The organism is Pseudorhodoplanes sinuspersici (assembly GCF_002119765.1).
Classification (GTDB): Bacteria; Pseudomonadota; Alphaproteobacteria; order Rhizobiales; family Xanthobacteraceae; genus Pseudorhodoplanes; species Pseudorhodoplanes sinuspersici.
Genome location: NZ_CP021112.1, coordinates 4,193,655 through 4,248,628 on the forward strand (window position 1 = coordinate 4,193,655; position 54,974 = coordinate 4,248,628).

Consider the following 54,974-nt stretch of genomic DNA (forward strand, 5'->3'; position numbering starts at 1 on the left):
GCCAGGCGATATGTCTTTGACATCTCGCCGGGACAGGTCTGATTGCTGCGCGAGGAGCCGTTGACGATCAGGATGCGCGAGGGAGACGCCTTGTCTTTCTGCCATGCTTCGGCAGCCTCCACGGCGCGGCTCGCATCGCGCCATTCGTCGGACAATTGATAGGCGGGATCGGCATAGCCTTCGCCGGCGGGATGCGTGCGCGGCGCCTTGTGATAGTCGTCATAGCTGACCCAGGCAGCGTCGGCGATCTTCGCAAGCTCGGGCGCCAGCGGCTCGAAGATCGGATCGTAAAATCTTGCCTTGAACCGCCGGTCGAACTCCTCGCGCGTCAACTGGACGCTCGGCATTCCTTTTCGGACATCGATCTTGTGGATATCGGGTTTGGGCATGACGCGCTCACTGAAAACACAGCGCGCAAAAAGAGCGCGCGCCAGCTGAGCTAACGCGCGTCATGCTTTTCGGTTCAGGGCAGGGTGCTCAACCCTTCTTGTCCAGCTCGGCGATGATCTCGCCCGCTTCCTTGAAGGCGTGATTGGCGGCCGGAACGCCGCAATAGATCGCCTGTTGGATGATGATCTCCTTGATGTCGTCGGGCGTAAAGCCGCCTTCGACCAAAGCCGCCCGCACATGCATGCGGAATTCAGCCCATTTATCGAGCGCCAGCATGGTGCCGATCACCAGGACGCGGCGGGTGCGCTCGTCGTAATGCGGGCGGGTCCACACTTCGCCCCAGGCATAGCGGGTGATGAAGTCCTGGAATTCGCTGTTGAACGGTGTCTTGCCGGCATTGGCCTTGTCGACCCAGGCATTGCCGAGCACCTTGCGGCGCCGCGCCATGCCGGTGTCGTAGCGTTCTTTCTCGTCCATCATTTTCTCCAGATCAGCCAAGGAAGCCGATGACTTCCTTCGCGTAAGCCTCAGACTGCTCGACATTGGCGATATGCGCAGCATCGACGATGGCGAGCTTCGATCCCTTGATGCGGTCGCGGATGAATTCGGCGGCCTCGACATTGGTCGCCATGTCCTTCGATCCGGCGATGATCAGTGTCGGCGCGGTGATAGCTTTGATGATCTCGCGATGATCCATGTCGCGCACGGCGGCGCAGCAGCCGAGATAGCCCTCGACCGGTGTTGCGATCATCATCTCCTTCATCCGCGCGGTGACGTCGGGATTACTCTTCTGGAAATTCTGCGTCAGCCACGCATTGATGACCGTGTCGGCGATGGCCGCAACGCTGCCGCCTTTGGTGACGGTGTCGATGCGCGTATGCCACGGTGTCTTGTCGGGATAATAAGTGCTGGTGTTGGACAGGATGAGTTTCTCGATCCGCTCCGGCGCATGGGCGCCAAGCCACATGCCTTCCATGCCGCCCATCGACAGGCCGAGCCAGTTGACCTTTTTCAAGCCGAGGCCATCCATCACCGCAATGGCGTCGCGGGCCAGCAATTCCATCGTGTAAGGACCTTTGGGCACGCCGGACCGGCCATGGCCGCGGCGATCGTAACGCACGACGCGATAACGGCCGGCAAACGCCTCCATCTGCGGATCCCACATGTGCTTTGTGGTGCCGAGCGAACTCGACAGCATCAGCACCGGTGCATCGGCCGGCCCTGTAACCTCGACATCGATGGGACAGCCGTGGGAATCGATAACGGGCATTCAGTTTCCTCCAGTGACTTTTGTGAAATGCAATATCTCTCCGCTCATTCCCGCGAAAGCGGGAATCCAGACAGTATCTTTAACGAGGTCTGGGTCCCCGCTTTCGCGGGGACGAACGGAGCAGGATCAAGCGCGGACATTCATCGTCCCGTCTTCGCGGTCGCGATCAGCCGGTCGATGAATTGCTGCGCGACGCCCTGATAGCTCATGGGTTCGAACAGCTTCGACAATTCATTGGCGGGGATCACCGCGGTGACCTTGGGATTGTCGGCCAGCGCCTGCTTCAGCGGAATTCCATCCGCATGGGCTTTCTTGCTGGCCTCCTCGACCAGCTTGTGTGCGTCCGACTTGCCGATCCTGTCGGCGAGCCGGAAGGCGACAGCTTCAGCCATGATTTGTCCGCCGGTGATGTCGAGATTGGCGCGCATGCGCTCGGCGTCGACGTCGAGCCCTTCGGCAATGTCGACGACCGACGTGAGCGCGCCGGACGTCACCAGCGCGAGGGCCGGGAAGGTCGGCCATTCCGCCGCCCAGGCGCCCGCCGCGCGCTCATGCTCCTGCACTTCGGCGGCCAGGATCGTCGCGCAAAGCTGCGGCGCAATCGCCGCGCAGGCAAGGCCGGCCGCCGCGGCCACGGGATTTCGCTTGTGCGGCATGGTCGAGGAGCCGCCGCGGCCTTCACCCGCCGGCTCGAAGGCTTCGCCGACTTCCGTCTGCATCAACAGCGCGACATCGCGCGCGATCTTGCCGCAGGTGCCGGCCAGCATCGTCAGCGCCGTTGCGACTTCGCCGAGCCGGTCGCGATGGGTGTGCCACGGGCCGTCCGGCAAAAGCAGATCGAGTTCTTTGGCAAAGGCGATCGAGACATCGATGCCGCGGTCGCCGAGTGCGGCGAGCGTCCCGGTGGCGCCGCCGAATTGCAGCGCCAGCGATTCCTGGCGCACCCGTTTCAACCGCGCGCGCGCGCGGGACAGCGCCGATGCATAACCCGCGACCTTGAGGCCGAACGGCATCGGCAAAGCCTGCTGCAGCCAGGTGCGCCCGACCGTTGCCGTGTGCCGATGCTTTTCCGCCAGCGTTGCGAAAGCCGGGATGGCACGATCGAGATCGGTGATCAGCGCATCGATCACTGCGCGTAATTCGAGAACAAGCGCAGTGTCGATGATGTCCTGGCTGGTCGCGCCCCAATGCACATAGCGCGAGGCGTCGCGATCGCTCTTGGCGACTTCCGCCGTCAGCGCTTTGACCAGCGGGATGGCGAGATTGCCTGCGGCGACGGCGGCAAGGCTCAGCGCATGCATGTCGTAGAGCTTGGCCTGGCAAGCCTGTGCGATCGGCATGGCCGCGCCGGACGGAATCACACCGACCGATGCCTCGGCGGCCGAGAGCGCGGCCTCGGCCCGCAGCATGCGCTGCAGGCGCGCGGTGTCGGACACGATTTCGCGCATCGCCGCGCTCGAGAAGAGCGGGCCCATAAGCGAAGACGGCATGAGTGGGCTGGACATGCGATGGCCCCTTTGGATTTGCGCGCGCACCCTAGAGCATGGCCCGTACGAATTGAATCCGGGTCCGCACAGGTTTTTGTCGCGGGGGCACATTTTCTGTGCCGAACCGGTGCTCCGTCACCGGAAACAGGGGTACATGCAGGGAATGCAGACCCGCCACCTCGGCTGCATCGCACCGCACACTTGCGTCGAAGGCCTGAAATCGGCGATACCGCCGCATGTTTGACCTGACCCTCTCTTTTGATAACGGCCCCGAGCCGGACGTGACGCCGCTGGTGCTCGACATCCTGAACCGGCGTTCGATCAAAACCACGTTCTTTGTCATCGGCCAGAAAGTGAGTAAGCCGGAATGCCGCAAGCTCGCCGAGCGCGCGCATGCCGAGGGTCACTGGATCGGCAATCATTCCTGGACGCATTCAATCCCGCTCGGCGAACGCCGTGAGGCCGATATCGCCGAATTCGAGATCGGACAGACGCAGGCCGCGCTTCAAGGCCTTGTTCATCCACACCGGTTTTTTCGTCCCTTCGGCGGCGGCGGCAATCTGGACCGGCGTCTGATGTCCGGCCCGGTGGTCGAGTATCTGAAGCGCGGCGGCTACACATGCGTGTTGTGGAATGCGATCCCGCGCGACTGGGCCGATCCCGATGGCTGGGTCGATCGCGCGATGGAGCAATGCCGCTCGCAGCCCTGGACCCTGATGGTGCTGCATGACTTGCCCACAGGAGCGATGGCGCATCTCGAACAGTTTCTTGATAGGGTGGGCGACGCGGGCGGGCGCATCCGTCAGGACTTTCCACCCGACTGCACCCCGATCATCGACGGACAGATTGTGCGGCCGATCGATCACTACGTGGCTGCAGCCTGATTATTTTTAATGGAGTGACCCGCTATGGCGATGACGATGACCGGTGAAGTCCCGCTTGCTGCAAAGCGCGAGGATGTGTGGGCAAAGTTGAACGATCCGGCGGTGCTGAAGGCCTGCATTCCCGGTTGCGAAGAGTTGAACATGCTCTCGGATACCGAATTCGAGGCCGTGGCGGTCAACAAGATCGGCCCGGTCAAGGCGAAGTTCAAAGGCAAGGTGCAACTGACCGATCTCGATCCGCCGAATGGCTACAAAATCTCCGGGCAGGGCGACGGCGGCATTGCCGGCTTTGCCAAGGGCGGCGCCGTCGTCCAGCTTTCCGATCACGAAGGTGGCACGCTGTTGAAGTACGATGTCGAAGCCCAGATCGGTGGCAAGCTGGCCCAGCTCGGTCAGCGCCTGATCAACGGCGCCGCCAAGAAGATGGCCGACGATTTCTTCGCAAGATTTGCCGAGGCCGTGAAGGCGGGCTGATCGGATATTTCGGCGCCGCCGACTGCATTCTCCCGGCACGCCGCAAGGCGTGCCGGTCGCGTATCGGCATGAGCGTAAGGGGGCGGATACCATGACGGAGCGTGTCGCAATCATCACCGCCGGTGGCTCCGGCATGGGCGCGTCGGCCGCGCGGCGGTTGGCCAAGGACGGCTATCGGATCGCCGTGCTGTCGTCATCCGGCAAGGGCGAGGTGCTCGCCAAAGAGTTCGGTGGGATCGGCGTCACCGGCTCCAACCAATCAAACGACGATCTCAAACGGCTGGTTGACCAGACGATGGAGCGATGGGGACGCGTCGATGCGCTGGTGAACAGTGCGGGCCACGGTCCGCGCGGTTCGCTTCTGGAGATCACCGACGAGCAGTGGCACACGGGGCTCGACGTCTATTTGATGAATGTGATCCGTCCCACGCGCTTGGTGGCACCGATCATGGCCAAACAGAATACGGGTGCGATCGTCAACATCTCAACGGCCTGGGCCTTCGAGCCGAGCGCCATGTTCCCAACGTCGGCCGTGTTTCGCGCCGGGCTCGCGTCCTACACCAAGATTTTTGCCGACACTTATGCCGCCAGCAACGTGCGCATGAACAACGTGCTGCCCGGCTGGATTGATAGCCTGCCTGCGGCAGAAGAGCGGCGGCAGAGTGTACCGATGCAGCGTTATGGAACGGCCGAGGAGATCGCCGCGACAATCGCGTTTCTGGTCTCCGAGGGCGCGGGCTACATCACCGGCCAGAATATCCGCGTCGACGGCGGATTGACCCGGTCTGTGTGATCGCTAGCAGCGGCGGCGCCGAGCGGCGGCGCTCGATCTAGCTCGGCTCAGGAAAGCCGAAGAGGTCGCGCGCGTTGCGGCCAAGGATGCGATTGCGGACCGTCTCATCCGGGACCCATTCCAGCATCAGATCCAAAAGATCGCCGTCGTTCGGCATGATGCGCCCTTGCATATTCACATGCGGCCAATCCGAGCCCCAGAAGAGACGCTCCGGTGCTGCTTTCACCAGCGCCTTCGCGATCGGCGTCACTGCGGCATAGGGGAAGTCCTGCCTGGTGCAGCGCATCGGCCCTGACAGCCGCACCCAGATTTTTCCTGAGTCCAGCATGCGCAGAATGGTTCTGAAGGCGGGCTGATCCACGCCGCCTTCGGCTGGTATCGCACCGAAATGGTCCAGCACCACTCTTCCAGGCAACGCGGTGAGCCGGTCGGCATAGTCATCCAGATCGCGCGGGGAAGGATAGAATTGCACAACCCATCCCAAATCCGCCGCCATCGCGGCGATGCGCTCGGAGAGGTGCGGCAGATGCGCGCCGTGATGCGGGCTGACGAAGCGGCAGCCGCGGACGCCGAGATCGTGCAGCTGCTTCATCCTCTCGGCTGTCGTGTCCAGGGGCAGCAACGCCACGCCGCGGAAGCGATCGGGCCAACGGCGCAACGTATCCTCCAGATGGCGGGTATCCATGCCATAACCGCCGCCGCTGACGATCACGGCATAGCTCAAGCCGAGGATGTCCTGCATCGCGAGATTCGTTTCCGGAAGCGCATCCTCGGAAATGTATTTGCTGCCGGGATCGAAGGGATATTTCTCCGCCGGGCCGAACAGATGGATTTGTCCATCGACCGCGCCGGGCGGGCAAATCAGGCGCGGCTTTTTCGGGTGACGATCGGGCGGCGGAGTCAGCGGCGGCACAGTGAACTTCACTCCGGACGGATATTGGCGGCGCGGATGACCTCACGCCATTGGGGAATCTCACGCTCAATCTGCGCACGGAAGACGTCAGGCGTGCTGCCGATCAGCTCAACACCTTGCGGCATGAGCCGCTGCGCCACCTGTGGGTCTTTTGCCGCGGCAGCAAGTGCCTTCGACAGCGTTGCGCAAGCTTCCGAAGGCGTGCCCTTGGGAACCAAGACGCCCATCCATAAAATTCCTTCGAAACCTGGGACGCCAAGTTCGTCGATCGTCGGCACGTCTGGCGCTACCGCCGCACGCTGTGCACTGGCAAAGGCCAATGCGCGAATGGTGCCAGCCTTGATGTGTGGCGATGCGGTGGCCCATGCATCGAGCTTCAGTGCGACGCGGCCGGCAACCAGATCCGTCAATGCCGGAGCGGCGCCGCGATAAGGAATGTGACGCACCTGCAGCTTGAGTTGTCGCAGCAGAAGCTCCATCGCGACATGCGGGTGCGATCCAATGCCGGCGGAGGAATAGGCCAATTCGTTCGGGTGCGACCGCGCATAGTCAACGAATTCCTGGAAGGTCTTGAAGGGCGCGTCACGCGCCGAGACCAGCACCTCTGGCACCTGCGCGACCAGGGAAAGAGGGATGAAGTCGCGCACGACATCCAAGCTGGGATCAGCTGTCAGGCTGGGATTGATGGTGTGGCTGGGGGTCGTGAAGAGCAAAGTGTACCCGTCGGGATCGGCGCGCGCGACGCGCTGGGTTGCGACATTGCCGCCAGCACCGGGGACATTTTCGATGACGATCGGTGTATTGCCCAGTTCTACGCCGAAGCGAGCAAAGACGACGCGAGCTGTGACGTCGACAGCTCCGCCCGGCGGAAAGGGCACGATGACGCGGATGGCTCTGTCGGGATAGGCGGCATGTGCCATCGCCGGTGCAACGGCGAGCCCAGCGAGTAATGTTCGTCGCGTGATAGCCATGAGACGCCTCCCCGAGAGAGGAGCTTTAAGGGAAGAAAAACATCTCCCTCGCATCCCCCCGCAATTTTTTGACTTTTGCTGCTGGCCACAGTCTCACGGTTCAAAGCAAAGGTGTAGGTCGTGCTCGCTCATGCAGCTTTGCAATAAGTGAGGATCGGGGGGCACTCACCTGATCAATGTCAAACAAGCACGTTCTACTCGCCGCGCGGCTGGCTGATGTTTCGGCGCCAGAGGTCGGCGACCGACCGGCCCTTGGTGGGCGGCTCCGGGCTATAGGCGGAGACGATTGTGGCGAGCTCCGAGGGGCCGTTCAGAAGCTCGGCGCTCTGGCGAAGGATCGCTTTACGGACATCCGAATTGAACGGGATCGAGACGTGCGTGACGATCGAGTTGGTCACCTTGCGCGAGGCGAGATTATAGGAGCCGGGGATCTTCGGATAAGTCGGGCTGTGGATGTTGATGCAGTTCTCGACCGGGCATCGATACACATCGCCCCAGACCGTGGCGGCATCGAGCGTGATGATCGTCGGATGGAATTTCGCTTCATCGGCCATGCGCTTGCCGAACATGTAGGCGCGGGCACCGCCGGCCGAATGGCCGATGATCAGCACCGGCTCTTCATCGCGGGTCGACAGGCCAAGATGCGTGTCGATCAGAACGCGCCAGCCCTGGCGGCGTAGATCGTTGGCCAGCGGCGCGAGCGGCGTCAAAGCGCCGGGCTGATATTGGGCGAGCCCGTTGAAGAGCAGGGCGGTAGGTTTGACGGGAGATTGCGCGGCTGCAGGCGAGACGGTCAGCGCCGCTGCAAGGCCCGCGGCTGCGAGTCCCAAGGCGAGTTTCATGGTACGCTTTACTCGTTACGCAATACGGTAAGTTTTAGGCGATGTCGTAAACGGAAAATTACCTACGACGCTTTGGCTAATTTCCTCCTAACGGCCGGCCTGCCCAACGCGCCGCTGCCCACCCTAGGCTCCGGCCATAACCCGGATTGTGACAGGCGAGGTGGGGCGCCAATCCGCCGCTTGACCGGCGCACGCGCGCGGTTCAGAGTTGTTCCTGTTCTAATTTGCGGAAAACGGCGAGATTTCAGCTCCGGAGGGAGCCATCCGGCCGGTTTCGTGCCAAAAACACTTCGAATCTGTCTTTGAGGAGGGACCTCATGGCATCCGTCACGATGACCGTGAATGGTAAAGCGACCAGCGCCGATGTCGATGAGCGCACGCTACTGGTGCAATTCCTGCGTGAAAACCTGCGTCTGACCGGCACCCATGTCGGCTGCGACACCTCGCAATGCGGGGCCTGCGTCGTGCATGTGGACGGCGTGGCGCGAAAGTCATGCACCACATTCGCCTGGCAGGTGGATGGGGCGAAAATAACCACGATCGAAGGCGTGGCCAACGGCGCGCAGCTTCATCCAATGCAGGAAGCCTTCCGCGAAAACCACGGTCTGCAATGCGGATTTTGTACGCCGGGCATGATCATGGCCGCAATCGACATGGTCAATCGCAAGGGCCACGACCTCGACGACAAGACTATTCGACACGAGCTCGATGGCAATCTCTGCCGCTGCACCGGCTACCACAACATCGTCAAAGCGATCGCGGCCGGCGCGAAGGCGATGAAGGCATAACGCGAGAAGACATCGGAAACTGTCCGTAACGGGCAAGAATCTGCCCGTTACGTGCAGAGAAACTGGCCGCAACGGGAAGGAATCCGTCAGGGAGAGCGCCATGAACGCGACCGGAATCGGCGCGGCGGTGCGCCGCAAGGAAGACCAGCGTTTCATCACCGGCAAGGGCCACTACACCGACGACCATGCCCGGCCGGGTCAGACCTTTGCCTCTTTCGTTCGCTCGCCGCATGCGCATGCGAGGCTGGCGAAGATCGATGTCGCGGCGGCATCGCAGATGCCCGGCGTGATCGCCGTTTACACCGGCGACGATTTCGCGGCCGACAAGCTCGGCAATCTGATCTGCGGCTGGATGATCCATTCCAAGGATGGGTCGCCCATGCTCATGGCGCCGCATCCGGCGCTGGCGCGCGGCAAGGTCAACCATGTCGGCGATGCTTATGCCGTCGTCATCGCGGAAACGCTGGCGCAGGCGAAGGATGCGGCCGAAAAGATAGCCACCGATTTCGAGGTGCTGCCGGCGATCACCGATCCGGCGCAGGCGCAGAAGCAGGGCGCGCAGCAGATCCACGATGTCGCGCCCGACAACACGATCTACCGGTGGCATATCGGCGATGCTGATGCGAACGCCGGCGCGATGAAATCGGCCAAGCACATCACCAGGCTCGATTTCATCAATAATCGTCTCGTGCCGAATGCGATCGAGCCGCGTGCGGCGATTGCCGAATACGATGCCGGGGCTGAGCATTTCACGCTCTGGACCACGAGCCAGAACCCGCATGTGGCGCGGCTGGTGATTTCCGCCTTCGTCGGCGTTGCGCCCGAGCACAAGCTGCGGGTGATCGCGCCGGATGTCGGCGGCGGTTTCGGCTCGAAGATCTTCATCTATCCCGAAGAGGTGGTGTGCCTCTGGGCGTCGAAGAAGACCGGACGTCCGGTGAAATGGACCGCCGATCGCAGCGAAGCCTTCGTCACCGATGCGCATGGGCGCGACCATGTCACCCATGCCGAACTCGGCTTCGACGAGAACAACAAGATCGTCGGCATGCGAGTGAAAACCATCGCCAATCTCGGCGCCTATATGTCGACCTTCTCCTCGGCGGTGCCGACCTATCTCTATGCGACATTGCTGTCGGGCCAGTACGCGATCCCGTCGATCTATTGCGAGGTGGATTCGGTCTATACCAACACGGTGCCGGTCGATGCCTATCGCGGCGCGGGGCGGCCGGAGGCGACATTCGTTGTCGAGCGGCTGATCGAAGTGTCGGCGCGCGAGCTCGGCGTCGATCCGGCGGAGCTGCGCAAGAAGAACTTCGTCAAGACCTTCCCGTATCAGACGGTGGTCGCCTCGCTCTATGACGCCGGCGATTACGACGCATCGCTCTCGAGAGCAATGGAGATCCATGACGCGAAGGGCTTTGCCAAGCGCAAACGCGAAAGCGCGAAGAAAGGCAAGCTGCGCGGCATCGGCTATTCCAACTACATCGAGGCCTGCGGCATCGCGCCGTCGGCGGTGGTAGGGTCGCTCGGTGCCGGCGTTGGCTTATGGGAATCAGCAGAGGTGCGAGTCAATCCGACCGGCACCGTCGAAATTCTCACCGGCTGCCACGCTCACGGGCAGGGGCATGAGACCACCTTCGCCCAGCTTGTGTCGGATCGTCTTGGCATTCCGATCGATCAGGTGTCGATCGTGCATGGCGACACCGACAAGGTGCAGTTCGGCATGGGCACGTACGGCTCGCGCTCCGGCGCGGTCGGCATGTCGGCGATCGTGAAGGCACTCGACAAGGTCGAGGCCAAGGCCAAGAAGATCGCTGCGCATCTGCTTGAGGCCGCCGAAGGTGATATCGAATTCAAGGACGGCAAGTTCACCGTCGCCGGCACCGACAAGGCGATCGGTTTCGGCGATCTGGCATTACAGGCCTATATTGGTCACAAATTCCCGACCCAGGAGATCGAGCCGGGACTGAAGGAAAGCGCCTTCTACGACCCGACCAATTTCACCTTCCCCGCCGGCTGCCACATCTGCGAAGTCGAGGTCGATCCGGATACGGGTGCGACCACCATCGCCAAATGGACCGCCGTCGATGACTTCGGCACTGTGATCAATCCGATGATCGTCGAAGGTCAGGTGCATGGCGGCATCGCCCAGGGCGTCGGCCAGGCGCTGCTGGAGCACGCGGTCTATGACAAGGACGGCCAGCTCGTGTCCGGCTCGTTCATGGATTACGCGATGCCGCGCGCGGAGAATTTTCCGACCTTCGAGGTCGGCATGACGACAACGGTTTGTCCGTCCAACCCGCTCGGGATCAAGGGCTGCGGCGAGGCCGGCGCGATTGCCGCGCCCGCCGCGGTCATGAACGCCATCACTAACGCTATCGGAACAGAAGAGATCGACATGCCGGCGACACCGTCGGCGGTCTGGCGTGCGCTCCGCAAATCCATGCCGGCGCACGCCGCTTAAAATTCGAGAGGACGGAAACCATGTACGCTTTCAAATTCGAACGCCCGACGACAGTGAAGCAGGCGGCGGCATTGCTTGCGGCCAATCAAGAAGCGAAATTGCTGGCCGGCGGTCACTCGCTGATCCCGGTGATGAAGCAGCGGCTGGCAAGCCCCGACCTGATCGTCGATCTGTCGAAGATCGAAGGGCTGAGTGGCATCGAGGTGACGCCGCGCACGGTGACGATCAAGGCGATGACCAAGCATCGTGATGTGGCGAATTCGAAGGAATTGCTGGAGGTGATGCCGGCGCTCGCGAGCGTGCCGGATTCGATCGGCGATCCGCATGTGCGCGGCACCGGCACGATCGGCGGCTCGGTCGCCAATAACGATCCGAACGCGGATTATCCGGCGGCGTGCCTCGGCCTCGGCGCAACGATCGTGACCAACAAGCGCAAGATCCCCGCCGACGAATATTTTCAAGGCATGTTCGCAACGGCGCTCGAGCCGGACGAGATCATCACCGAGATCACATTCCCGATCGTCAAGAAGGCGGCGTATCAGAAGTTCAAGCATCCGGCGTCAGGCTTTGCGCTGGTCGGCGTGTTCGTGTCGAAGCGTTCGTCGGAAATTCGCGTGGCGGCGACCGGTGCCGGCTCGAACGGCGTGTTCCGGATTCCCGAATTCGAAGAAGCTCTGAAGAAGCGTTTTTCGCCGAAGTCGCTCGAAGGCATCACGCTGTCAGCAGACGGCATGAACAGCGACATCCACGGCAGCGCCGAATACAGAGCGCATCTCGTCGGTGTCATGGCGCGGCGTGCCGTCGCTGCGGCGAACGAGCGGGGCGGGGAGGATGAGGAGTAACGGTTCTTTCTTCACCTGCCCCTGAAAAGGGGAGGTCGACCGCCTGAGTGAAGCGAAGGCGGGCAGGTGGGGGTCATCTTTTCGGGCCGATATTTTGATCGACCCCCTCCCTGACCCTCCCCCTTTCAGGGGGAGGGAACGCAAGAGCCGCACGCGTTGAAGTCTACGCCACCTCTGTCTCCAGTTCCGCCAGCAGATCCCGCAAGTTCAGCGGCTCAGTCTTCATCTTGATGCCGCCGCTCTCATCCCGCGGCCATTCTTCACGCGGCCGGTCCCAGTACAGCTCGACACCGTTGTCGTCGAAATCGCGCAAATACAGTGCCTCGCTGACGCCATGGTCACTCGCACCATCGAGCGGGATGCCGGCATCGATCAGCCGCCGGAGCGCGTCGGCCAAGAGCCGGCGCGTCGGGTAGAGGATGGCGATGTGATAAAGGCCGGTGGTGCCCGGCGCCGGTGGCTGGCCGCCGCGGCTTTCCCAGGTGTTGAGGGCGATGTGGTGGTGATAGCCGCCCGCCGACATGAATACCGCACCCGGCCGGCGATAGGTTTCCTCGAAGCCCAGGATATCCCGATAAAATGGCACAGCCCGCTCGAGATCGGCGACCTTCAGGTGCACATGGCCGATCCGGACGCCCGGATCGATTGTTGAGGCGGGCTTTTCGGACATGGCTGATCCCTCGGTGATGCGTTCAAAAGACGCTATATTGCCCCTATGTAAGCTGGACGCTCCCGGCGGCAAGCTGGCATAGCTTGCTGACCTGAATCCACGATCCGTCATGGCCGGGCCTGACCCGGCCATCCCGATAAGGCGGGGCATAGTGCCTCCCTAAGCGGGATGCGCGGGTCAAGCCCGCGCATGACGAACGCTTAGAGGTCTTCGCTTGAACAAATCAACGTCGCGCTCCGTTCCGTCCTCCATCGACGATACGCTGAAGCTTCTGACTGCCGGGCAATATGTCGGCGATCGCTCGCTGGCGACCGTCCTGTTTCTGGCGCTGAAGATGGGGCGGCCGCTCTTTCTTGAAGGTGAGGCGGGCGTCGGCAAGACCGAGATCGCCAAGGTGCTGGCTGAGACGCTCGGCCGCCGGTTGATCCGGCTGCAATGCTATGAAGGCCTCGACGTTTCTGCTGCCGTCTATGAATGGAATTACGCCGCGCAGATGATCGCGATCCGGCTGGGTGAGGCCGAGGGCAACACCGATCGCGAGCGCCTGGAGCACGACGTGTTCTCCGACCGCTTCCTGATCAAGCGGCCGCTGCTGCAGGCGCTGGAGCCGGACACGGCCGGCGCGCCGGTGCTGCTGATCGACGAACTCGATCGCACCGACGAAGCCTTCGAAGCGTTCCTGCTCGAAGTGCTGGCCGATTATCAGGTGACGATCCCGGAAATGGGAACGGTGAAGGCGCAGCATCCGCCGATCGTCATCATCACCTCGAACCGCACGCGCGAGATCCATGACGCGCTGAAGCGGCGCTGTCTTTATCACTGGGTTGGCTATCCGGATGCTGAACGCGAACTTTCGATCGTGCGCACCAAGGTGCCGGGCATCGCGCAGGCTTTGTCAGCCGAAATCGTTCATTTTGTGCAGCGGCTGCGCAAGCAGGAATTGTTCAAGGCGCCGGGCGTTGCCGAGACGCTCGACTGGGCGACGGCCTTGTCCGAACTCGATGTCGTTGCGCTCGATCCGGTGACGGTGTCCGACACGCTCGGCGTGCTGTTGAAATACCAGGACGATATCGCGCGTCTCGACGGCACCAAGGTGAAGGAAATTCTCGACGATGTGCGCTCGCAGTTGAGAGCGGCGGAGTGATTTGTGTTTCGTCATTCCGGGGCGCGAGCGTAGCTCGCGAACCCGGAATCCAGGGCCGCGAATACCGTGCGTGTTGCCCTGGATTCCGGGTCCGCGCCTTCGGCGCGTCCCGGAATGACGGTTGAGAGAGTAAGGATGGAACAACAAGGCCGTCTTGCCGAAAACATCGTTTACTTCGCGCGCGCGCTGCGCGCCGCGGGCATTCCTGTCGGCCCCGGTTCGGTGATGGACGCGCTCGAAGCGCTGCGCGTTGCCGGCATCAATACGCGCGAGGACTTTTACTGGATGCTGCATTCAGTGTTCGTGAAGCGGCATGAACACTCGATCCTGTTCGAGCAGGCGTTCCAGATCTTCTTCCGCAAGCGCGCTTATTTCGATCAGCTGATGGCAATGATGCTGCCGCAGACCATGCCGCAGCCTGACAATGCGCCGCCGCCTCCCGCCGCCAAGCGCGTGCTCGATGCGATGTTCAAGAACGAGAAGAAACAGCAGCCGCAGGACAAGAAAGAGGTCGAGGTCGATGCGCGGCTGACGGTCTCCGATCGCGAGGTGCTGGAGAAAAAAGATTTCGCGCAGATGTCGGCGGCCGAGATTGCCGAGGCCAAGCAGGCGATCAAGCAGCTGGTGCTGCCGCTCGACGAAGTGAAGACGCGCCGTCTCAAGGTTTCGCGTCACGGCCATATGATCGATCTGCGCCGCACCTTGCGCTCCAGCATGAAGGCGGGTGGAGCGGTGATCGATCTCAAATATCTCGGGCCGAAGACCAAACAGCCGCCGATCGTCGCCTTGCTCGATATCTCCGGTTCGATGAGCCAGTACACGCGGCTGTTTCTGCATTTCCTTCATGCGGTGACGGATAATCGCAAACGCGTGTCCACTTTCCTGTTCGGCACGCGGCTGACCAACGTGACGCGCGCGCTGAAGGCGAAGGACCCCGATGAAGCCCTGGCTGCTTGTTCGGGCGGCGTGCTCGACTGGTCCGGCGGCACGCGCATCGCGCCCTCGCTTGCCGCCTTCAATCGGCAATGGGGACGGCGGGTGCTCGGGCAGGGCGCGGTGGTGCTGCTGATCACCGATGGACTCGAACGCGAGCCGGGTGGTCAACTGGCCTTCGAGATGGATCGTCTGCATCGCTCGTGCCGGCGGCTGATCTGGCTCAATCCCCTGTTAAGGTTTGAGGGCTTCGAGGCGAAGGCGAGCGGCATCCGGATGATGCTGCCATACGTTGACGAATTGCGCCCCATTCACAATCTCAATGCGATGAAGGATCTGTGCCGGGCGCTCTCGGCCGATGGCGACGGCAAGGCCGAGGCGAAGTATTGGTTGAACAAGGTCGCGTAACGCATGAACGTGCGCGCAAAGTGATTCAAGGAACAGGCGGAGATGACTCAAATGACTCAGAATTCGCTGGCCACCGACGAAGACATCCTCCACGCCGCTGAGGAGTGGCGAAAGGCAGGGCGCGGTGTGGCGCTGGCCACGGTGGTGGAAACATGGGGCTCGGCACCGCGGCCGGTCGGCTCCAATCTTGTTATCGATGAGGAAGGCAATTTCCTCGGCTCTGTGTCGGGCGGTTGCGTGGAAGGTGCGGTGGTGACCGAAGCCATCGATGTGATCGAAAGCGGCAAGCCCAAGACGTTGGAATTCGGGGTGGCCGACGAGACCGCCTGGAAAGTCGGGCTGTCCTGCGGCGGCACCATCCGCGTGTATGTGGAGAAGGTGGATTGAAACTCTCGATCCTCAAAGCCCTCAACGAAGAGCGCGGGGCGCGGCGCGGGGCGATCGTCGTCACCGATGTCGCGACTGGCGAGCAGCGGCTTGTGAAAGGCGCCGATATCGCCGCCGATCCGCTGCATGAGTTGCTCGACAAGCATATCCGCAGCGGCAAGAGCGGTATGGAAGAGACGCCGGCCGGAAAGTTTTTCCTGACCGTGCATGTGCCGTCGCCGCGGCTTGTCATCACCGGCGCGGTCCATATCAGCCAGGCACTGGCACCGATGGCGAAGCTGCTTGGCTATGACGTGACCATCGTCGATCCGCGCACCGCCTTCGCGACGCCCGAGCGATTTCCCGATGTGAAAGTGCTGGCGCAATGGCCTGATGAGGTCCTGCCGCCGATGAAGATCGATCGCTACACCGCCTTCGTGGCGCTGACGCACGATCCGAAGATCGACGACCCGGCGCTGACGCACGCGTTGTCGAAAGACTGTTTCTATATCGGCGCACTGGGTTCGCGAAAGACGCATGCGCGCCGGGTCGAGCGGCTGAAGGCACAGGGCTTTGGCGACAACGAGATCGCGCGCATTCACGCGCCGATCGGGCTCGATATCGGTGCTGTGTCGCCGCCGGAGATTGCGGTGTCGATCATCGGCCAGATCACCGAAAAGCTGCGGCAACCACTGTCCGTTCCCCGCGAAAGCGGGGACCCGGAACTTCGCGGGAATGAACGGGGTTTGCGGGCCGGCAAGGAAACAGCATGAAATTCGGTCCCGTATCACCTGAGGACGCACTGGGCGGAACGGCCGTGCACACCATCCGCAAAGGCGAACTCGTGCTCAAGAAGGGCACGGTGATCGACGCCTCACATGTCGCAGCGCTGAAGGCGGCCGGTATTGCGGATATCGTGGTGGCGCACCTCGATGCCGGTGACGTCTCGGAAGACGAGGCCGCCGCTGCGATTGCCGAAGCGTCGGCGGGCGAGGGCGTTCGCACGGATGCAGCGTTTACCGGCCGCTGCAATCTCTTTGCCGAGAAGGCGGGCGTCCTTGTTGTCGACCGTGCGCAGATCGATGCGATGAACCGCATCGATGAATCCGTCACCGTCGCAACATTGCCGGCCTACAAGCCAGTGGTCGAAGGCGAGATGCTGGCGACGGTGAAGATCATTCCTTTCGCGGTGGCCGGCGATATCTTCCTGTCGGCGATGAAGACCGCGCATCAAGGAACGCCTCTGGTGCGTGTGGCGCCTTACAAGATTAAGAAGGTCGGCGTTGTTTCGACATTGCTGCCCGGACTGTCGCCGAAAGTGATCGACAAGACGCTGAAGATCACCGACGACCGGCTCGAGCCGGCCGGCGCGCGCATCATCGCCGAGCGGCGTGTGCCGCACGATCAGGCGGCGCTCGCCAAAGCCATCCGCGAAGTCGAGAACGAAGGCGCCGAACTCGTGATCGTATTCGGCGCATCGGCGATCGCGGACCGGCGCGACGTTATTCCGGCGGCGATCGAAGCGGTCGGCGGCACGATTGAACATTTCGGCATGCCGGTCGATCCCGGCAATCTGATGCTGATCGGCTCGGCGCATGGCCGGCCGGTCCTGGGGGCACCGGGCTGCGCCCGCTCGCCGAAGGAAAACGGGTTCGACTGGGTGTTGATGCGCCTGCTCGCCGGACTTCCGGTGACCCGCGAAGACATCACCGGCATGGGTGTCGGCGGGCTCTTGATGGAAATCGTCACCCGGCCGCAGCCGCGCGAGGAGCCAGTCGTCGACAAGACCGGACGCTTCGCCGCGGTGATCCTTGCGGCGGGACGCTCGACCCGGATGGGTGGCCCCAACAAGCTGATGGCGGAAATCACCGGCAAGCCGCTGGCGCGGATCGTGGCGGAGGCCGCCCTGAAGTCGCAGGCGCAGTCGGTTGTCGTCGTGACCGGCCATCAAAGCGAGACCATCACCGATGCGCTGAAAGATCTGCCCGTCAGGTTCGCGCATAATCCCGATTTCGCCGATGGCCTGTCGACATCCCTGCGCACCGGCCTTGCGGCCTTGCCGGCGGATATCGACGGTGCGGTGGTGATGCTGGCGGACATGCCGCAGGTGGACAGCGTTCTGATCGACAAGCTGATGTCAGCTTACGATCCGGACAAGAGCGCGCTGATCGCGGTGCCGGTGATCGACGGCAAGCGCGGCAATCCGGTGCTGTGGTCGCGCCGGTTCTTCCCGGAATTGATGGCACTGCAAGGCGACATGGGTGCCCGCTTTCTGATCGGCAAATATCCCGAAGCGGTTATCGAGGTGCCGATGACCGGGCAGGGCGCGCTGATCGATGTCGATACGCCGGACGCTCTTGCGGCGGTGAAGGCCGAGCTGGAGCGCCATTGATCGTCTGACGTCAGCGGGTGCTGTTCGGGGCCGAGCTTCTCCGTTGATCTAACTTTTGAGGATTTGTTCTGGCGGCCGTGCCCTGCGCGGCCGCTTTTTCTGTGGCCACGGCCTTGCGTCCCCGTCTCATCATTGTTATGACTGACTGGTCAGTCATTTTAGAGAAGCCGAGAGACACGTCGAGGCGGAACGGCTTCACGGTCGAAGGGGTGCGGAGGCGCAGGATGCCGGAAAAGCCATCGCGTTTAACGTCGCGTCTGGAAAGTTTGCGGCCGGAAACGCCGGTTGCGGCGTCGCAAGGCGCAAAGCCAAAGGCAGCAAAGGCGCGAGGCACAAGAACACAAAGCGCGCGCGAGGTGCGCAGCGCCGCGCGGAAGGAGGCGATCCTCACCGCCGCGCTGGAAGAGTTTTCCGCATCCGGCTTTGCCGCCGCGCGTCTGGAAGACGTGGCCAAGCGCGCCGGTGTCGCCAAGGGCACGATCTATCTCTACTTCGACGATAAGGAAGCTTTGTTCCAGGAACTGGCGCGCTCGATGTTGAGCCCGGTTGTCGGCCATATCGAGACTTTCGCTACGACCGATGTGCCGTTCCGCATGCTCGCCGATAACATCGTCGATGTGATGGTGCGAGAAGTGCTCACCACACGGCGCAAGGATATCATCCGTCTCATCATTTCCGAAGGCACGCGCTTTCCCGCACTCGCTGAATTTTATCATCGCGAAGTGTTGAGCAGGGTGATCGCGGCATTGCGCGTGGTGCTGCAGCGTGCGGTGGATCGCGGCGAATTGCGCCACAAGGCCCTGATCGAATTTCCCCAGTTGCTCGGAGCGCCTTTGCTCGTCGCCGTCATCTGGAACAGCGTCTTTGGCACGTTCTCGCCACTCGACGCGCGGGCGATGCTGAAAGCGCATATCGACATTCTTCTCGATCGCGGGGGCGCGTGATGCTGCGGCAATGGATGAAGGCTGTGGCCGTCCTGCTGGGCCTCGTGCTGTGCCTTGCTGCTGCGGGATGCGCCAAGGAAGATGACGGCAAGCTGCAGGGATGGATCGAGGGCGATTTCATCTTCGTCAGTCCTGACGAACAGGGCCGTATCGAGCAATTGCTGGTGCGCGAGGGTGATACCGTCAAGAAAGATCAGCTCATTGTCGTGCTCGATTCCGACCTGCAGAAGTCCGATCTCGGTGTCGCGCAGGCGACCTTGAGCAATGCCAAACAGGCGTTCGATCGCGCGCAGCAACTGGCGAAATCCGGCTCCGGCACACAGAAAGATTTCGATGTCGCGCAGGCCCTTTATCGCGAGGCACTGGCAAGGCTCGATGCCGCGCAGACGCGCCTTGCCCGCCGCAAGTTGCTCAGTCCGGTCGAAGGGCTGGTGCAGCAGGTTTATTACCGGCCGGGCGAAACGGTACCGGTCGGGCGCTCCATTGTCTCGATCCTGCCACCCGGCAATGTGAAGGTGCGCTTCTACGTCGCCGAGCCGCTGCTGGCCCGCATTGCCATCGACGATCCGATCCGTTTCGGTTGCGACGGCTGCCCGCCGGATATGGAGGGCAAAATCACCTTCATCTCGCGCTATGCCGAATACACGCCACCGGTGATCTATTCGATGGAGGAGCGACACAAGCTTGTCTATCTCGTCGAGGCCAAGCCGAAAGATCCGAACGCCCTGCGCGTCGGTCAGCCGGTCGACGTGACGCTCATACCGCGGGCGGCGCCAATGCCGACAGCCTCGACAACACCGACACCCAGGCCCAAGCCGGTTTCGAAGTGACGGCCGTAACGACATGACCGATGACGCGAACATCGCGATCGACGTGCATGGACTGACCAAGTCCTTCGGCGAGCGCGTCGTGGTACGTGACCTGTCGATGCAGGTGAGAAAGGGGACGATCTACGGCTTCCTCGGGCCGAACGGGTCGGGCAAGACGACGACGATCCGCATGCTTACCGGCCTTCTGACGCCTGACAAAGGCGATGGCACCTGCCTTGGCTACGACATCCGCACGCAGGCGAACCAGATCAAGCTGCATGTGGGCTATATGACGCAGAAATTCAGCCTCTATCAGGATCTGTCGGTGCGCGAGAATCTCGAATTCGTCGCGCGTCTGCATCTGATGAGAAATCCCGCAAAGGCCGCGCGCGACATGATCGAGCGGCTCGGTTTGAAGGGCCGCGAAGAACAGCTTGCCGGCGAATTGTCCGGCGGCTGGAAACAGCGGCTGGCGCTTGGCGCCTGCACGCTGCCAAATCCGCGATTGCTTCTGCTCGATGAGCCGACCGCTGGCGTCGACCCAAAGGCGCGCCGGGAATTCTGGGACGAGATCCATGCGTTGGCCGCGGAGGGGCTCACCGTGCTGGTGTCGACGCATTACATGGACGAAGCCGAACGCTGCCATGAGATCGCATATATCGCTTATGGCGAATTGCTCACGCATGGCACCGTCGATGAGGTGATCAGGCAGGCGGGTCTTGTCACCTACGATGTCAGCGGCAGGGATATGAACGGCCTGCTGCATGACTTGCAGGAGAAGGCCGGTGTCGACATGGTCGCGGCCTTCGGCAACAGCCTACATGTGTCCGGGCGCGACGGCGCGGCGCTGGAGGAGGCGATCAGGCCCTATCGCGACAGGCCCGGGCTCGTCTGGAAGAAATCCGATCCGACGCTGGAAGACGTGTTCATCGACCTGATGGGCCGCGCCAAGGACAACTTCCAATGAGCGTTCAAGCGCCATCCAACGCGGCTGCTACACGCCGCGTCTCCGCGTGGACTGCGTTCTGGTGGCGCACGTGGGCCATGCTGATCAAGGAATTCATCCAGCTTCGCCGCGACCGCGTGTCGTTTGCGATGATCGTGATGATCCCGCTGATCCAGCTCGTCTTGTTCGGCTATGCGATCAACACTACGCCGCGCGATCTGCCGACGGCGGTGCTGCTGCAGGAACACAGCGATATAGGCCGGTCGGTGCTGAAGGCGTTGCAGAACACGCGCTACTTCAAGGTGACGCACCAGGTCGAGGATGAAGCGGAATTCGATCAATTGCTCGCTTCAGGCAAGGTGCTGTTCGGCGTGGAGATTCCGCGTGGTTTCGAACGCGCGGTGCGGCGGGGCGAAAAGCCATCATTGCTGGTGGCGGCAGACGCCACGGATCCGGTGGCATCCGGTTCGGCGCTCAGCGCGCTGGGGCAACTGGTGCGGACGGCATTGCAGAACGATCGCGGCATTCCCGATGCCGGCCAGCCGGTGTTCGAATTCCGCACCCATGCGCGCTACAATCCGGCGGCCGAAACCTCGCTCAACATCGTGCCGGGCCTTGTCGGCACCATCCTGACGATGACGATGCTGATCTTTACAGCGTTGTCGGTGACGCGCGAGATCGAGCGTGGCACGATGGAAGCCTTGCTGGCGATGCCGATTACGCCAATCGAGATCATGCTCGGCAAGATCATTCCCTATGTGCTGGTCGGTTTCATCCAGGCGGCTCTGATCATCGGCGTCGGCGTCCTCTTGTTTGGCGTGCCGATCCTCGGCAGCCTCGGCCTGCTGGCGGCGTTGTCGACGCTGTTCATCGCCGCCAATCTGTCGATCGGCTACACCTTCTCGACCATTGCACAGAACCAGCTTCAGGCGATGCAGATGTCGTTGATGTTCTTTCTGCCGAACATCCTGCTTTCGGGCTTCATGTTCCCGTTCGCCGGCATGCCGGTCTGGGCGCAATGGATCGGCGAGGCTTTGCCGCTGACGCATTACATCCGCATCGTCCGCGCGATCATGCTGAAAGGCTCGACGCTGGAGAATTTGCAGTACGATGCGATTGCGCTTTTCGTGCTGATGCTGGTGGCGATGACAGTGGCGGTGACGCGGTTCAGAAGGACGCTGGATTGAACAGCCGTCATTCCGGGTTCGCCGCTGCGCAGCGCCCCGGAATGACAAAAAACTAACGCCGCGCGAAAAAACCGATCCGGCCATAAAGCCCGTTGCGGTCGTCGCTGTCGGTCGCCCAACCCAATCCGGCCGACCATTCGAGAAAGTGGAATTTTAGTCCGGTGATGTGCAGGCCGGCGCGGAATTGTCTGTAATTGTCGTCGCTGAAGCCTGCGACTTCGGGGCCGGCATAAAATGCATCGAAGAGGCGCCAGCCATAGGCGATACGTGCCGAATAGGTTGGACCAACGGACGACACGGATGCATCGGCCGTCCACATCGTATGCACGGTCGGCTCATACCAGAACTCGATCGCGCCGCGGATGCCGACATGCGTGCCGGCGAGTTTGTTGCCGGGATCGTATGGCAACAGATAGTGATACTGCGCATCGAGCCCGGCAAACACGCTGACGACGGTCTTGTCGCGCATGAAGCGCCAGCCCGGCATGGCAAAGCCGACCGCCTGCGAACCAATCACATCGATATTGCCGAGCCCGCCGGACCGATAGCGATAGGTGCCGCTGCCGATCATCGTCTTGAAGGTGAAGCCCTCGCGATCGAGCAGGCCCGGCGACCACAACAGCCCGCCATAAGAAAACGATCCGTGACGCCAGAGATCGGTGCCCGAAAAGATCAGATAGGTGTCATCGTAACGCCGATAGACATCGGCGCGGGCGTTTCGGTCGCACAAACAGAACGACGCCGCGGCCGCGAGAAGCGCCGCGAACAGCACCCGAACGCAACACATGAACGCAACTCGCAACGAAGGCGAGCTGATGACGCATCTCAGCCCATCGGTATGATGATGCTATGGTTGTTGGTTGCTTAATACCAGCGCTTTGTTACATCATGGCCGGCGTATCTAACCCCGCATCATTTTCCGCGGCGCTTCGCCGAAATTGCGCCGGACCATTGCCGAGAAGGCGCTGGCGCTGGCATAGCCGACTGACGCTGCAGCGGAGCCGACCGGCTCGCCATTCGACAAGCGAGCAAGCCCATCGATGGCGCGCAGGCGCGAACGCCATTCGTTGAAGCTGAAGCCGGTCTCGACGCGAAACAGCCGCGCCAGCGTGCGGCGGCTGGCGCCTGCTTTCTCGGCCCAGTCATCGAGCCCGCCTATTGCGTCCGGTTGCGCCAGCAAGGCGCGGGCGACACGGGCCGCACGCGTATCGCGCGGCATCGGCACATGCATCTTGCGCTCCTCCATGCGTTCGAGTTCGGCGAGGATCAGCTTTGCGATCAGCCCGCCGCGCCCGGCTTCATCGTAGTCGAGCGGCTCGTCCAGAACGGCGAGGATCAATTCGCGCAACAAGCCGCCGATCTCGACGAGGATCGGCTGTTGCGGCAGGGTCAAGCAGGCCGCTGGATCGATGTAGATTGTGCGCATGGCCAGATCGCCGCGCATGACCATGCTGTGCGGGTAGGCCGGCGGCATCCATAGTGCGAGGGCGGGCGGCACGATCCAGGCGGCATCGTCGGTCTCGACCTTCATCGTGCCCGCGATGGCGTGGATGAGCTGGCCACGCCTGTGCAGATGCGGCGGGATGTGTTCGCCATCGGCGAACGATTTGGCGAGGGCGCCGACGACGCGGGGCGCATCGTCGCGGTTGTTCCGGTATTCGGGCTGCATGAGGGACTCCCGGCGCTTGGCCCATTTGCGACGATAATCGGCCTAACATCGCCATTGGGCAAGCGTAATCTCCGAGGATCGAATCCTGCTGGGTGCTTTGATGACTGCCGCAACTGCCACGACCGATGAGACGTCTCGCCAAACCCGCATTTCCATCGGATTTCTCAACTGGGCGCATGCCGCCGACCATTACGTGCTGCTGATCTATCCAACGGTCGTGATCGGGCTCGAGGCGGTTTATGCGAAAACCTATGGCGAACTGATCGCACTCTCGACCGCGGCATTTCTGGCATTCGGCATCTTCTCGCTGCCGGCCGGCTGGCTCGGCGATCACTGGAGCCGGCGCAACATGATGGCGCTGTTCTGGTTCGGCTGTGGCGGGTCGCTGTTCGCGGCCGGGCTGGCGCCGGGACTGATTTCGCTCGGCATCGCGCTTGGCGCGCTCGGCATGTTCGCGGCGATCTATCATCCGGTCGGCATGGCGATGCTGATCGAAGCGTCGAAGGCGCGGGGCCGCACGCTGGCGTTCAACGGCGTATGCGGCAATATGGGTGTCGCGCTGGCGGCAGGCATCACTGCGCTGATTGCCTATTATCTTGGATGGCGTGCCGCGTTCTTCGTGCCCGGCGCGATCTGCATTCTCAGCGGCATTGCCTATCTCTGGCTCGTGGAGAATGACAGCCACGGCAAGGCCGCGCGCAAGTCGAGTCCTGATGTGCGCTTGAGCCGGACCTCGACTTTCATCCTGTTCGGCCTGTTCATCATCATCGCGCTCGGCGCTGGCATGGCATTTAACGTCATCACGGTGGCGCTGCCGAAACTGATCGACGAGCGCGCAGGGCAGGGGATCTCACTCGTCGCCGTCGGCAGCATCGCCACCGCGGTGTTCGTGGTTGGCGGCATTGCGCAGCTTGCGGTCGGGCGGCTGGTGGAATGGTTCGCGCCGCACGTGCTGTTTGTCGCTGTGACGTTGATGCTGTTTATCGGTGCGGCCTGGGCGGTGGTGGCCACGGGACCAATGCTGCTGGTCGCGCTCGCGCTGGCGATGGCCGGTGTCTACGGGCAGGTGACCGTCAACGATATCGTGCTGGCGCGCTACACCGCTGACGCGTGGCGCGGGCGGGTCTATGCGGTGCGCTATTTCCTCGTGTTCGTCACGGCGGGGGCCGCGGTTGCGACCATCGCCTTCCTGCATGAGCGCGGCGGCTTCGACCTCGTTCTCATGGTGACGGCGGGGATCTGCCTGGTGTTCTTCCTTGCGACGCTCGGCCTTGCCTTCATGGTCTCGGGCGCCGAAGCGCAAAAGCCTGTGGCCGTGCCAGCGGAGTGATTGTCAAACAGATTCCGGCATCAGGTCGGTAACCTTGGCGCCGGTTCGCTCGTGGACGATCTGCGCGATACGGCTGCGGTGGCAATGACCGGGATCGCGCTCGAAGCAGAGGAGGCACACCCGGCGACCCGAGCGGACGATCGACAACAGTTCGTCCATCGCTTCGATCGCGTCATGCGTCTTGAGGTGCTTGTCGTAGATGCGCCAGAGCTTGTCGATCTGGCCGGAGCGCGCGGCCTGCCGCCCCTCGGCCGGCGTGCCGAGCTTCTGCAGATGCAAATAGGCGATGCTGTTTTCGCCGAGCGTTGCCGCAAGCTGTCGCTTGGAGAAGCCCGGCTTGCGCGAGGCGGCGACAGCCCGAGTATCCACCAGCAATTGCACCCTGGCCTTCTTCAGCGCCGCCATCACGGCATCGGGCCGGGTCTGCTCATAGCCGATCGTGAAGAGTGCAGGGGCGGCCATTGGGCTTTCCGAAGGGCAACTGAACGCGCCTTACAGGTTCCTGAGACGTCTGCGTGGCTTTGCGGCCACAGTTGCGATGATTTTGCCCCGGGATTCGCCGAAAACCATATGATTCGGCATCGGGGGAATTACGCTTTTCCAACGAAAATATAAGGGCATAGGGGAGTTGGCAATGAACGCGCTTTTGACAGCAGCAACTGCGGCCGCTTTGGCCATGATCGCTTCGGGGGCATTGGCCGCCGATATAGCGCGTCCCGTCTACAAGACGGCACCTGTTGAACTGGCCCCCTCCTGGACTGGTTTTTATGTCGGCGGCCATGTCGGTTACGGATGGTCTCGCGACGGGTCGGCTTCACTTTCACAAACTGCGGTTGCTCCGCCCGACTTCTTCTTTTTTCCGGTCACGACGACCCTTAATTCAGAAGGCGCCATCGTTGGCGGCCAAATCGGTTATAATTGGCAAGCGAGCAACTGGGTGTTCGGCGTCGAGGCGGATATCTCCGGCTCATTCCTGAAAAAGTCGGCCAGCGTCACGACTTTTTCGTCCATAGCGCCAGGATCTCCGGGTGGCACTATGGGGATCACTCAGGAAATTGATTGGCTCGCAAGTGCTCGTGGACGAATCGGCTTTGCTTTCGATCGCAGCTTAATTTACGCGACCGGCGGCTTTGCATGGGCCAGCGTGAGCACAAACGCCGTATTCAATGGCAGTTTTCCGTTTTCTTCGGCGGCAAACCTGACCTCAGACGACACTCGCACCGGGTATGTCGTGGGTGGCGGTTTTGAACACCTGCTCGGATCAAACTGGACCATTCGCGCTGAATATTTGTATTACGCGCTCGACGGTGGAGACAGCGTATCCGGTCCTATTCCGAATCCGGCTTTGATCGACGCAACGGCCACTCTGTCGACAAGCGATCTCAACATTCATGTCGCTCGGCTTGGACTGAACTACAAGTTTTGAAATACAGTGCCTGTGCTAGTGTTCTGAATCCGAAGTTCGCTCTCGAGGGTGCTGCAAAATCGAGCGAACTTCGGCTTCGGGACACGGGGCCCTGTCTCGGGGCCTTTTCTTTTCCACACCTCAGCGTCTGTACGTTGTGTCCCACGCTGGCGGGGTGTTGCCAATTGGCCGCGTTTTGGACATTTGGTGCAGGGCGGGTATCGCCAAATACCTTGGCCGCTCTTAAAATTTGAGCTGCTCTTAAATTGGCTTCAATTGGCTGGTTGCCGTACTGCCTGCGCTATTCCGAGTGATTTATGGTCCGAAAATTACCCCTCCTTGCCATCCTTCTGCTGACCTGCACCGGCTGCTACCCTCAAACGGCAACGTTGCCTGGGGTCGGTATACCGGCACGGTCGCCAGACGGCGAGCTGCGCCGGCTCAGCGACGAGGAAAAGGCCATCATCCGGCGCAGCGTTCTGGTCGAAACACCCGATCCCGCCTTTGCTGAATTCCGCTGGACCAGGTTTTCGAAATCGCCGGCACAGACCGAGTATTATTGCGGACAATTGAATGCACAGACCGCCCCCGGCCGCTGGGTGGGATTTCGGCCGTTTGTCGTGACGGTAGAGACCGCAAATGGGGATATCCGCAGCGCCAGGCTGGTGGAGCTGTCACAAGACCGTCTGGACGTCGCTGGCGTTGTCTCCAAATGTCGCGAGAACGGCCTCGATGCTTTTGCTACGATCGAAGGCGACGGGAAGAGCGTTCAGAACGTGAAGTGAGACGAGGTGCAGCATTAGTTGTATTCTGAGAAACGGTGCTCTGCGCCTACGCGCACCCTCCTCATTTCGTGGTCTTTTTATTTTTGTCATCGGAGCGATAGGCACGCCATAGTTGTTGCCATATCGCTGCGGGGTTACGCGCTGACGTCATCAGCCAACCGGGACACATCGATCATCAGAGATGAAAATAGAGCTTGCGATCACACAGGCGGACTTCCTTCAGGCCCGTGCTCTTTTCGAGGAATATGCCTCGTCTCTGAACGTCGATCTGGGATTTCAGGGGATCGAGAGCGAGTTCGCGACGTTGCCGGGGAAATATGCCCTGCCATCAGGGGCGATTTTCCTGGCCCTGGACGACGAAGGGCCGACGGTCGGGACGGTGGCCATTCGTCCCTTTGAAAGGCCCGGCGCGTGCGAAATGAAGCGTCTCTATGTCCGGCCAAAGGGCCGCGGTATGGGTGCCGGCAAAGCGTTGGCCAAAGCGGCGATCGCATTTGCTGAAACGGCGGGATATGCCGAGATCCTGCTGGATAGTTTGCCATCCATGACGGCCGCCGCTCGTCTCTACGAACGTCTCGGGTTTCGTGAAACAGAGCCTTATTGGGACAACATCTTGCCAGGTGTTCGCTATTTCTCTCTGACGCTGTCCGCACATGCGCCGCGATGAGAGTGAACGTCTATCGAAATTGCGCCACGCAGAAAGTTGGCCGGCATTGGCGCCGGCCGCGCAGACTTGTCGCCGACTGTTACCGGCGCGTGCCGGATCCCGTTGTCAGTCTGGGATTCAGTTCGCATTGTCCATCGCGACCGGCATTGGATGCCGCCAAGCATTCCGCCATCGTCGCGAAACCGCAACTGACGGCGCCTGAGGTTTTTTCCGTCAGGCAGAAACGCTCTTCTGCAGATACTTTTGGCTGAGGCTGCGGTTGAGTTTGAGCAATCGCTGCAGAGCCGATTGCGATCAGAAAAGCAAATGACATCGCGATACGCATTGCATTCTCCTGCTAGGCCTCCCCGCGCAACTTTATCGCAAGGGGCTCTGATCGGTACATGTTCGGGTCGATGATGGGTTAACTTTTTAAAGCGCGGCTGCGAACGTTTTGTTGTGATTTAGCACCGCTATCGATTTTCATCTTCACCGCCGGTGCCCAACCCTTCTCCTCGAGGCGTGCAACATGCATGAACAAATGCGAATGCTTGCAACGCGCCGGATGCGCGGCGCATCGATGCGTCTTATTGCTCTTGTGACTGGGACGCAAAACTCCAGTTCGTTCAGTCGAACTGATCGTCTGCGAAGGCAAATTGCCTGGACGAGTATTTGATAACGCTCAACTCTGCACGATAATTTTCTATTAAATTTTTCTTCGGCGCGGCGATGTGGCTGCTGCGGGCCCGATCGCCGCTGATGGGCTCAATTGGCGTTGGACGCAAGAGCCAAAAAACAGAGTTAGCTTTACCGTGGATCAGAGAACGGCGGCCATCATTAGCGGCTATACGGAGGTTTTAACCGAGCTGGTCCGTTTGCTCGTGGACAAGGGCATTCTCTCGAAAGATGAAATTCGCGATACGATCACTCAGGTGGTCGTGCGCGGGATAGAGCAGGGCGCGCAACCCGGTTTTGACGAGGTGCCGATAATTTTACTGCGAAGCGTCGACAGTTGGAAACCGACGCCACACTGATTGACGTTCCGGAAAAAAGCAGCACCAGCGTGAAATCGCCGCACGCAGACATGCGTCTGTTTGGAAAAGGCGGCTACCAATTGTCTTGATCAAATCCAATCGTCTTCATCAATCTCGTGAGACCGCTCTGTTCGCATTAGCAACCGGCGGTTCTGCGATCAGAAATTGACATGCTGAATTTGATATCCGTCAAATTTTGCGGAATCTCAGGACGGATGATGTTACCGAACGCGGCTTGTATTGCGGAAAAGTTTCAACCGCCGCGGAGCGTAAGTACGGCATAAAAATTTGAGAATGGGAGCATTCAAAATGTTGTCGCCCGAATTCGATCGCAATCTCGTTTCTCCCACATCGGATCATTTTGCAGCTTCTGACGAACTGCGCCCGCTGGCCCATCGGCTGATCCCTGGCGGGGCCCATACTTACGCAAAGGGCGACGACCAATATCCGGTATTGGCTCCCGGTTTCATTGCCAGCGGCACTGGTTGTCACGTCTGGGATGTCGATGGCAATGCGTTTATCGAGTATGGCATGGGATTGCGTGCCGTTGCGCTTGGCCATGCCTTTCCGCCAGTCGTTGCGGCTGCCGTCAAACAGATACAGCGGGGCATCAACTTCACCCGGCCCTCGCCGCTGGAAGCAGAGTGCGCGGAAAATCTTCTTGAAGTCGTGCCCGGCGCGGAGATGGTCAAGTTTACGAAGGACGGCTCTACGGCGACCACCGCCGCTATTCGTCTCGCGCGCGCTTATACCGGCAGGGACGCCGTCGCGCTCTGTGCAGACCATCCGTTTTACTCCTACGACGATTGGGCGATCGGAACGACGCCCATGAATGCCGGCATCCCGCAGGACGTGAAGCGCCTGACGCTGACGTTTCGCTATAACGATCTGGCCGGCGTGGAAGCGCTGTTCTCTGCCCATCCCGGACGCATTGCTGCTGTGATCATGGAGGCAGAGAAGGATGTTGAACCCGCACGCGGCTTTCTGATCGGGCTGCGGGATCTCTGCCATCGCCATGGTGCACTTCTGATCATCGACGAAATGATTACCGGGTTTCGCTGGCCCCAACGTTCAGCCCAGCGTCACCACGGCATCGAAGCGGACCTGTCGACCTTCGGTAAAGCGCTCGGCAATGGCTTTGCTATTTCAGCGCTGGTCGGCAAGCGCGACATCATGCAGCTTGGCGGGCTCGATCACGATCGCGACCGTGTCTTCCTGCTCTCGACGACACATGGCGCGGAGACGCATGCTCTGGCGGCCGCTCTTGCGGTCATGAAGTTTTACCGTGAGGAGCCGGTGATCGAGACGCTCGAGCGGCAAGGACTGCGTTTGAGAGTAGGGGTTGAGGCTGTTGCTGCCCATCACGGTTTGCAGAAGCATTTCCAACTTGTCGGCCGGCCGGCCAATCTCGTCTACCGTTGCTGCGATCGCGACGGTATTCCCTCGCAGACGTTCCGCACGTTGTTTCTTCAGGAAACGATTCGTCGCGGCATCCTGGCTCCGTCATTTGTTGTCAGCTATTCGCATTCGGACGACGATATCGATCAAACGATCGAGGCCATCGACCGCGCGCTTTCCGTCTATCGCAAGGCGCTGGAGACTGGAGTCGATGCTTATCTTGTCGGGCGGTCGGTACAGCCTGCATTCACCAAGCGCGCGATGCCGCCAAAACTCGCCGCTGTGTAAACGTCGGACTCTGAGGGCCGGTTGAGCACGAGAAATAGCAACTTGATCAGTGAAGGCTGAAGCTGCGATCCTTTGGGTCGCTTTCTAGTGCTTCGTCAATGATGGCGGCATGACGCGCGGGGGGCGTGTCGCAAGTTCCGCCTCCAGCCGCGCGATATTCTCGAACAGCCGTTTGCTGGTGAGCTTGAGGAAGCCAAGGCCGAATTCCGGGTTCTGGTAATAAAGCTCTTCGAATTTCTCGTAGGAGAGCGAGAGCAATTCGCCGTTTTCCTGCGAGATCAATGTCGCTGTCCGCAAGCCTTCAGGCGAGAGCAGGCCGAGTTCGCCGACCACGGCGCCCGGCTCGAGGTTGACGTTGATTTCCTCCAGGATGAAACGGCCGGACACGACGAGATACATCGCCTCGGCGATATCACCCTTGCGGAAGATCACCTGTCCCACCTTGGTCTTGCGCCGGCTCATGAACGGCTGCAGCCAGGTCATGTCGAGATCGGCGCGCGCGGCGCGCTGCGTGCGGCGGATCAACTGGCGCATCTCATGCACGCGATAGAGGTTGAGTGGCAGCACGATACAGTTCAGGACAAAGGTCGGCCAGATGCCGGATACGCCCGCATAAAACAGGAACAGGACATTGGTGCCGATGCCGACGATGCGCAGCGGGATCATCGTCTTCATCCAATATTGCACCACGGTCAGGGCAATGCCGACGCTGGCTGCAATCTGTGCTAGGAGCGGGATATCCATCAAGTCTCTCCGGGTCGCGCGTCTGCGTCGCAGCAATGCTTCGTGTAAGCGTCCAGCAAGCAACCGCTGAAATTCGTGATTACTTCAGCCGCTCGATCAGCGCCATGGCCGCAGCCGGCGCGCGCACCTTGGCCTCGTGAATGAAATACACGAACACGTCGCGGCTTTGTTTTTTCGGCTTGGTGGCGGGATCGACAAGTGGCAGGTCGTCGGGCATGCCGCCGCGCGCCCAGGTCATAACCCGCGCGGTCCAGGCATCCAGGGCCTTGGGTGAGTATCCGGTCTTCAGTCTTTCCTCGCCTTTTTGCAGTCGGGCATAGACGAAGTCGGCTGTGACATCGGCGATCGCCGGATAGGTCTCGTGTTCGGAAAAGACGACGGGAATTTGAAACTGGCGCAAAAGCCTGGTGAATTCCGGTGTGCAGAAGCTGTCATGCCGCACCTCGACGACATGACGCAGAGCGCGGCCGTCGAATTCGGCCGGCAGCAATTCGAGAAACTTCCCGAAATCGGCCTCGTCATATTTCTTGGTTGGTGCAAATTGCCACAGCAGGGGACCGAGCCGGTCGCCGAGCTCGGTGACGCCGGAATGCAGGAATTTCTTGATCGAGTCGCCGGCCTCTGCCAGCACCCGCCGGTTCACCGCAAAACGCGGACCCTTGAGTGAAAACACGAAGCCGTCCGGCACTTCGGATGCCCATTTGCGATAGGTCGCGGGGCTTTGCGTGCGATAGAAGGTGCCGTTGACCTCGATCGAGGTGAGGTGCTGGGCGGCATAGGTCAGCTCCTGCGCATGTGGCAACCCCGTTGGATAAAATACGCCGCGCCACGGCTCGTAGGTCCAGCCGCCGATGCCGGTATAAATACGGCCCTGTTTGCCCGCCACGCCATTCTCCTCAACGCTGCTGCAACCATATCGCAAGAACCGACTTATGTAGAAACCCGGTTTTCGATCGGGCGACGATGGTATTCCCGGGGGGCTTTGTTTGATTTGGGTCATGCCAACGGCCGGATGTCCGGCATACCGTGCAAAGTCAGTCGCCTCAATCTCGACGCTGAAAGGATTCCCCATGCGTTCATTCCTGCTGGCAGCCACCGCGGCTGCAACCCTCGCTGCGTTCATGTCATCGGCGGATGCCCAGTCCCGCACCCGTGTCGGTGGCCTGACCTGTAATCTCGCGCCGAGTGTCGGCATGGTGATCGGGTCCCAGCAGCCGGCCGCCTGCGTCTTCCGCCCGACGCGTGGCCGGCCCGAGCGCTATAACGCCATGATTTCCCGGCTCGGCGTCGATCTTGGCGTGAAGGAGGGCGGCCGGCTGTATTGGGCAGTGCTGGCGGATTCCGCCAGGAGGCCGCCGCGCTCGCTGGTCGGTGATTATGTCGGTGCCAGCGGTCAGGCCGCGTTCGGTGTCGGCGCCGGCGCCAATGTGCTGGTCGGTGGATCGGATCGCTCGATCTCGCTGCAGCCGGTCTCGGTCTCGGCCCAGCGCGGCGTGAACGTTGCGGCCGGCGTCGCGAACCTGTCGCTGCGCTGATTGCACGCGAAGAACAAAATGCAAAAGGCCCGGCATTGAGCCGGGCCTTTTGTTATGCCTCATGCGCCCGGCACGCTGCCGGGCGGCAGGAAGTCCACTTCATGCGCGGCCGAGCGGCGGACGACTTCCTCAGGGTCTGTGAGGTTATGCAACTGGTCGAACAATTCCTTGAGACTGCGTGACGGCGAGACCCAGAAGAGGGCGCGGGTCGGTTGATCGGTCCTGTTGTAATAGCCGTGCGCCAGGCCCATCGGCATCTTCACGAGGTCGCCGGCACTCGCCTTCACCCATTTGCCGTCGAGATAGAGATCGAACGTGCCTTCCAGCATGTAGATGAATTCATCCTGCGTCGGATGAATATGCGGCGGCACGAACGTGCCGGGCGGATCGAAGGTCTCGAATGAGAACGACGACGCGCAATTCGATTTCTCGTAATAGGTGTGACCGAGAATATTCCACACCGTCGGCGTCTGGCTCTGGCCGGCTGGTGTAATGCCCGGCGTCAGCTTGATATCTGTCATCGCGGAAATTCCTTGGCTGTTGAAGTGAAATCACGCCGCAGCGGCAAGAGCCGGATCGGCAAAGAGCGGCACGATGGTGCCCGGTTCGTCGAAACCCTGCGCAACCTTGTCGGCCAGATCCTGTTTGCCGGAGGCGCGGGCGAGCAATTCGACGACATGCGGCGGCGGCGGCATCAGGATCATGTTGCTCCACATCGTCGAGGCTTCGACGCGCTGGAATGCTAATTCGAAGGTCGCATTCATCCAGGCCGCATCGTAGGGGGCGCTGCCATGCTGCACAATCGCATCGAGCGTGACCGCCGCAGCTTTGATCGCATTGTTGGAGCCTTGCCCGACGATCGGGTCGTTGAGGATCACAGCGTCGGCAAGTCCCAGAACGTGTTTGCCGGATGGTAGGGTGCCGACACCTTTGCGAACGGTTGGCACGACGCGGCCAGCGAGATAACCATTCGCATCAGTGAGTGTGGCGTCAGCGATGCGCTCATATTCCCACGACACGAATTGCTTGATCAGCGATTTGGTCTTGGCCAGTTGCGTTTCGATATCCATCGCCGCGCCGAATGCATCGAGCGGGCCACCTGGTACGGCTTCGATGAACAGGATCTCGCAGGGTCCCGAAGACGTGAGGCATGGAATCATGAACATTTCGCCGGCCCCTGGGATCAGCGTCGCCGTGACACATGTCTTTTCATAAGGCGTGGTGCCGTTGGTATAAACGACCGACAAGGCGCGCATTGGCTTGTCGTAAGGCGAGCGTGCATCGTCGCGGGGAAAGAGTTGCGAGACTGGCCCCTTGCCGGCGGCGACGATGACGAGATCGCTGTCTGTGGCATAGCGCTCGAGTTCGGGAATGCCGGCATCGACGATCTCCAGCGTGCCCCCTTGTGCGACGAACGCGTCCATGAAACGCGGAAACTTCACCCGCTGATCGACTGACTGCGCGGGTGCAGCGAGATTGCCGACGAAACCGAAGGCCTTGTTACCGGAGCCATCCGGCGCCGCAACGGCAATGCGCATGCCGGTGATCGCGGGGGCGGTTTCGTTCCAGAAATCGAGGCCCAGCCGCCGCTCTTCGGCGCGTGCAGTGCCGAACACGCATTGGGTCGACATGACCTTGCCGTTGGCAATGTCCGTTCCCGAGCGGTTTTGCGCAACCCTTACGGAATATCCCGATTGCAAAAGTCCAATGGCGAGAACGAGGCCCGCCTGACCGCCACCGACAATGGTGATATGGCGCATGATCCAAACCCCGCAAAAGTGAAGAACCTTCATTGCAGGCTGAATTTGACGCCGTCGCCGCCGGCTCGTCTATCCATTGTGCGCAGGGTTTGTCCGCCGGATGCGGATTTCGGTTCCGAAAAGCACCAAACGCCAAAATTTGATGCTGGTCTTTGACGAAGGGGCGTCACAGAATGATCGCCCGAAGTCCTGTTTGGGAGGGCAGGATGATCCAGACGGGTCATGTTGCTACGCCGCCGCTGGCCTATTTCAATGCGGTTAATACATTCGATCCCGGCGAGGCCGAGGATGGCGTCGCCCGCATTTTCTGTCCGCATCGCTTGACGCCACTGAAGAGCGGCGCACCAGGCTTTCATGCGATGCACAATTCGGCGCGCTTCGACGGTTATTCGGTCAATTATGTCCAGTATGGCGCCGAAGTCGAAATCGATCCCGGCAAACTCGACGGCTTTTTCCTGTTGCAGGTGCCGCTCTCCGGATCGTCCGATGTGCGCTGCGGCGCCGCGCGCGTTGCGTCCACACCAAGGGTCGCGACGCTGCTCTCACCGACCTTGCCGACGGTGATGACGTGGCATGCCGGATGCCGCAAGCTGATCGTGCTGATTGAACGCAAGGTGGTGGAGGGGCATCTGGCGGCATTGCTCGACCGGCGTATCGATGCGGTCGAGTTCGAGACGCAGGTGCCGCTGATGGATGCTGTCGGTCAGGCGATCCGGGCGCATGTGATGCTCATGCAGGAGGCCGCGACACAATCCGTCGTTCTTCCGGCCGGGAGCGGCCGGCTGGTCCAGCGCGAATTGCGCAATGGTCTGGTTGGCTTGCTGCTCACCGGGCTTGTGCATGATCGCAGCACATTGCTGGCGCATGGCGCGGCGATGCCGGCGCCGGGGCATGTGAAGCGGGTCGAGGATTTTCTCAACGCGCATCCCGATCGTGAGGTCAGTGTGAGTGAACTGGCAGAGATTGCCGGTGTCAGCCTGCGGTCGCTGCAGGATGGCTTTCGCCGGTTCCGCAACATGACCCTGACGGACGCCATTCGCGATGCGCGTCTTGCTTACTGGCGGCGGCTGTTGGAAGCGCCGCCCGCTGGTGCGGGTGTCGGTGCGTTGGCGATCGCGGCGGGCTTGACGCATCTTGGCCGTGCCGCCGCGCTTTATGCCAAGCGCTATGGCGAGACGCCGTCGGATACTCTGCGGCGGCATCGGCGCTCAAGGCAATGACAGCATTCTAGAGCCTTTCCGGCTTTGATGGAATCAAAGCCGGGGCTCTAACTTTTTGTTTTGACGCGTTTTCCTCACCCGAACCGGTGCCCACTTCGCTCGAAAACGCTCTATTGAAATGCGACTTCCGCGAAGCTGCGCAGCTTGCGGGAATGCAGCCGCTCCCATTCCTGGCTTTTCAGTTTCTCGATTGCGCGAAGACCAATGGTGAGGTGCTGGCTGACGCGCTGCCGATAGAATTCGGCGGCCATGCCGGCGAGCTTGATCTCGCCGTGCAGCGGCTTGTCGGAGACGCAGAGCAGGGTGCCGTAGGGGACGCGGAAGCGAAACCCGTTGGCCGCGATGGCCGCCGATTCCATGTCGAGCCCGACTGCACGCGAGAGCGACAGCCGCCGGATCACGGCGGCATGATTGCCGAGCTCCCAGTTGCGATTGTCAACGCTTGCGACGGTGCCGGTTCGCATCACGCGCTTTCGCTCGTAGCCGGCAAGACCGGCGACTTCGCCGACGGCCTGTTCGAGCGCAATCTGTATTTCGGCCAGCGCGGGAATCGGCACCCACAGCGGCAGCTCCTCATCCAGCACATGATCCTCGCGCACGTAACCATGCGCCAGCACGTAGTCGCCGAGCTTCTGGGTATTGCGCAAACCGGCGCAATGGCCGAGCATCAGCCAGGCATGCGGACGCAGCACCGCCACGTGGTCGGTGATGTTGCGCGCATTCGACGGTCCGGTTCCGATATTGATCATGGTGATCCCGCGGCTGCGCGGAGCGGCCAGATGGTAGGCCGGCATCTGTGGCATGCGCTGCAGCGGCGCTGCGGTGGCAGCAGCCATGCCGAGCCTTGCATTGTGCGTGATCACATGGCCCGGTTCGACAAAGGCGTCATAGTCCGGATCACCCGCCGCCATGCGCTCGCGGCAGAGGCGCACGAACGCGTCGACGTAAAACTGATAGTTGGTGAAGATCACGAAATTCTGGAAATGCTCGGGATCGGTGCCGGTGTAATGGAATAGCCGGTGCAGCGAATAATCGACGCGGGCGGCGCGAAACATGGCGAGCGGGGCTGGCGCACCGGGCGGCAATTGCAATGTGCCGTCGGCGATTGCATCGTCCATAGTCGCGAGATCGGGGGTGTCGAACAGGTCGCGCAAGGGTGGCGCGGCGGTCTGAGGACCGCCGGAGACCTGACTGGCGGCGATGCCGATATCCGACGAATAGGCGAAGTGGACGGGGATCGGTTCGCTCGATTCGCCAATCTCCACCGGCACGCGATGGTTGTTGAGCAGGAGCTCGATCTGTTCGGTGAAATAATCGCGGAACAGGTCGGGCCGGGTGACGGTGGTCTCATGTGTTCCGGGACCGGAGACGAAGCCATAAGAGAGACGGGAATCGACGCGCGCGTAAGTGTCGGTGGTGATACGCACGAACGGATAGGTCGCGCGCACGCGCGCGGCGAGCGGCCGGCCTGCGACAAAGGCTTCGAAATGCTCGCGGAGAAATGCCGTGTTGCGCGAATAGATCTCTTCCAGACGCGCCACCGCAGCCTTTGCATCGGTGAGGGCCTCGGTCGGGATCCGCTCCGGAGACAGAAGTTTCAGATAGTCCGGCATGAGTCAGAGCTTGTACGCCGTCGGCGCCAAGTCAAGCGGGGGCCCTCAATGAAATGGTATCGACCGGGACAGAATGTGGACTAAGGAGGCGTGGGTGCTTCGAGGCCGGGAATAATAAATAATGAAGGCCCGGGTTTGGTCCCCGGGGCCTCGGCCAATAAGCAAAGTCTTGGGTCAGCGAATTCTGATCGCGCTGAAACGGTACATGGGATACGTCCGTTTCCGCCCGTGGTTAGAACCTGTAATTGAGACCAGCGCGAACGATGTGCATTGAAAGGTTCGCATCATGGTTGATGATTTGTGTCGGGCTTGCGGTGCGGCTGTACAACGTTGTTGTGCTGACCGTGCCAAAATCGGCGAACAGGTATTCTGCCTTGACTGACCAATTGCTAACCAAAGCCCATTCAATGCCGCCGCCAATGGTCCAGCCAACCCTGATGCTATCGAGGGAAGATCCTCCGCAGTAAAAGATTGCACAGTCGATGCCTGTCGGGAACGGAACCAGTGCATTCACCGTGTTGGAGGCCTTTACTTGTGTGAATGCGGCGCCGCCGGTCGCATATAGCAGCGCTTTTCCACCCGAAAATGTCGTTACTCCCAAGCGTCCGCGGACCGTCGCCAACCAGTCTGTTTCGACGGAGTTATCGAAACGGTTTCCGTTGAAAGGTGCAGTCACGAAGGGAAGGAGGAGGGTGTGGGTCGACTTCGTCTTCAACGCACCGAAGTCGCCCTCGATGCCGGCGACCCAGATTCCGTTTTGCCAATTATAGCCGATCTGGCCGCCTCCGATGAACGCCTCATCCGAACTGCCATAACCACCAGTTGCGTTGATGCTCGCGGCATTAGGGGGCAAGAAGACGGTGCATGCCGTGGAGCAGGGCAGGCTGTTCCGCCCATCCACGTCTGCTCGTCCCCAGCCTGCATTGAGACCTACATAGAGACCTGTCCAGTTGTGGGAGGCAGCGACCGGCGTGGCCTTGTAGACCGGCCGGGCAATATCGGCGGCCATCACCGACGCTGAAGCGATCTGCAAGGCTATGATGCCGGCAGCAACAGAACGTCCAATGCTCACTTTAATCCCCTCGCGTAACCAGTCTTGGGCCTGATCTCACGTAGGACTTGCCGGGACTCGCATTGCGGCGTCTTGCACTCGGGGGCGCCACAGTGGGACGCTATGGCAGCAACCAAGGAAATCCCGCCGCTGTGGTCGCGATGCAACGATGCACTCAGGCCAACCTTCTGAAGATTGACCTGTAAGGCATTGCAATTGCTCTGACGGGCATTCTTGGCGGGCCGCCCGCGACAATCGATAGCAACTGACACTGTGCGAATTTCACAAGCATGCTATGAGATTGGGCCGGCTGCCAATTTCTCCACTGATTCCACGGACGCATGTGAAGAAGATCGTTTTTTCCTCGGACCAGCTTCCCGACCATCTCGACAATCAGGCTCGTTTTTCCTTGTGGTACGACATGTGGACGGGGCTCGTGGGCGCCGCCGAGATGGCGCATAGCGATGACCGGCTATTTTACTCGTCGGTGGAGGCAGTGCCGCTTGGCGAGACCAGTGTCAGCCGGTTTGAGACGACAACGGACTTGTGGGCGCGACGGCGGCATCACCTGTCATCGAATGAGCGCGAAGACTTCACCATCTGCTTCAGCCGCGGCCAATTTCCGCAATCGTTCGAACAGCGGGATCAGCAGCCGATTTTGACTCCCGGCTGTGTGCTGGTGACCACCAACGCGTTGCCGGCAAAGAGCATGACAAGCGGCAAGGTGTCGTGGAACATGGCGTTCGTGCCGCGATCTCGAGTTCTGGAACGCGCGCCCGGCGCAGATGCTCAACTGGCGACGCTGCTCGATCCGTTCAATCCGCTGGTGCGGCATTTAGGGCGCTACGTCGATTTTTTACTGCAATCACCGGAGGTGGATGGGAATCCGGCGCTGATCACGCGTGCGAACGACATGCTCGTCGATCTTGTTGTGCTCGCGCTTGGCGCACGTGGAGAAGCTGCGGAAATGGCATCCGCCCGCGGTCTGCGCGCGGCGCGCTTGCGGGAGATCGTCGCGGCGATCCAGACACGGTTTATGGATCCGGCTTTCTCGACCGACCGGGTTGCAAATAGCCTCGGTTTGTCACGGCGCTATGTGAACGATCTTCTGTCCGATACCGGCGAAAGTTTCAGTGAGCGCGTGCTCGAATTGCGGCTGCAGAAGGCGAGGACGATGCTATCGGATGCGCGCTATGACGCGATGAGAGTCAGTGACATTGCATTCGCTTGCGGCTTCAACGAAGTGTCTTATTTCAACCGCCGCTTCCGCGCCCGTTTCGGATGTTCACCGACGCAGTATCGCGGCAGTAGTTCATAGCTCAGACAACGACGGCGCTTGCGAGCCCCGTCACGCTACATGCAAGGGTGGCGCGAGCCTTGAACTGATGCCGACGCGGTTCATGGCATTCATCAGCGAAATGACGAGGGTCAGGTCGCCAATTTCCTTTTCGCTGAACCGAGCTTTGACGACGTCATAATCCGCGTCCGGCACATGCGTGGCCGACACGTTGGTGAGGCTTTCCGTCCAGGCAAGGGCGGCGCGCTCGCGTTCACTGAAAAAGGGCGATTCATGCCACGTCACAAGGCTGTTGATCTTACGCGGGTCCTCGCCTTCTTTCAGTAGGTCACGCCAGTGCAGGTCGACGCAATAGGCGCAGCCATTGATCTGCGAGACACGCAGGAACACGAGATCGATCAGCGTTTTCTCAAGGCCCGATGAGGCGATGTATTGATAGAGCGGTCCGAAGGCCTTGTAGCCATCGGGAGAGACCTTGCTCACGTCGAAACGCTGCGCCATGGCTCGAACTCCATTGCAAAAGCTGGTAAATTTAATTACGGATATTTTTTATCTGCAATAGAGCGAGCGGTCAAGATGCGGCTGTCCGAAGGTGTGGAATGGGCTGTGCATTGCTGCACCATGCTGGCAGCGTTACCCGAGGGAAGGACGCTTGGCCCGGGAGATCTGGCGGCATTCTTCGAAGTGCCGAGGGCCTATCTCGCCAAGCATCTTCAAGCTTTGTCGAAGGCAGGAATTCTCAGCGCATCGCCCGGTCGTTCCGGCGGTTACCGCCTGGCGCGTGCGGCCGACGCGATCACGCTACGCGACATCGTTGTCGCGATTGAAGGAACAGCGCCGTGCTTCAGGTGTCAGGAAATCCGCCGGCGCGGGCCCACCGGTCAGCCACAGCGTTGCTACACCAGGCCGTGCGGCATCGCGCGTGCCATGTGGGCAGCGGAGAAGGTGTTTCTCGCCGAGCTTGGCAAGACCACATTGGCGATGCTGATTGCCGAAGCCGCACATGAGGTCTCGAAAGAACAGCAAGCGGCAACACAACGCTGGCTGAAACGGATCGCGTGATCGCCGTGTGAAGACGGACCGACTATCCGCCGCAATTGTAGATGAAGCCGATCGGCGTCGAGGTCCAGCACGGGCCGATGCTGCCGCCATTATACTGGCCGCGATAGAAGCCAGGCTGTCCAAAGCCGTAATACACCTGGCCATCCCAGCCGATGAAGCGCCTGTCCGTCATGTCTCTTTCGCGCCGTCGCTCGTGCTCGGTGCGCGGGTAGCCGGGCAGGAAGCCGTAGCCCTTCCAGGCCTGTTTCCGCACCGTGATCTTCGCCGGTTTCTTTTTGCCGGCCGCAAGCGCGTCGTGGGTCGCGACGGGCAGGACGAGCGAAAATGCGATGGCCAGCGGCAGGAGTTTGAGGGTCATTTCCAGCGATCTCAGGTTTCTGTCGTTCTGTAATGGTCGTATGGTCAAAACGAGGCGGTTTCTGTGAGCTCGAATATGTCGTTGTCATAGCACCATCCCGATCCTTCTCGTCGATGGCGACTTGAAGGGATCGTTTCCTTCGCGATTTGGTTATCGATGCGAACCAGTCATAGGAACTCCGATGCCCGTTTGCGTACAACATCGTCGTGTGACGATTGACGGTATCGATATTTTCTATCGCGAAGCTGGACCAGCGGATGCGCCGGTTGTGCTGCTGCCGCACGGGTATCCATGTTCATCCTACGAATTCAGGAATTATATGCGTGAACTGGGAGATCATTGGCGGCTGCTGGCGCCTGACTTTCCCGGCAGCGGTTACAGTGCCACACCGGAGAGCTTCGCCTACGATTTCGATGGCTTCGCCACCTTTCTGAACGACTTCACTGGCGCGCTGGGCGTCCACCGATTCGCTCTTTATCTGCATGACTTCGGTTCCTGGATCGGCCTGCGACTGGCCATGCGAGATCCTGGCCGCATCACCGCATTAATCGTTCAAAACGGTGATATCTATGAGGATGTGCTTGGTCCGAAATATGCCGGGCTTAAGGAAATGTGGAAATTGGAGAGCGGGGAGGGGATCGCTCGCTTGCGAGAATTTGTCTCTTTCGATCACTTTCGGGACGAGTTTGTGAACGATGTTCGGCCCGAACTCGCCGCGCGAATTCCTCCCGATCTTTGGACGCTGCACTGGGCACTCATGACGGAACAGCGCCGCAACAATGCAGCGCGTATCATCTATGATTTGAAAGACAATATCGCATGGTTCCCGCGTTATCAGGCATTTTTGCGCGAGCATCAGCCGCCGACCCTGATCCTTTGGGGACCGCAGGATGGATACATGCCAGAGGAATCGGCGCGCGCCTATTTGCGCGATCTACCGAAGGCCGAGTTGCACTTGCTCGACGGTGGTCACTGGCTGCTTGAGACAAATCTCGACGAGGCTGTCAGCCTCTCGCATGATTTCTTGCAGCGGCGCACGGCGGCGGGTTGATCGCAAAGAACTCACCAACAAAAAAGGGGCCGCTTTCGCGGCCCCTTCGCATTTCTCTTCGAGAGTATGGACTTCTTAGAAATCCATGCCGCCCATGCCGCCCATTCCGCCGCCAGCCGGCATCGCCGGAGCGTTCTTCTTCGGCAGTTCGGCGACCATGGCTTCGGTGGTGATCAGCAGACCGGCAACCGAGGCCGCATTCTGGATCGCGGCGCGCACCACCTTGGTCGGGTCGATGATGCCCTTGGTGAGCATGTTGCCATACTCGGCATTCTGCGCATCGAAGCCGTAAGAATACTGATCCTTCTCCAGCACCTTGCCGACGATCACCGAGCCGTCTTCGCCTGCATTGGTGGCGATCTGACGGGCCGGAGCCTGCAGGGCCTTGCGCACGATTTCGACGCCGGTCTTCTGGTCGTCGTTGTGGGTGCGGATCTTCTTCAGGGCTTCGGTGGCGCGGAGCAGGGCGACGCCGCCGCCCGGCAGGATGCCTTCTTCAACCGCAGCGCGGGTAGCGTGCATCGCATCGTCGACGCGATCCTTCCGCTCCTTCACCTCGACTTCGGTCGCACCGCCGACGCGGATCACCGCGACGCCGCCTGCGAGCTTGGCCAGACGCTCCTGCAGCTTCTCACGGTCGTAGTCCGAGGTGGTCTCCTCGATCTGCGCCTTGATCTGTTGCACGCGCGCGTCGATATCGGCTTTCTTGCCGGCGCCGTTGACGATCGTGGTGTTTTCCTTCTCGATCAGCACCTTCTTGGCGCGGCCCAGCATGTTGAGGGTCACGTTTTCGAGCTTGATGCCGAGGTCTTCCGAGATCGCCTGGCCGCCGGTCAGGATCGCGATGTCCTGCAGCATGGCCTTGCGGCGATCGCCGAAGCCAGGAGCCTTCACCGCAGCAACCTTCAGGCCGCCGCGCAGCTTGTTGACCACGAGGGTCGCAAGCGCTTCGCCTTCAACTTCTTCGGCGATGATGACGAGAGGCTTGGAGGTCTGGACCACGGCTTCGAGCAGCGGCAGGAGCTCCTGCAGGCCCGACAGCTTCTTCTCGTAGACAAGGATATACGCATCGTCGAATTCGGTGCGCATCTTGTCGGCGTTGGTGATGAAGTAGGGGGAAATGTAGCCGCGATCGAACTGCATGCCTTCGACGATGTCGAGTTCGGTCTCGAGCGACTTGGCTTCTTCGACCGTGATCACGCCTTCATTGCCGACCTTGGCCATCGCCTTGGCCAGGAAGTCGCCGATTTCCTTGTCACCGTTGGCGGAGATGGTGCCAACCTGCGAGATTTCGTCGTTCGAGGTGACCTTCTTGGAGTTCGACTTCAGGTGCTCGACGACCGCTTCGACCGCGAGGTCGATGCCGCGCTTCAGATCCATCGGGTTCATGCCGGCGGCAACCGACTTGGCGCCCTCCTTCACGATCGCCTGGGCGAGAACGGTGGCGGTGGTGGTGCCGTCACCGGCGAAGTCGGACGACTTCGAGGCAACTTCGCGCACCATCTGCGCGCCCATGTTTTCGAACTTGTCTTCAAGTTCGATTTCCTTGGCGACCGTCACACCGTCCTTGGTGATGCGGGGAGCGCCGAACGACTTGTCGAGGACGACGTTGCGGCCCTTCGGACCGAGCGTGACCTTCACGGCATTGGCGAGAACGTCCACGCCGCGCAACATCTTGTCGCGCGCGTCGACGGAGAATTTTACGTCTTTAGCTGCCATTGTTGTGTGTCCTTGAAATGGTTTTGGCTGATCTGATGAGGCGGCCTGTTAGGCGGCCTTCTTCTTGGCGGCGGCGCCTTCCAGCACGCCCATGATGTCGCTCTCTTTCATGATCAGGTATTCGACGCCGTCGATCTTGACCTCGGTGCCGGACCACTTGCCGAACAGAACGGCGTCACCAGCCTTCACGTCGAGGGGAGTGAGCTTGCCGGTCTCGTCACGGCCGCCCGGGCCGACGGCGACAACTTCGCCCTGCTGCGGCTTTTCCTTGGCGGTATCCGGGATAATGATGCCGCCGGCGGTTTTTTCATCGGATTCGGTGCGCTTGACGACGACACGGTCGTGAAGCGGGCGGAACTTCATGGGTATCCTCCATAGATGATTGCGAACGCAAAATTTGAGACGGAAGAACCGGGTTGGTGCCCCGGTTGGCTGCGATCTAAGGCCAGCCGATCCGCGCGCAAGGGGTTTGACCGAAATTTTTAGCACTCGTCAAGCGTGACTGCTATCAGTGTTAGGAAGGGTTAACGCTGGGGATCGTTTTGAACTGTCAGCAGTCTGTCGTATATGCTGCTAACGCCTTGATTTTAGGAACGAAATTCAAATTTTGGGCTTGTCTTATTCAAGAGCCCGGTTGGACAATGTCCGAGCTGGGAATCACTTGAGGACGCACATGCTCTCAGAAGATTTCAAAAAGCAGGTGAAGGGATACGGACTGACGACGGCGGAAATTCTTTATCGGCGGCCCGACCACCCCTGGCTTCTGCAAACCTACGTCTGGCAAAATTACGATCTCTGTCCCGATTTTCCGGAGCTGAACCAATTTCTCCGTTTCTGGCAAAAGTCGATCGAAGGCGCACTGCACACCGTCACGGTGGCACATTCGCGTCTGATCAAGCCGTCGGAGATCAAGCCGGTCGACGGAATATTCCGGCTGAACTGAGGTCCGGCCCATTCCAAATGGGACAAGCGCGCAGTCGCGCCCGGCTGGCCGGTTTTGCCCTGATGGTAGCGGCCCTGTTGCTACAACAGACAGTTGACGCTGCATCGGCGCCGAAGCGTCTCAAAGCATTGCCGCCGTCGATCCTCGGACTGTGGGCGTATGAGCCGGCGGATTGCGGTAACCCGGACAGCGATGGCCACTTGACGATCGAAGCGAAGACAGTGCTGTTTTTCGCGTCCGGCTATGACATCAAACGCATCGTGCAGCGGCCGGATGGTTCGTGGCGCGCATCAGGTTCTCGCTCGGACGAAGGCGAGGCGGGCCGCACGCGCGACTCTCTCACGCTGAAGCTGGTCGCACCGGATCAGCTTCATGTCATAACTGGAGGTCCGGAAGGGCACGTCTATCATCGCTGCAAGGCGCCACCGCCCGGGCAGAAATAAGTGCGCCGCGAGCGACCTTATTTCTCCGCGACGATCTTGGTCCGCAGAGACATGATGCCTTCGAACGAAATCACCATGTCGTCGCCGGCCTTAAGATAAAGCTCGCTGGCATTTGGCTGGCCGACGGCAACGCCGCTCGGTGCCCCCATGGCGATCAGGTCGCCAGGCTGGAACACGACATAACGCGAGAAATGCTCGAGCACGTCGCCGATCTTGTAGAGATAATCACTGGTATGCGAGCGCAGACGGCGCTGACCATTCACATCGCAGGTCACCCAAAGAGCGTCGGTGTCGGGGACTTCGTCCATTGTCAGGATGTAAGGGCCGGTCGGCGCAAAGCCTGGCATGTTCTTGGCCGTCCAGAAGCGGGTGCCTGATACGACTTCGCGCTTCTGGATCTCGCGGGCGCTGATATCGTTTGTGAGCGTAAATCCCGCGATATAATCCATCGCCTCGGCTTTCTTCACGCGATGCGCGCGTTTGCCGATGACGTAGCAAAGCTCCGGCTCGTAATCGAGTGTGGTGATATCGTTGGGCTTCACCACGTCGTCGTCATCACCTGACATCGTATCGACCAGCTTGATGAAGCCGGTCGGTTCGTTCGGAATCTCGGTCAGCATCTTGTTGGCGAGCAATTCCTCGCGATGCTTTTTCGTGTTTTTGCCGACACAGAAGAATTTCGATGGATCAGGAATCGGCGGCAGGAATTTCACATTGGCGAGGGGCACATAGAGGCCTTTGGCGTCGGCTGCATCGGCGAGTTCATTCAACACCGGCAGCGTTTGTGGTCCCGTGGTCAGCGCCATCTTGACGCTGGATGCAGGCACGGGGCGGCGTAGCGTATTCGCCGCAGCCAGCACATCAATCACGCGGTCATGACGAACGATGCCAAACCGCGGCCCGCTGTTGCGCGAACGGTCGATGAAAGTTGCAAGACGCATGGATCACTTCGCTCCGGGAAGCTGGATATTGTTGTCCTTGACCAGTTTGGTCCACTTGGCAACGTCCATATTAATGTAGCGGCCAAACTCGTCCGGCGTTTGCGGCATGGGTTCAGCGCCGAGAATGGCGAGCTGATCGCGGAACTCCTTTGCGTCCATGATAGAGACGACCGCTTCGTTGATCTGCTTGACGATCTCCGGCGGTGTCTTGGCCGGTGCGAGCAAGCCGAACCAGCCGACAGACTGGTAGCCTGGCAGTCCGCTCTCGGAGATGGTCGGAATGTTGGGATAGAATTGCGAGCGTCGGCTGTCGGTCGATCCGATCGCCTTCAGCTTTCCCGACGCGATGAAGGGTTGCACAACGGGTGCGGGCGCGAACATCATGTCGATACGTCCGCCGAGCAAATCCGTAACGCCCGGTCCCGTACCCTTGTAGGGCACGTGCAGCATCTTGATGCCGGCTTCGCTCTCGAACAGGACCGCGGAGAGATGCGACGCGGCACCGACGCCGGACGAGCCGTAAGTCAGGCTGTCGGGCTTTTCCTTGCTGATGCGGATAATGTCTGCAGCCGATCTTGCGGGCACGCCGGGACCGACCACAAGAAGATAGGGCGGGGCGGCAGCCACGGTGATCGGCGCGAGATATTTGTTGACGTCGAATGGTCCGTCGCCGCCCAGCGCGGAGGCCGCTGCCATCAGCGCCCCAGTCGAAGCCATCAGCAACGTGTATCCATCAGCGGTCGCATTGACCACGGCGCGGGTGCCGATGCCGCCGGACGCACCAGGCTGATTTTCGACGACAATCGCTTGGCCCCATTTCTCATTCAGCTTCTGGGCGATGACGCGGGCCAGCACGTCTGTTCCGCCCCCAGGAGGGAAAGGCACGATCAGCTTGATGGGGCGGTCGGGAAAATTGGCGGCCTGCACGGGTAGAGCCGCGCAGCCGAATGTGAAAGCAAGAAGAATAGCGCGGAACGATATGGTGCGAAACAACATGGCGCGAAATGACATCGCGTGGAACAGCATGGCACGAAACGACATAGGCGTTGTCCCTCAAATGTTCTTGTGATTGCCGGTGCTGATTGGAAGCGAATTGCCGTTAAACAAGGCGCTATCGCCCGGTCCGTTTTTTGTTAAATGGCTGGAAATGCGCGATGAAGGAAGCGTCTGGTCCGCATGACTGTCCGCCGTGGCTGTCATAGCCAAGGCCTTCGCATTGGTTTAAGCAGCGCTTTCGCTTGTCCCTCCGGTCCATCCCATGAGCCATCTGCTGTCCCGCTTCGCTCTGATGAGCGGGAATTTTATCACTGGCCTCTCCGTGCTTGCGCCGGCGGGTATGCTGCATGAATTGTCGAGCGGTCTTGGCGTGACCATCCGCGATGCGGGCTTGCTGGTTACGTATGGCGCGGTCATCCTGTGTTTCGGATCGCCTGTCCTGTCATGGCTGACGACACGCATGGGGCGGCGCCTGCTGCTGACGGGAACACTCGCCATCGTTGCCGCCGGACATGTGGCGTCTGCATTCGCCGACAGTTATGCCGCGATCCTTCTCTTTCGCATTGCGATGCTGGTCGTCGTCGCGCTTTATACGCCGCAGGCAGCCAGTACGATTGCGCTGATTGTTCCTGAAAAGGACCGGGCAAGCGCGCTGGCTTTTGTCTTTCTTGGCTGGTCGATAGCAATCGCAGTCGGCTTGCCGCTGATCACGTGGTTGGCGACGCAGTTTGGCTGGCGCGAGACCTACCTGGTGATTGGAGTGACGGCGGCCGCGGTCGCTTTGCTCAATGTCGTGGTGCTTCCCCGCGGTTTGAAGGGGTATCCGCTCTCATTGCAGAGTTTCACGGAGATTGCGCGCAGCAAGACGCTGCTGCTGATATTGCTGATCACGCTTTTTCAGATGTCTGGGCAATTCTCGATCACGATCTATATGGCGCCGGTGTTGCAACGCCTCGCTGACGCCGGGCCGGCAGCCGCGGGGATTTTCTTTGCGATACTCGGTGTGGCGAGTTTGATCGGTAACGTCATTGCGACGAGTGTCGTTGGCCGCCTCGGCGTGCCGCGCACATTGGCAATCTTCATGCTGTCGATGATCTGCGGTTCCCTGATCTGGGCCATTGGCGGAGGCATTCTTGCCGCAATGGCTGCTGGCATGCTGATGCTCGGTCTCGGCGTCACTGCAGCCAATTCGATGCAGCAGGCCAGGTTGATCGAAGCAGCCCCAGCGTTGGCCAGTGCAACGGTCGCGTTAAATACATCGTTTCTTTATTTCGGACAGGCGCTGGGTTCAGCGAGCGCCAGCATCCTGTTCGATCATGGATATTACCGCGCCATCGGCTTTGTTGCGGTGGCATTTTTTCTCATTGCCTTCACAACATTCCAACTCACGGAATTGTGGCGCAAGCGATCTCAATAACTGAGCATTCCCACGATCGCTCCGATGACGCAGGTCGCAAGCGTGCCGGAGACGATGGTCTTCGGACCGAGCGAGATAATTTCCTCGCGACGTTCCGGCGCCATCGTCGTCAGGCCGGCAATCATGATACCGAGCGAGCCGAAATTGGCGAAGCCACATAAGGCATAGAGCATGATCAGACGCGAGCGTTCGCTGAAAGCGTCCGGCCCAAGCTTCGACATTTCCACATAAGCAATCAGTTCGTTGAGCACGGTCTTGATGCCCATCAATTCGCCGCCACGCAGGGCTTCGTTCCAGGGAAGCCCCATCAGCCAGCAGACCGGTGCCATGATGTAGCCGAGCATGCGCTGCAGCGTCACTTTGGCGCCGCCGATGTCGGGAACGAGTCCGAGAATGGCGTTGGCCAGGTGCACGAGCGCCACCAGCACGATCAGCATGGCGACGATATTGAGCAGGAGCGCGAGCCCTTCGCTTGTACCCTTGACGATCGCGTCCATCGTCGAGGCTGCGACCGGCGGCGGGTTCGAATATTCGGCCATTGTCGCAGCCTCGTTCGTTTCCGGCACCATCAATTCGCTGATCAGGATCGCGGCCGGTGCGCCCAGCACCGATGCGATGAGCAGATGCCCCGCCACATCGGGGATGACGGTGCTCAGGATCGTGGCATAGAGCACGAGCACGGTGCCGGCGATTCCGGCCATGCCACCCGTCATCACGATGAATAATTCGGCACGCGTCAGCCTCACGAGATAGGGGCGGATGAACAGCGGCGCCTCGACCATGCCGACGAAGATATTGGCCGCAGTCGACAGACCGACCGCTCCGCCGACACCGAGCAAGCGTTCGAGGACGAAAGAAAAACCGCGAACGATCGGCGGCAGGATCCGCCAATAAAAGAGCAGGGTGGTCAGCACGCTCATGATCAGCACCAGCGGCAGTGCCTGGAAGGCCAGAACAAAATCCGAGCCGGGGATTTTCGGATCGAAAGGCAACGTGCCGCCGCCGATATAGCCAAAGACAAACGCCGTGCCGGCGCGGGTGGCGGCGGCGATCGCATCCACTGCAGCGTTGGCTCCGGCGAAGGCCGCCCGCAACGCTGGAATTTTCAGGAGTGCGACCGCGAGAAATATCGTCAGTGACAGGCTGATACTGACGCGGCGCCACGAAACGGCAAACCGGCTTTCACTGAAAAGCCACGCGAGGGCGATGAGCGCCACGACGCCCAGCGCAGATTGCAATGCCAGCATGATTGTCCCGAGGTCCCCGATCCGGCGAGTATAGTCTAGCCGGCCGCGGCGGCCATCGTCACGATTCCAGTGCCTGTGACACCATCGTCAGCGACGGTCGGCCGGGTTCGATGCGGTTGCGACCTTTCTGTTTGGCGCGATAGAGGGCGGCATCGGCCACGGCATAAAGCGTATCGAAGTCGTAGCCCGCCTGTGTTGCAGAGGCGGTGCCGATACTGACGGTTGCTGAAACGCGGTGACCGTCAACCTCGCGGGCGGCGGCAGCGAACGAGTCGCGAATCCGTTCGGCGATATCCATCGTGATGTCCGGTGTGACGCCAGGCAGCAGAGCCACGAATTCCTCACCGCCGAGCCGCCCGACGAGGTCGAGCGGACGCAAGGTTTGCTGGATCGTTTTGGCAAAGACGACCAGAACGCGGTCGCCGGCGCGATGGCCGAATCGATCATTGATGCCTTTGAAATTGTCGAGGTCGAAGAGGAGGAGCGCAAGCGGCGCCTTATCGGTGTTCGAACGCGCGATGACACGGAGGGCCAGTTCGGTGAAGCCGCGGCGATTGGCAACACCGGTCAGCGAATCGATATTGGCGGCGCGACGTTGATACAGTTCGGCGCGCTCCTTGGTCAGTGCCATCAGCAGGAATACCAGCGCAAAGGCGTAGAATAGCGGACCGAAGACCATGATCAGGGCCGCGGGAGAGGCAGGCGAATTCGCTCCGATAGGGAATGGCAGCGAGGTGACGGAAGGAATACGCACCAGAAAGAACAGACCGTGCAATCCGACCATGGCCATCACCGGCCAGCGTGACATCAACCCTTCTTTTCGTCCTTGCCAAAGCTCCCAAACGAACAGCAGGCAGTAAGTCAGGACGATCGTCGATGCGAGCACGATGCGCAGCGGCAATGATTGCATAAAGAAACTGAACTGGCTTGCCAGCAGCCAGACGATGGATCCCGCAGTCATTCCGAGAAATACCGGCCTGCGGCCCTCGAACACCCGTGCCCCGGTCCACAACAACCCATAGGCGAGCGAATAGATCGTGTTGCAGACCACGATTGACCAGAATTCCGGCAGGTTGTCCCGAAGCCCGAACAAAGCTGTCGCCGGCGCAAAGAAAAGGAACGCAGCTCCCCACCACGCCAACGCCGTGGTGCTGCGATTCTGCAACCAAGCAAAAAGCAAGAGGACACCGCCCAGCCCCAGCATGAAGACGGTGACGAAGAACAGCGTGGCAAGGTCGAGCGTCACGCTATGCCCCTATGCGCGCCCCGAGCGGAGCGCCTGCATAGCTTGACCGGCAATAGTACCGCAAGCCTGACCGCGATGAGCTTAGATCGGCGATAAAATAGAGAAAATGGTCAGCAATGGCGGACGGAGCGGCTGGGGGCCGCTCCATTGCCGGGAGCTGATTCTCAGCCGCGACCTTCGAATGGCATCTTCGTGGCCTTCACTGTCATGAACAGCACGTTCGATTCCAGCGACAGGCTGGCCATGTAGCTGATGGCGCGGCCGACATCTTCGACGGCCATCCGATCTTCGGCACGGACAGAACCGTCCGGTTGCATCATCCCTTGCGTCATACGCTCTGTCAGCGGCGACACGGCATTGCCGATATCGATCTGGCCACAGGCGATGTCATAGGCGCGGCCGTCAAGCGCGGTGGATTTGGTCAGGCCGGTAATGGCATGCTTGGTCGCGGTATAGGCGACCGTGAACGGGCGCGGCGTATGCGCCGAGATCGAACCGTTGTTGATGATGCGGCCGCCACGCGGGTTCTGCGCCTTCATAATCTTGAACGCTTCCTGCGTGCACAGGAACGGCCCCGTGAGATTGGTGGCGAGGACGGCCTGCCACTTGTCGAAGGGCAGGTCTTCCAGTGGCATGGCGGGCGCCCCGATGCCGGCATTGTTGAAAAGAAGATCAAGTCGGCCGAAGGCTTCCATCGCCTTGGCAAATAGCGCCTTGATCTGTGCGGGGTCGGAAAGGTCGGTCGGCACGGCAAGTGTCTTGCGCCCAAACGCCGCGCCTTCCTTCGCCACCTCCTCAAGCGGCTCTTTGCGGCGGCCGGCCAGCACCATGTCAAAGCCGTCTTTCATCAGCGCCAGTGCGGACGCGCGTCCGATACCCGAACCAGCACCTGTCACCAGCGCAACCTTCGCCGCCATTCTTATCTCCCGTGTTCTGATTATTCGTCCGTATTAGCCATCCTAGCGCATGATCCGGCGAAGTGAAATTACTTAGCCGACGAGATTATGCGCCATGTCAATAAGTTAGCGCGCGATCGGACGCAAAACCGGTCGCCACTTGTGCTGATCGCGCGCTATGGATTAGCCAATGCTCGGCAATGCCCCCTGACGAATACCCGGTAGCGGCTGTTATCAGCCCGCCAAGGCCGCCGCGTCCTTGGCGATGCTGCGGTGACTGCCTGGCATTGCAAGGCGGGCGGAGATGAGATTAGGCGAGCCGGGCCTGCCGAACCGGTAGCCCTGCATCGAATGGACGCCTGCCGCCCGCAGGAAGAGCTGCTGCTCGGCGGTCTCGACACCTTCGGCTGTCACCCTCATGCCAAGACCCCGGCCGAGACCAACAATGGCGTGCACGATGGCGGCTGCATCTGCCGAACGCTCGATCGAGCGGACGAAGCTTTTGTCGATTTTCAGCTTGTCGAAGGGAAAGCGCCGTAAATAGGCAAGCGACGAATAGCCTGTGCCGAAGTCGTCGAGTGCCAGCCGCAGGCCAATGCTCTTGAGGCGATGCATCGCGGTCTCGGCATTGTCCACATTGCCGATCAGCGTGCTTTCGGTGATCTCGAGTTCGAGGCAGGAGGCATCGAAGCCGGTCTCGCGCAGAATGCGCTCGACCGTGTCGACGAAATCGGGCCGCCTGAATTGCAGCGCCGAGACGTTGACCGACATGGACAGGCCGGGCCATTGCTTGCCTTCGGTGCAAGCACGCCGTAACACCCATTCGCCAAGCTTGATGATCAGGCCGGAATGTTCCGCGATGGGAATGAATTGCGACGGCTCGATATCGCCACGCGTCGGATGGGTCCAGCGTGATAATGCTTCGACGCCGAGGATGGTGTCGCCGCTGCCATTGACGATCGGCTGGTAGACGAGACGCAATTGGTCATTGGCGATGGCTTCGCGCAAATCGTGCTCGAGTTGCTTGCGTTCGGACAGGTCTGCGTCCATCGCAGCGTCATAGATACAGGCGCGGTTCCGGCCTTCATTCTTGGCGCGATACAGCGCCATGTCGGCGTAGCGCATGACGTCGGCGGTGCCGCCGTGGAAGCGCTGGTTGATGGTGGCGATGCCGATGCTGGCGCCGATCAGGATGTTGTGGCCGTTGATCGAATACGGTGCACAGATCGCCGCGATGATGCGGTCAGCCATACGCTGCAACGTCGCCGGATCGACAGCCCCTGTGACAAGGACAGCAAATTCGTCACCACCCAACCGGCTGACAAGGTCTTCTGGCCGCAATATGCCAGAGAGGCGCCCGGTGACATTGCGGATCAGCTCGTCACCAACCGGATGTCCAAGCGTGTCGTTCACATCCTTGAAGTGATCGAGGTCGACATAGAGAACGGCTGCGGCTGGACCGCCCTGGTGCACATTGCCGATGACTTGTTCGAGGCGTTCACCGAAATAGTTGCGGTTTGGCAAGCCACAGAGCGGATCGTGCAAGGCGAGATAGCGCAGCCGCTGCTCCCCCTGCGCGATCGTTGCGGCGGTGCGGCGCATATAACCGTGAATCAGTGCGGCCAATAATCCGAAGCCTGCAAAGGCAACGGCGATGAACGGAATGACGCTGGTGACAATCTCGGCACCCGGCTTTTTGGGAGTCCAGGCCAGCCGCATAACTGGCGTTCCCGAATCGTCTTTCAGATCGAAGACGTATTCGTCCGCCGCCGGCTCTTCCTTGTCGAGCAGATGCAGATTCTCCAACTGCAATCGTCCGGCGATATCGGATAGCATATCGTCATCGATAAATTTGACGGACATCACGATTGGAGCTGAATTGCGCTCTGCTCCAGCAATCTGTTCGGTCGGAGCAATGCGCACCGCCGCGACGGCCGCTGGGCGGCCGAGGAAACGCTGGATCAGCGTTGCGCGGTTGGCTTGCTGGTCGTCTGCAGCCTCGCGTGGCTCCGAAATGCGGACAGCACCGTTCAACTGTCCGTCTGTCGGTGTACCCCGGATGTAGTCGAGGGTTGGGGCCAGTTCTGGCAGGATCGAGTTGAACCATTTCGGTTCGACGCTGTTGCGGCCCAGCAGGGCGTAGACGAGCTTGTCGCTGGAATCGGCGACAAACACAAAGTCATGATCGAAGGAATTGCGAAGCCAGAGGCCGACGCGATTATGCATCCAGTCGTGGTCGAAGTGGTCGCGGATGCGGCGCACGGCTTCTTCGTTCGAGGCGACGCTCTCCAGTTCGCGCAGAATCCGGTTGCCGTAGTTGGTGATAGCCCGTGAGAACAGCCGCTTTTCGTGCTCCAGCGCAACTTCGTCGGCGCGCTTGGCTGAGGTCATGACGGCGAAAACGATGCAAACGATCGCAACCGCAACGATCACGCTGATCGGAACGACAACGCTAAGCCGGGCGCGATCCCAACTGATCTGCGCGCTTTTCTCGGCCAAACGCGCATTCGTTTCGGCCACCACAAATTTGCCCCTAAGTGTCGGATCTGGAGGGCAAAAATTATGGGACAAAACTTGCCATTCACTTGCCAGTGATGTGTAGGTACGCCGCTAAGCGTCTGCGGGACCCGTTTCACCATTTATGGTTAATGAAGCGTAAATGACCTAGCTCGCGCCGGCGTAAGGCGGGCGCGGGATCGCATTATGCGCAGCGCGGAGCGCGGCTGACCATCGTTCCCGCAAATCGTGAAAATAAGGTTCGCCCGGTTCGATCCGGTAGGACAATTCGGCATCGCAGACATCACGCCGTGCAACAAGAATATCGATCGGCATGCCGACGCCCAGATTGGAGCGCATGGTTGAGTCCATGGAAATGAGGCCGATCTTCAGTGCGTCATACAGGTCGACGCCGTAGGTGACGGCGCGGTCGAGGACCGGCTTGCCGTATTTATGCTCGCCGATCT

General features: G+C 60.6%; 58 protein-coding genes (2 of these 58 cut by a window edge). 29 read left to right on the top strand and 29 right to left on the bottom strand.

What is annotated here, in order from left to right; all coding sequences use genetic code 11:
* The 4 genes from CAK95_RS20325 to CAK95_RS20340 form a co-directional block, all read right to left on the bottom strand.
* Window positions 1–389 carry the 5' portion of a flavodoxin family protein gene (locus CAK95_RS20325; protein ID WP_198343745.1) on the bottom strand. It extends 706 nt beyond the left edge of the window, so only the first 389 of its 1,095 coding nucleotides appear in the window; its start codon is at window positions 387–389; its stop codon lies beyond the left edge, outside the window.
* A gap of 88 nt (window positions 390–477) precedes the next feature.
* Window positions 478–867 carry a carboxymuconolactone decarboxylase family protein gene (locus tag CAK95_RS20330; RefSeq protein WP_086089568.1) on the bottom strand — a complete coding sequence of 130 codons (390 nt, stop codon included), beginning with the start codon at window positions 865–867 and terminating at the stop codon, window positions 478–480.
* Window positions 868–880: 13 nt separating this feature from the next.
* Window positions 881–1,660, bottom strand: coding sequence for a 3-oxoadipate enol-lactonase (gene pcaD, locus CAK95_RS20335; protein WP_086089569.1), 780 nt, complete (start codon window positions 1,658–1,660; stop codon window positions 881–883).
* Window positions 1,661–1,800: 140 nt separating this feature from the next.
* Window positions 1,801–3,165, bottom strand: a complete 1,365-nt coding sequence (locus tag CAK95_RS20340; RefSeq protein ID WP_086089570.1) for a 3-carboxy-cis,cis-muconate cycloisomerase — start codon at window positions 3,163–3,165, stop codon at window positions 1,801–1,803.
* A 218-nt stretch (window positions 3,166–3,383) separates the two neighbouring features.
* On the opposite strand from CAK95_RS20340, the gene CAK95_RS20345 reads away from it, so the two are divergent.
* The 3 genes from CAK95_RS20345 to CAK95_RS20355 all read left to right on the top strand — a co-directional run bounded on the left by CAK95_RS20345 (window position 3,384) and on the right by CAK95_RS20355 (window position 5,298).
* The gene (locus tag CAK95_RS20345) at window positions 3,384–4,031 is read left to right on the top strand and encodes a polysaccharide deacetylase family protein (protein ID WP_086089571.1); all 648 of its coding nucleotides are present in this window, start codon (window positions 3,384–3,386) and stop codon (window positions 4,029–4,031) included.
* Between the two features lie 24 nt (window positions 4,032–4,055).
* The gene (locus CAK95_RS20350) at window positions 4,056–4,505 is read left to right on the top strand and encodes an SRPBCC family protein (protein WP_086089572.1); all 450 of its coding nucleotides are present in this window, start codon (window positions 4,056–4,058) and stop codon (window positions 4,503–4,505) included.
* A gap of 91 nt (window positions 4,506–4,596) precedes the next feature.
* Entirely contained in the window at window positions 4,597–5,298 is a 702-nt protein-coding gene (locus CAK95_RS20355) for an SDR family oxidoreductase (protein ID WP_086089573.1), read from the top strand.
* A gap of 37 nt (window positions 5,299–5,335) precedes the next feature.
* Here the strand turns inward: CAK95_RS20355 and CAK95_RS20360 are convergent, their stop codons facing one another.
* From CAK95_RS20360 to CAK95_RS20370, 3 genes are all read right to left on the bottom strand, one after another.
* Complete coding sequence (locus CAK95_RS20360; protein WP_086091545.1) at window positions 5,336–6,211, bottom strand: amidohydrolase family protein; 876 nt, start codon at window positions 6,209–6,211, stop codon at window positions 5,336–5,338.
* Between the two features lie 8 nt (window positions 6,212–6,219).
* Complete coding sequence (locus CAK95_RS20365) at window positions 6,220–7,182, bottom strand: Bug family tripartite tricarboxylate transporter substrate binding protein (RefSeq protein WP_086089574.1); 963 nt, start codon at window positions 7,180–7,182, stop codon at window positions 6,220–6,222.
* Between the two features lie 194 nt (window positions 7,183–7,376).
* Window positions 7,377–8,024 (bottom strand): alpha/beta hydrolase family protein, encoded by a 648-nt coding sequence (locus CAK95_RS20370; protein WP_086089575.1) that lies wholly within the window; start codon window positions 8,022–8,024, stop codon window positions 7,377–7,379.
* Window positions 8,025–8,341: 317 nt separating this feature from the next.
* Between CAK95_RS20370 and CAK95_RS20375 the strand changes: the two genes are divergently transcribed.
* From CAK95_RS20375 to CAK95_RS20385, 3 genes are all read left to right on the top strand, one after another.
* On the top strand, window positions 8,342–8,812 hold the full coding sequence (locus tag CAK95_RS20375; RefSeq protein WP_086089576.1) for a (2Fe-2S)-binding protein: 471 nt from the start codon (window positions 8,342–8,344) through the stop codon (window positions 8,810–8,812).
* A gap of 100 nt (window positions 8,813–8,912) precedes the next feature.
* On the top strand, window positions 8,913–11,276 hold the full coding sequence (locus CAK95_RS20380; RefSeq protein ID WP_086089577.1) for a xanthine dehydrogenase family protein molybdopterin-binding subunit: 2,364 nt from the start codon (window positions 8,913–8,915) through the stop codon (window positions 11,274–11,276).
* Window positions 11,277–11,296: 20 nt separating this feature from the next.
* On the top strand, window positions 11,297–12,118 hold the full coding sequence (locus CAK95_RS20385) for an FAD binding domain-containing protein (RefSeq protein WP_086089578.1): 822 nt from the start codon (window positions 11,297–11,299) through the stop codon (window positions 12,116–12,118).
* 163 nt (window positions 12,119–12,281) lie between these two features.
* Here CAK95_RS20385 and CAK95_RS20390 read toward each other — a convergent pair whose 3' ends face one another.
* Window positions 12,282–12,788, bottom strand: a complete 507-nt coding sequence (locus tag CAK95_RS20390; protein WP_086089579.1) for a VOC family protein — start codon at window positions 12,786–12,788, stop codon at window positions 12,282–12,284.
* A gap of 214 nt (window positions 12,789–13,002) precedes the next feature.
* On the opposite strand from CAK95_RS20390, the gene CAK95_RS20395 reads away from it, so the two are divergent.
* The 9 genes from CAK95_RS20395 to CAK95_RS20435 all read left to right on the top strand — a co-directional run bounded on the left by CAK95_RS20395 (window position 13,003) and on the right by CAK95_RS20435 (window position 21,917).
* Entirely contained in the window at window positions 13,003–13,932 is a 930-nt protein-coding gene (locus CAK95_RS20395) for an AAA family ATPase (protein WP_086089580.1), read from the top strand.
* A 135-nt stretch (window positions 13,933–14,067) separates the two neighbouring features.
* On the top strand, window positions 14,068–15,273 hold the full coding sequence (locus CAK95_RS20400; protein WP_245303474.1) for a vWA domain-containing protein: 1,206 nt from the start codon (window positions 14,068–14,070) through the stop codon (window positions 15,271–15,273).
* 51 nt (window positions 15,274–15,324) lie between these two features.
* Window positions 15,325–15,660: an XdhC family protein gene (locus CAK95_RS20405; RefSeq protein ID WP_086089582.1), complete on the top strand. Its 336-nt coding sequence runs from the start codon at window positions 15,325–15,327 to the stop codon at window positions 15,658–15,660.
* Window positions 15,657–16,412 carry an XdhC family protein gene (locus tag CAK95_RS20410; RefSeq protein ID WP_086089583.1) on the top strand — a complete coding sequence of 252 codons (756 nt, stop codon included), beginning with the start codon at window positions 15,657–15,659 and terminating at the stop codon, window positions 16,410–16,412. The genes CAK95_RS20405 and CAK95_RS20410 overlap by 4 nt, the downstream gene beginning before the upstream one ends.
* The gene (locus CAK95_RS20415) at window positions 16,409–18,031 is read left to right on the top strand and encodes an NTP transferase domain-containing protein (RefSeq protein WP_086089584.1); all 1,623 of its coding nucleotides are present in this window, start codon (window positions 16,409–16,411) and stop codon (window positions 18,029–18,031) included. Before CAK95_RS20410 ends, CAK95_RS20415 begins: the two co-directional genes overlap by 4 nt.
* A 224-nt stretch (window positions 18,032–18,255) precedes the next feature.
* Complete coding sequence (locus CAK95_RS20420) at window positions 18,256–18,975, top strand: TetR/AcrR family transcriptional regulator (protein WP_086089585.1); 720 nt, start codon at window positions 18,256–18,258, stop codon at window positions 18,973–18,975.
* Entirely contained in the window at window positions 18,975–19,805 is an 831-nt protein-coding gene (locus tag CAK95_RS20425; RefSeq protein ID WP_245303475.1) for an HlyD family secretion protein, read from the top strand. The genes CAK95_RS20420 and CAK95_RS20425 overlap by 1 nt, the downstream gene beginning before the upstream one ends.
* Window positions 19,806–19,818: 13 nt before the next feature.
* Window positions 19,819–20,751, top strand: coding sequence for an ABC transporter ATP-binding protein (locus CAK95_RS20430; protein ID WP_086089586.1), 933 nt, complete (start codon window positions 19,819–19,821; stop codon window positions 20,749–20,751).
* The gene (locus tag CAK95_RS20435) at window positions 20,748–21,917 is read left to right on the top strand and encodes an ABC transporter permease (RefSeq protein ID WP_086089587.1); all 1,170 of its coding nucleotides are present in this window, start codon (window positions 20,748–20,750) and stop codon (window positions 21,915–21,917) included. The genes CAK95_RS20430 and CAK95_RS20435 overlap by 4 nt, the downstream gene beginning before the upstream one ends.
* 52 nt (window positions 21,918–21,969) lie before the next feature.
* Here CAK95_RS20435 and bcsS read toward each other — a convergent pair whose 3' ends face one another.
* The gene (bcsS, locus tag CAK95_RS20440; protein ID WP_086089588.1) at window positions 21,970–22,704 is read right to left on the bottom strand and encodes a cellulose biosynthesis protein BcsS; all 735 of its coding nucleotides are present in this window, start codon (window positions 22,702–22,704) and stop codon (window positions 21,970–21,972) included.
* Window positions 22,705–22,818: 114 nt separating this feature from the next.
* Window positions 22,819–23,586: an AraC family transcriptional regulator gene (locus CAK95_RS20445; protein ID WP_086089589.1), complete on the bottom strand. Its 768-nt coding sequence runs from the start codon at window positions 23,584–23,586 to the stop codon at window positions 22,819–22,821.
* A gap of 100 nt (window positions 23,587–23,686) precedes the next feature.
* On the opposite strand from CAK95_RS20445, the gene CAK95_RS20450 reads away from it, so the two are divergent.
* Entirely contained in the window at window positions 23,687–24,916 is a 1,230-nt protein-coding gene (locus CAK95_RS20450) for an MFS transporter (protein ID WP_086089590.1), read from the top strand.
* 3 nt (window positions 24,917–24,919) lie between these two features.
* On the opposite strand, the gene CAK95_RS20455 is transcribed toward CAK95_RS20450, so the two are convergent.
* A complete protein-coding gene (locus CAK95_RS20455) occupies window positions 24,920–25,378 on the bottom strand; it encodes a DUF488 domain-containing protein (protein ID WP_086089591.1) in 459 nt (152 codons plus the stop codon).
* 172 nt (window positions 25,379–25,550) lie between these two features.
* Here CAK95_RS20455 and CAK95_RS20460 point away from each other — a divergent pair, with 172 nt between their 5' ends.
* The 3 genes from CAK95_RS20460 to CAK95_RS20470 all read left to right on the top strand — a co-directional run bounded on the left by CAK95_RS20460 (window position 25,551) and on the right by CAK95_RS20470 (window position 27,773).
* Window positions 25,551–26,342, top strand: coding sequence for an outer membrane protein (locus CAK95_RS20460; protein ID WP_245303476.1), 792 nt, complete (start codon window positions 25,551–25,553; stop codon window positions 26,340–26,342).
* 296 nt (window positions 26,343–26,638) lie between these two features.
* Window positions 26,639–27,106, top strand: a complete 468-nt coding sequence (locus CAK95_RS20465) for a hypothetical protein (protein WP_086089592.1) — start codon at window positions 26,639–26,641, stop codon at window positions 27,104–27,106.
* A 181-nt stretch (window positions 27,107–27,287) separates the two neighbouring features.
* A complete protein-coding gene (locus CAK95_RS20470; protein ID WP_086089593.1) occupies window positions 27,288–27,773 on the top strand; it encodes a GNAT family N-acetyltransferase in 486 nt (161 codons plus the stop codon).
* Window positions 27,774–27,852: 79 nt separating this feature from the next.
* On the opposite strand, the gene CAK95_RS20475 is transcribed toward CAK95_RS20470, so the two are convergent.
* A complete protein-coding gene (locus tag CAK95_RS20475; RefSeq protein ID WP_086089594.1) occupies window positions 27,853–28,098 on the bottom strand; it encodes a DUF3551 domain-containing protein in 246 nt (81 codons plus the stop codon).
* A gap of 385 nt (window positions 28,099–28,483) precedes the next feature.
* Between CAK95_RS20475 and CAK95_RS20480 the strand changes: the two genes are divergently transcribed.
* Complete coding sequence (locus CAK95_RS20480; RefSeq protein ID WP_086089595.1) at window positions 28,484–28,786, top strand: hypothetical protein; 303 nt, start codon at window positions 28,484–28,486, stop codon at window positions 28,784–28,786.
* 309 nt (window positions 28,787–29,095) lie between these two features.
* A complete protein-coding gene (locus CAK95_RS20485; protein WP_086089596.1) occupies window positions 29,096–30,472 on the top strand; it encodes a glutamate-1-semialdehyde 2,1-aminomutase in 1,377 nt (458 codons plus the stop codon).
* A gap of 84 nt (window positions 30,473–30,556) precedes the next feature.
* On the opposite strand, the gene CAK95_RS20490 is transcribed toward CAK95_RS20485, so the two are convergent.
* Together CAK95_RS20490 and CAK95_RS20495 are read right to left on the bottom strand one after the other, a co-directional pair.
* Window positions 30,557–31,216: a Crp/Fnr family transcriptional regulator gene (locus tag CAK95_RS20490; RefSeq protein ID WP_245303477.1), complete on the bottom strand. Its 660-nt coding sequence runs from the start codon at window positions 31,214–31,216 to the stop codon at window positions 30,557–30,559.
* 79 nt (window positions 31,217–31,295) lie between these two features.
* On the bottom strand, window positions 31,296–32,102 hold the full coding sequence (locus tag CAK95_RS20495; RefSeq protein ID WP_245303478.1) for a DUF72 domain-containing protein: 807 nt from the start codon (window positions 32,100–32,102) through the stop codon (window positions 31,296–31,298).
* A 184-nt stretch (window positions 32,103–32,286) separates the two neighbouring features.
* Here CAK95_RS20495 and CAK95_RS20500 point away from each other — a divergent pair, with 184 nt between their 5' ends.
* Complete coding sequence (locus CAK95_RS20500) at window positions 32,287–32,751, top strand: DUF992 domain-containing protein (RefSeq protein ID WP_086089597.1); 465 nt, start codon at window positions 32,287–32,289, stop codon at window positions 32,749–32,751.
* Between the two features lie 59 nt (window positions 32,752–32,810).
* Here CAK95_RS20500 and CAK95_RS20505 read toward each other — a convergent pair whose 3' ends face one another.
* Together CAK95_RS20505 and CAK95_RS20510 are read right to left on the bottom strand one after the other, a co-directional pair.
* Entirely contained in the window at window positions 32,811–33,272 is a 462-nt protein-coding gene (locus CAK95_RS20505; protein WP_086089598.1) for a cupin domain-containing protein, read from the bottom strand.
* Window positions 33,273–33,302: 30 nt separating this feature from the next.
* Window positions 33,303–34,511 carry a styrene monooxygenase/indole monooxygenase family protein gene (locus CAK95_RS20510; RefSeq protein ID WP_086089599.1) on the bottom strand — a complete coding sequence of 403 codons (1,209 nt, stop codon included), beginning with the start codon at window positions 34,509–34,511 and terminating at the stop codon, window positions 33,303–33,305.
* Window positions 34,512–34,717: 206 nt separating this feature from the next.
* Here CAK95_RS20510 and CAK95_RS20515 point away from each other — a divergent pair, with 206 nt between their 5' ends.
* Window positions 34,718–35,731: an AraC family transcriptional regulator gene (locus tag CAK95_RS20515; protein WP_183044165.1), complete on the top strand. Its 1,014-nt coding sequence runs from the start codon at window positions 34,718–34,720 to the stop codon at window positions 35,729–35,731.
* 110 nt (window positions 35,732–35,841) lie between these two features.
* On the opposite strand, the gene CAK95_RS20520 is transcribed toward CAK95_RS20515, so the two are convergent.
* Window positions 35,842–37,344 carry an AMP nucleosidase gene (locus CAK95_RS20520; protein WP_086089601.1) on the bottom strand — a complete coding sequence of 501 codons (1,503 nt, stop codon included), beginning with the start codon at window positions 37,342–37,344 and terminating at the stop codon, window positions 35,842–35,844.
* A 232-nt stretch (window positions 37,345–37,576) separates the two neighbouring features.
* Window positions 37,577–38,416 (bottom strand): outer membrane protein, encoded by an 840-nt coding sequence (locus CAK95_RS20525; RefSeq protein WP_086089602.1) that lies wholly within the window; start codon window positions 38,414–38,416, stop codon window positions 37,577–37,579.
* Window positions 38,417–38,738: 322 nt separating this feature from the next.
* On the opposite strand from CAK95_RS20525, the gene CAK95_RS20530 reads away from it, so the two are divergent.
* Window positions 38,739–39,713 (top strand): AraC family transcriptional regulator, encoded by a 975-nt coding sequence (locus CAK95_RS20530; RefSeq protein ID WP_183044166.1) that lies wholly within the window; start codon window positions 38,739–38,741, stop codon window positions 39,711–39,713.
* Between the two features lie 30 nt (window positions 39,714–39,743).
* Here CAK95_RS20530 and CAK95_RS20535 read toward each other — a convergent pair whose 3' ends face one another.
* On the bottom strand, window positions 39,744–40,193 hold the full coding sequence (locus CAK95_RS20535; RefSeq protein ID WP_086089604.1) for a carboxymuconolactone decarboxylase family protein: 450 nt from the start codon (window positions 40,191–40,193) through the stop codon (window positions 39,744–39,746).
* A 75-nt stretch (window positions 40,194–40,268) separates the two neighbouring features.
* On the opposite strand from CAK95_RS20535, the gene CAK95_RS20540 reads away from it, so the two are divergent.
* Window positions 40,269–40,754 (top strand): RrF2 family transcriptional regulator, encoded by a 486-nt coding sequence (locus CAK95_RS20540; RefSeq protein WP_086089605.1) that lies wholly within the window; start codon window positions 40,269–40,271, stop codon window positions 40,752–40,754.
* Between the two features lie 22 nt (window positions 40,755–40,776).
* Here CAK95_RS20540 and CAK95_RS20545 read toward each other — a convergent pair whose 3' ends face one another.
* Window positions 40,777–41,112: a hypothetical protein gene (locus tag CAK95_RS20545; RefSeq protein ID WP_086089606.1), complete on the bottom strand. Its 336-nt coding sequence runs from the start codon at window positions 41,110–41,112 to the stop codon at window positions 40,777–40,779.
* 181 nt (window positions 41,113–41,293) lie between these two features.
* Here CAK95_RS20545 and CAK95_RS20550 point away from each other — a divergent pair, with 181 nt between their 5' ends.
* A complete protein-coding gene (locus CAK95_RS20550; RefSeq protein ID WP_086089607.1) occupies window positions 41,294–42,163 on the top strand; it encodes an alpha/beta fold hydrolase in 870 nt (289 codons plus the stop codon).
* Between the two features lie 75 nt (window positions 42,164–42,238).
* Here CAK95_RS20550 and groL read toward each other — a convergent pair whose 3' ends face one another.
* Both groL and groES read right to left on the bottom strand, forming a co-directional pair.
* Window positions 42,239–43,882: a chaperonin GroEL gene (groL, locus tag CAK95_RS20555; protein ID WP_086089608.1), complete on the bottom strand. Its 1,644-nt coding sequence runs from the start codon at window positions 43,880–43,882 to the stop codon at window positions 42,239–42,241.
* Window positions 43,883–43,930: 48 nt separating this feature from the next.
* A complete protein-coding gene (gene groES / locus CAK95_RS20560) occupies window positions 43,931–44,245 on the bottom strand; it encodes a co-chaperone GroES (protein WP_086089609.1) in 315 nt (104 codons plus the stop codon).
* Window positions 44,246–44,555: 310 nt separating this feature from the next.
* Here groES and CAK95_RS20565 point away from each other — a divergent pair, with 310 nt between their 5' ends.
* Together CAK95_RS20565 and CAK95_RS20570 are read left to right on the top strand one after the other, a co-directional pair.
* On the top strand, window positions 44,556–44,825 hold the full coding sequence (locus CAK95_RS20565; RefSeq protein ID WP_086089610.1) for an usg protein: 270 nt from the start codon (window positions 44,556–44,558) through the stop codon (window positions 44,823–44,825).
* A 17-nt stretch (window positions 44,826–44,842) separates the two neighbouring features.
* On the top strand, window positions 44,843–45,268 hold the full coding sequence (locus CAK95_RS20570) for a hypothetical protein (protein ID WP_086089611.1): 426 nt from the start codon (window positions 44,843–44,845) through the stop codon (window positions 45,266–45,268).
* Between the two features lie 17 nt (window positions 45,269–45,285).
* Here CAK95_RS20570 and CAK95_RS20575 read toward each other — a convergent pair whose 3' ends face one another.
* Both CAK95_RS20575 and CAK95_RS20580 read right to left on the bottom strand, forming a co-directional pair.
* The gene (locus CAK95_RS20575; protein WP_086089612.1) at window positions 45,286–46,209 is read right to left on the bottom strand and encodes a fumarylacetoacetate hydrolase family protein; all 924 of its coding nucleotides are present in this window, start codon (window positions 46,207–46,209) and stop codon (window positions 45,286–45,288) included.
* A 3-nt stretch (window positions 46,210–46,212) separates the two neighbouring features.
* Entirely contained in the window at window positions 46,213–47,250 is a 1,038-nt protein-coding gene (locus CAK95_RS20580; protein ID WP_086089613.1) for a Bug family tripartite tricarboxylate transporter substrate binding protein, read from the bottom strand.
* Window positions 47,251–47,467: 217 nt separating this feature from the next.
* On the opposite strand from CAK95_RS20580, the gene CAK95_RS20585 reads away from it, so the two are divergent.
* Window positions 47,468–48,622, top strand: a complete 1,155-nt coding sequence (locus CAK95_RS20585) for an MFS transporter (protein ID WP_086089614.1) — start codon at window positions 47,468–47,470, stop codon at window positions 48,620–48,622.
* On the opposite strand, the gene CAK95_RS20590 is transcribed toward CAK95_RS20585, so the two are convergent.
* From CAK95_RS20590 to CAK95_RS20610, 5 genes are all read right to left on the bottom strand, one after another.
* On the bottom strand, window positions 48,616–49,869 hold the full coding sequence (locus CAK95_RS20590; RefSeq protein ID WP_086089615.1) for a NupC/NupG family nucleoside CNT transporter: 1,254 nt from the start codon (window positions 49,867–49,869) through the stop codon (window positions 48,616–48,618). The genes CAK95_RS20585 and CAK95_RS20590 overlap by 7 nt on opposite strands.
* A gap of 58 nt (window positions 49,870–49,927) precedes the next feature.
* The gene (locus tag CAK95_RS20595) at window positions 49,928–51,115 is read right to left on the bottom strand and encodes a GGDEF domain-containing protein (RefSeq protein ID WP_086089616.1); all 1,188 of its coding nucleotides are present in this window, start codon (window positions 51,113–51,115) and stop codon (window positions 49,928–49,930) included.
* 164 nt (window positions 51,116–51,279) lie between these two features.
* A complete protein-coding gene (locus tag CAK95_RS20600; protein ID WP_086089617.1) occupies window positions 51,280–52,032 on the bottom strand; it encodes an SDR family oxidoreductase in 753 nt (250 codons plus the stop codon).
* 213 nt (window positions 52,033–52,245) lie between these two features.
* Window positions 52,246–54,510: a putative bifunctional diguanylate cyclase/phosphodiesterase gene (locus CAK95_RS20605; RefSeq protein WP_210190724.1), complete on the bottom strand. Its 2,265-nt coding sequence runs from the start codon at window positions 54,508–54,510 to the stop codon at window positions 52,246–52,248.
* Window positions 54,511–54,675: 165 nt separating this feature from the next.
* Window positions 54,676–54,974, bottom strand: the end of a protein-coding gene (locus CAK95_RS20610; protein ID WP_086091550.1) for a proteasome-type protease. 448 nt of this gene lie beyond the right edge of the window; the window shows 299 of its 747 coding nt (coding positions 449–747); its start codon lies off the right edge, out of view; the stop codon is at window positions 54,676–54,678.

Excerpts from the sequence above, each read along its gene's own strand:
- CAK95_RS20355 (WP_086089573.1), top strand. The coding sequence starts at position 4,597 with ATGACGGAGCGTGTCGCAATCATCACCGCCGGTGGCTCCGGCATGGGC.
- CAK95_RS20465 (WP_086089592.1), top strand. The coding sequence starts at position 26,639 with ATGGTCCGAAAATTACCCCTCCTTGCCATCCTTCTGCTGACCTGCACC.
- CAK95_RS20370 (WP_086089575.1), bottom strand. The coding sequence starts at position 8,024 with ATGAAACTCGCCTTGGGACTCGCAGCCGCGGGCCTTGCAGCGGCGCTG.
- CAK95_RS20505 (WP_086089598.1), bottom strand. The coding sequence starts at position 33,272 with ATGACAGATATCAAGCTGACGCCGGGCATTACACCAGCCGGCCAGAGC.
- CAK95_RS20460 (WP_245303476.1), top strand. The coding sequence starts at position 25,551 with ATGAACGCGCTTTTGACAGCAGCAACTGCGGCCGCTTTGGCCATGATC.
- CAK95_RS20475 (WP_086089594.1), bottom strand. The coding sequence starts at position 28,098 with ATGCGTATCGCGATGTCATTTGCTTTTCTGATCGCAATCGGCTCTGCA.
- CAK95_RS20550 (WP_086089607.1), top strand. The coding sequence starts at position 41,294 with ATGCCCGTTTGCGTACAACATCGTCGTGTGACGATTGACGGTATCGAT.
- CAK95_RS20500 (WP_086089597.1), top strand. The coding sequence starts at position 32,287 with ATGCGTTCATTCCTGCTGGCAGCCACCGCGGCTGCAACCCTCGCTGCG.
- groL (WP_086089608.1), bottom strand. The coding sequence starts at position 43,882 with ATGGCAGCTAAAGACGTAAAATTCTCCGTCGACGCGCGCGACAAGATG.
- CAK95_RS20580 (WP_086089613.1), bottom strand. The coding sequence starts at position 47,250 with ATGTCGTTTCGTGCCATGCTGTTCCACGCGATGTCATTTCGCGCCATG.
- CAK95_RS20570 (WP_086089611.1), top strand. The coding sequence starts at position 44,843 with ATGGGACAAGCGCGCAGTCGCGCCCGGCTGGCCGGTTTTGCCCTGATG.
- groES (WP_086089609.1), bottom strand. The coding sequence starts at position 44,245 with ATGAAGTTCCGCCCGCTTCACGACCGTGTCGTCGTCAAGCGCACCGAA.
- CAK95_RS20445 (WP_086089589.1), bottom strand. The coding sequence starts at position 23,586 with ATGCAGCCCGAATACCGGAACAACCGCGACGATGCGCCCCGCGTCGTC.
- CAK95_RS20535 (WP_086089604.1), bottom strand. The coding sequence starts at position 40,193 with ATGGCGCAGCGTTTCGACGTGAGCAAGGTCTCTCCCGATGGCTACAAG.
- CAK95_RS20450 (WP_086089590.1), top strand. The coding sequence starts at position 23,687 with ATGACTGCCGCAACTGCCACGACCGATGAGACGTCTCGCCAAACCCGC.
- CAK95_RS20600 (WP_086089617.1), bottom strand. The coding sequence starts at position 52,032 with ATGGCGGCGAAGGTTGCGCTGGTGACAGGTGCTGGTTCGGGTATCGGA.
- CAK95_RS20540 (WP_086089605.1), top strand. The coding sequence starts at position 40,269 with ATGCGGCTGTCCGAAGGTGTGGAATGGGCTGTGCATTGCTGCACCATG.
- CAK95_RS20545 (WP_086089606.1), bottom strand. The coding sequence starts at position 41,112 with ATGACCCTCAAACTCCTGCCGCTGGCCATCGCATTTTCGCTCGTCCTG.
- CAK95_RS20375 (WP_086089576.1), top strand. The coding sequence starts at position 8,342 with ATGGCATCCGTCACGATGACCGTGAATGGTAAAGCGACCAGCGCCGAT.
- CAK95_RS20435 (WP_086089587.1), top strand. The coding sequence starts at position 20,748 with ATGAGCGTTCAAGCGCCATCCAACGCGGCTGCTACACGCCGCGTCTCC.
- CAK95_RS20490 (WP_245303477.1), bottom strand. The coding sequence starts at position 31,216 with ATGGATATCCCGCTCCTAGCACAGATTGCAGCCAGCGTCGGCATTGCC.
- CAK95_RS20420 (WP_086089585.1), top strand. The coding sequence starts at position 18,256 with ATGCCGGAAAAGCCATCGCGTTTAACGTCGCGTCTGGAAAGTTTGCGG.
- CAK95_RS20585 (WP_086089614.1), top strand. The coding sequence starts at position 47,468 with ATGAGCCATCTGCTGTCCCGCTTCGCTCTGATGAGCGGGAATTTTATC.
- CAK95_RS20385 (WP_086089578.1), top strand. The coding sequence starts at position 11,297 with ATGTACGCTTTCAAATTCGAACGCCCGACGACAGTGAAGCAGGCGGCG.
- CAK95_RS20350 (WP_086089572.1), top strand. The coding sequence starts at position 4,056 with ATGGCGATGACGATGACCGGTGAAGTCCCGCTTGCTGCAAAGCGCGAG.
- CAK95_RS20365 (WP_086089574.1), bottom strand. The coding sequence starts at position 7,182 with ATGGCTATCACGCGACGAACATTACTCGCTGGGCTCGCCGTTGCACCG.
- CAK95_RS20425 (WP_245303475.1), top strand. The coding sequence starts at position 18,975 with ATGCTGCGGCAATGGATGAAGGCTGTGGCCGTCCTGCTGGGCCTCGTG.
- CAK95_RS20515 (WP_183044165.1), top strand. The coding sequence starts at position 34,718 with ATGATCCAGACGGGTCATGTTGCTACGCCGCCGCTGGCCTATTTCAAT.
- CAK95_RS20455 (WP_086089591.1), bottom strand. The coding sequence starts at position 25,378 with ATGGCCGCCCCTGCACTCTTCACGATCGGCTATGAGCAGACCCGGCCC.
- CAK95_RS20345 (WP_086089571.1), top strand. The coding sequence starts at position 3,384 with ATGTTTGACCTGACCCTCTCTTTTGATAACGGCCCCGAGCCGGACGTG.
- CAK95_RS20520 (WP_086089601.1), bottom strand. The coding sequence starts at position 37,344 with ATGCCGGACTATCTGAAACTTCTGTCTCCGGAGCGGATCCCGACCGAG.
- CAK95_RS20405 (WP_086089582.1), top strand. The coding sequence starts at position 15,325 with ATGACTCAGAATTCGCTGGCCACCGACGAAGACATCCTCCACGCCGCT.
- CAK95_RS20430 (WP_086089586.1), top strand. The coding sequence starts at position 19,819 with ATGACCGATGACGCGAACATCGCGATCGACGTGCATGGACTGACCAAG.
- pcaD (WP_086089569.1), bottom strand. The coding sequence starts at position 1,660 with ATGCCCGTTATCGATTCCCACGGCTGTCCCATCGATGTCGAGGTTACA.
- CAK95_RS20380 (WP_086089577.1), top strand. The coding sequence starts at position 8,913 with ATGAACGCGACCGGAATCGGCGCGGCGGTGCGCCGCAAGGAAGACCAG.
- CAK95_RS20590 (WP_086089615.1), bottom strand. The coding sequence starts at position 49,869 with ATGCTGGCATTGCAATCTGCGCTGGGCGTCGTGGCGCTCATCGCCCTC.
- bcsS (WP_086089588.1), bottom strand. The coding sequence starts at position 22,704 with ATGTGTTGCGTTCGGGTGCTGTTCGCGGCGCTTCTCGCGGCCGCGGCG.
- CAK95_RS20390 (WP_086089579.1), bottom strand. The coding sequence starts at position 12,788 with ATGTCCGAAAAGCCCGCCTCAACAATCGATCCGGGCGTCCGGATCGGC.
- CAK95_RS20575 (WP_086089612.1), bottom strand. The coding sequence starts at position 46,209 with ATGCGTCTTGCAACTTTCATCGACCGTTCGCGCAACAGCGGGCCGCGG.
- CAK95_RS20485 (WP_086089596.1), top strand. The coding sequence starts at position 29,096 with ATGTTGTCGCCCGAATTCGATCGCAATCTCGTTTCTCCCACATCGGAT.
- CAK95_RS20470 (WP_086089593.1), top strand. The coding sequence starts at position 27,288 with ATGAAAATAGAGCTTGCGATCACACAGGCGGACTTCCTTCAGGCCCGT.
- CAK95_RS20400 (WP_245303474.1), top strand. The coding sequence starts at position 14,068 with ATGGAACAACAAGGCCGTCTTGCCGAAAACATCGTTTACTTCGCGCGC.
- CAK95_RS20330 (WP_086089568.1), bottom strand. The coding sequence starts at position 867 with ATGGACGAGAAAGAACGCTACGACACCGGCATGGCGCGGCGCCGCAAG.
- CAK95_RS20565 (WP_086089610.1), top strand. The coding sequence starts at position 44,556 with ATGCTCTCAGAAGATTTCAAAAAGCAGGTGAAGGGATACGGACTGACG.
- CAK95_RS20340 (WP_086089570.1), bottom strand. The coding sequence starts at position 3,165 with ATGTCCAGCCCACTCATGCCGTCTTCGCTTATGGGCCCGCTCTTCTCG.
- CAK95_RS20510 (WP_086089599.1), bottom strand. The coding sequence starts at position 34,511 with ATGCGCCATATCACCATTGTCGGTGGCGGTCAGGCGGGCCTCGTTCTC.
- CAK95_RS20415 (WP_086089584.1), top strand. The coding sequence starts at position 16,409 with ATGAAATTCGGTCCCGTATCACCTGAGGACGCACTGGGCGGAACGGCC.